49 protein-coding genes, 3 tRNA genes and 1 pseudogene are annotated in these 46,311 nt (G+C 71.4%); 30 read left to right on the top strand and 23 right to left on the bottom strand.

Annotation, left to right across the window (positions count from 1 at the left end; translation table 11 throughout):
- Positions 1 to 393: 393 nt before the first annotated feature.
- The 7 genes from ACWEVN_RS13860 (at position 394) to ACWEVN_RS13890 (ending at position 3,365) form a co-directional block, all read left to right on the top strand.
- Positions 394 to 648: a hypothetical protein gene (locus tag ACWEVN_RS13860; protein ID WP_310968009.1), complete on the top strand. Its 255-nt coding sequence runs from the start codon at positions 394 to 396 to the stop codon at positions 646 to 648.
- A 149-nt stretch (positions 649 to 797) separates the two neighbouring features.
- On the top strand, positions 798 to 1,574 hold the full coding sequence (locus tag ACWEVN_RS13865) for an SCO6745 family protein (RefSeq protein ID WP_452051454.1): 777 nt from the start codon (positions 798 to 800) through the stop codon (positions 1,572 to 1,574).
- Positions 1,575 to 1,691: 117 nt separating this feature from the next.
- Positions 1,692 to 1,764: transfer RNA gene (locus ACWEVN_RS13870), tRNA-Glu, on the top strand.
- A gap of 21 nt (positions 1,765 to 1,785) precedes the next feature.
- Positions 1,786 to 1,859: transfer RNA gene (locus ACWEVN_RS13875), tRNA-Asp, on the top strand.
- A 31-nt stretch (positions 1,860 to 1,890) separates the two neighbouring features.
- Positions 1,891 to 1,964, top strand: a tRNA-Phe gene (locus ACWEVN_RS13880).
- Between the two features lie 236 nt (positions 1,965 to 2,200).
- The gene (locus tag ACWEVN_RS13885; protein WP_452051455.1) at positions 2,201 to 2,551 is read left to right on the top strand and encodes a YciI family protein; all 351 of its coding nucleotides are present in this window, start codon (positions 2,201 to 2,203) and stop codon (positions 2,549 to 2,551) included.
- 22 nt (positions 2,552 to 2,573) lie between these two features.
- Positions 2,574 to 3,365, top strand: a complete 792-nt coding sequence (locus tag ACWEVN_RS13890; protein ID WP_452051456.1) for an arylamine N-acetyltransferase family protein — start codon at positions 2,574 to 2,576, stop codon at positions 3,363 to 3,365.
- Here the strand turns inward: ACWEVN_RS13890 and ACWEVN_RS13895 are convergent.
- Both ACWEVN_RS13895 and ACWEVN_RS13900 read right to left on the bottom strand, forming a co-directional pair.
- Positions 3,359 to 5,680, bottom strand: a complete 2,322-nt coding sequence (locus ACWEVN_RS13895; RefSeq protein ID WP_452051457.1) for a sensor domain-containing protein — start codon at positions 5,678 to 5,680, stop codon at positions 3,359 to 3,361. The genes ACWEVN_RS13890 and ACWEVN_RS13895 overlap by 7 nt on opposite strands.
- A 65-nt stretch (positions 5,681 to 5,745) precedes the next feature.
- A complete protein-coding gene (locus ACWEVN_RS13900) occupies positions 5,746 to 6,471 on the bottom strand; it encodes a rhomboid-like protein (RefSeq protein WP_452051458.1) in 726 nt (241 codons plus the stop codon).
- Between the two features lie 169 nt (positions 6,472 to 6,640).
- Between ACWEVN_RS13900 and ACWEVN_RS13905 the strand changes: the two genes are divergently transcribed.
- Positions 6,641 to 7,180, top strand: a complete 540-nt coding sequence (locus tag ACWEVN_RS13905) for a hypothetical protein (RefSeq protein ID WP_452051459.1) — start codon at positions 6,641 to 6,643, stop codon at positions 7,178 to 7,180.
- Here ACWEVN_RS13905 and ACWEVN_RS13910 read toward each other — a convergent pair whose 3' ends face one another.
- Together ACWEVN_RS13910 and ACWEVN_RS13915 are read right to left on the bottom strand one after the other, a co-directional pair.
- A complete protein-coding gene (locus ACWEVN_RS13910; RefSeq protein ID WP_449684821.1) occupies positions 7,181 to 7,627 on the bottom strand; it encodes a pyridoxamine 5'-phosphate oxidase family protein in 447 nt (148 codons plus the stop codon).
- Between the two features lie 62 nt (positions 7,628 to 7,689).
- On the bottom strand, positions 7,690 to 8,895 hold the full coding sequence (locus ACWEVN_RS13915) for an alkaline phosphatase (protein ID WP_452051460.1): 1,206 nt from the start codon (positions 8,893 to 8,895) through the stop codon (positions 7,690 to 7,692).
- An 82-nt stretch (positions 8,896 to 8,977) separates the two neighbouring features.
- Here ACWEVN_RS13915 and ACWEVN_RS13920 point away from each other — a divergent pair, with 82 nt between their 5' ends.
- Positions 8,978 to 9,517, top strand: a complete 540-nt coding sequence (locus tag ACWEVN_RS13920; protein ID WP_449684819.1) for a TetR/AcrR family transcriptional regulator — start codon at positions 8,978 to 8,980, stop codon at positions 9,515 to 9,517.
- On the opposite strand, the gene ACWEVN_RS13925 is transcribed toward ACWEVN_RS13920, so the two are convergent.
- Positions 9,504 to 10,835, bottom strand: a complete 1,332-nt coding sequence (locus tag ACWEVN_RS13925) for a nucleobase:cation symporter-2 family protein (protein ID WP_452051461.1) — start codon at positions 10,833 to 10,835, stop codon at positions 9,504 to 9,506. The genes ACWEVN_RS13920 and ACWEVN_RS13925 overlap by 14 nt on opposite strands.
- An 82-nt stretch (positions 10,836 to 10,917) precedes the next feature.
- On the opposite strand from ACWEVN_RS13925, the gene ACWEVN_RS13930 reads away from it, so the two are divergent.
- From ACWEVN_RS13930 to ACWEVN_RS13950, 5 genes are read left to right on the top strand one after another with little or no spacing between them, the layout of a single operon-like run.
- Positions 10,918 to 12,057 (top strand): 5-methyltetrahydropteroyltriglutamate--homocysteine S-methyltransferase, encoded by a 1,140-nt coding sequence (locus ACWEVN_RS13930; RefSeq protein WP_452051462.1) that lies wholly within the window; start codon positions 10,918 to 10,920, stop codon positions 12,055 to 12,057.
- Positions 12,057 to 12,389: an NIPSNAP family protein gene (locus tag ACWEVN_RS13935; RefSeq protein WP_310968000.1), complete on the top strand. Its 333-nt coding sequence runs from the start codon at positions 12,057 to 12,059 to the stop codon at positions 12,387 to 12,389. The genes ACWEVN_RS13930 and ACWEVN_RS13935 overlap by 1 nt, the downstream gene beginning before the upstream one ends.
- Complete coding sequence (locus ACWEVN_RS13940; RefSeq protein ID WP_452051463.1) at positions 12,386 to 13,168, top strand: IclR family transcriptional regulator; 783 nt, start codon at positions 12,386 to 12,388, stop codon at positions 13,166 to 13,168. Before ACWEVN_RS13935 ends, ACWEVN_RS13940 begins: the two co-directional genes overlap by 4 nt.
- Before the next feature lie 58 nt (positions 13,169 to 13,226).
- Positions 13,227 to 14,447: an NAD(P)/FAD-dependent oxidoreductase gene (locus ACWEVN_RS13945; protein ID WP_452051464.1), complete on the top strand. Its 1,221-nt coding sequence runs from the start codon at positions 13,227 to 13,229 to the stop codon at positions 14,445 to 14,447.
- Positions 14,448 to 14,479: 32 nt separating this feature from the next.
- On the top strand, positions 14,480 to 15,217 hold the full coding sequence (locus ACWEVN_RS13950) for a Clp protease N-terminal domain-containing protein (protein WP_452051465.1): 738 nt from the start codon (positions 14,480 to 14,482) through the stop codon (positions 15,215 to 15,217).
- Between the two features lie 96 nt (positions 15,218 to 15,313).
- Here ACWEVN_RS13950 and gndA read toward each other — a convergent pair whose 3' ends face one another.
- Entirely contained in the window at positions 15,314 to 16,753 is a 1,440-nt protein-coding gene (gndA, locus tag ACWEVN_RS13955; protein WP_449684812.1) for an NADP-dependent phosphogluconate dehydrogenase, read from the bottom strand.
- Positions 16,754 to 16,839: 86 nt separating this feature from the next.
- On the bottom strand, positions 16,840 to 17,760 hold the full coding sequence (locus ACWEVN_RS13960) for an MBL fold metallo-hydrolase (RefSeq protein WP_452051466.1): 921 nt from the start codon (positions 17,758 to 17,760) through the stop codon (positions 16,840 to 16,842).
- A gap of 237 nt (positions 17,761 to 17,997) precedes the next feature.
- Between ACWEVN_RS13960 and ACWEVN_RS13965 the strand changes: the two genes are divergently transcribed.
- The 4 genes from ACWEVN_RS13965 to ACWEVN_RS13980 all read left to right on the top strand — a co-directional run bounded on the left by ACWEVN_RS13965 (position 17,998) and on the right by ACWEVN_RS13980 (position 21,226).
- The gene (locus ACWEVN_RS13965) at positions 17,998 to 18,861 is read left to right on the top strand and encodes a helix-turn-helix domain-containing protein (RefSeq protein WP_013222333.1); all 864 of its coding nucleotides are present in this window, start codon (positions 17,998 to 18,000) and stop codon (positions 18,859 to 18,861) included.
- A gap of 88 nt (positions 18,862 to 18,949) precedes the next feature.
- On the top strand, positions 18,950 to 19,801 hold the full coding sequence (locus ACWEVN_RS13970) for an SAM-dependent methyltransferase (RefSeq protein WP_449676680.1): 852 nt from the start codon (positions 18,950 to 18,952) through the stop codon (positions 19,799 to 19,801).
- On the top strand, positions 19,773 to 20,621 hold the full coding sequence (locus tag ACWEVN_RS13975) for an SAM-dependent methyltransferase (protein WP_449684810.1): 849 nt from the start codon (positions 19,773 to 19,775) through the stop codon (positions 20,619 to 20,621). Before ACWEVN_RS13970 ends, ACWEVN_RS13975 begins: the two co-directional genes overlap by 29 nt.
- Positions 20,618 to 21,226 (top strand): class I SAM-dependent methyltransferase, encoded by a 609-nt coding sequence (locus ACWEVN_RS13980; protein WP_449684809.1) that lies wholly within the window; start codon positions 20,618 to 20,620, stop codon positions 21,224 to 21,226. The genes ACWEVN_RS13975 and ACWEVN_RS13980 overlap by 4 nt, the downstream gene beginning before the upstream one ends.
- Before the next feature lie 63 nt (positions 21,227 to 21,289).
- Here ACWEVN_RS13980 and ACWEVN_RS13985 read toward each other — a convergent pair whose 3' ends face one another.
- Positions 21,290 to 21,544 carry a hypothetical protein gene (locus ACWEVN_RS13985; protein WP_449684808.1) on the bottom strand — a complete coding sequence of 85 codons (255 nt, stop codon included), beginning with the start codon at positions 21,542 to 21,544 and terminating at the stop codon, positions 21,290 to 21,292.
- A 429-nt stretch (positions 21,545 to 21,973) separates the two neighbouring features.
- On the opposite strand from ACWEVN_RS13985, the gene ACWEVN_RS13990 reads away from it, so the two are divergent.
- Entirely contained in the window at positions 21,974 to 22,228 is a 255-nt protein-coding gene (locus ACWEVN_RS13990) for a DUF397 domain-containing protein (RefSeq protein WP_043788437.1), read from the top strand.
- A gap of 111 nt (positions 22,229 to 22,339) precedes the next feature.
- On the opposite strand, the gene ACWEVN_RS13995 is transcribed toward ACWEVN_RS13990, so the two are convergent.
- From ACWEVN_RS13995 to ACWEVN_RS14015, 5 genes are all read right to left on the bottom strand, one after another.
- Positions 22,340 to 22,864 carry a hypothetical protein gene (locus tag ACWEVN_RS13995; RefSeq protein ID WP_449684807.1) on the bottom strand — a complete coding sequence of 175 codons (525 nt, stop codon included), beginning with the start codon at positions 22,862 to 22,864 and terminating at the stop codon, positions 22,340 to 22,342.
- A 76-nt stretch (positions 22,865 to 22,940) separates the two neighbouring features.
- On the bottom strand, positions 22,941 to 24,083 hold the full coding sequence (locus ACWEVN_RS14000; RefSeq protein ID WP_449684806.1) for a hypothetical protein: 1,143 nt from the start codon (positions 24,081 to 24,083) through the stop codon (positions 22,941 to 22,943).
- A gap of 21 nt (positions 24,084 to 24,104) precedes the next feature.
- Positions 24,105 to 24,497 (bottom strand): FixH family protein, encoded by a 393-nt coding sequence (locus ACWEVN_RS14005; protein WP_449684805.1) that lies wholly within the window; start codon positions 24,495 to 24,497, stop codon positions 24,105 to 24,107.
- Positions 24,494 to 25,891 carry a hypothetical protein gene (locus tag ACWEVN_RS14010; protein ID WP_452051467.1) on the bottom strand — a complete coding sequence of 466 codons (1,398 nt, stop codon included), beginning with the start codon at positions 25,889 to 25,891 and terminating at the stop codon, positions 24,494 to 24,496. The genes ACWEVN_RS14005 and ACWEVN_RS14010 overlap by 4 nt, the downstream gene beginning before the upstream one ends.
- A 95-nt stretch (positions 25,892 to 25,986) precedes the next feature.
- The gene (locus ACWEVN_RS14015; protein WP_452051468.1) at positions 25,987 to 26,823 is read right to left on the bottom strand and encodes an alpha/beta fold hydrolase; all 837 of its coding nucleotides are present in this window, start codon (positions 26,821 to 26,823) and stop codon (positions 25,987 to 25,989) included.
- A gap of 72 nt (positions 26,824 to 26,895) precedes the next feature.
- Here ACWEVN_RS14015 and ACWEVN_RS14020 point away from each other — a divergent pair, with 72 nt between their 5' ends.
- A complete protein-coding gene (locus ACWEVN_RS14020; protein ID WP_452051469.1) occupies positions 26,896 to 27,471 on the top strand; it encodes a CGNR zinc finger domain-containing protein in 576 nt (191 codons plus the stop codon).
- A gap of 340 nt (positions 27,472 to 27,811) precedes the next feature.
- Here the strand turns inward: ACWEVN_RS14020 and ACWEVN_RS14025 are convergent, their stop codons facing one another.
- From ACWEVN_RS14025 to ACWEVN_RS14035, 3 genes are read right to left on the bottom strand one after another with little or no spacing between them, the layout of a single operon-like run.
- The gene (locus ACWEVN_RS14025) at positions 27,812 to 28,678 is read right to left on the bottom strand and encodes an oxygenase MpaB family protein (protein WP_452051470.1); all 867 of its coding nucleotides are present in this window, start codon (positions 28,676 to 28,678) and stop codon (positions 27,812 to 27,814) included.
- Entirely contained in the window at positions 28,678 to 29,253 is a 576-nt protein-coding gene (locus ACWEVN_RS14030; RefSeq protein ID WP_452051471.1) for a TetR/AcrR family transcriptional regulator, read from the bottom strand. Before ACWEVN_RS14030 ends, ACWEVN_RS14025 begins: the two co-directional genes overlap by 1 nt.
- Positions 29,220 to 30,596: an amidase gene (locus tag ACWEVN_RS14035; protein WP_452051472.1), complete on the bottom strand. Its 1,377-nt coding sequence runs from the start codon at positions 30,594 to 30,596 to the stop codon at positions 29,220 to 29,222. The genes ACWEVN_RS14030 and ACWEVN_RS14035 overlap by 34 nt, the downstream gene beginning before the upstream one ends.
- A 176-nt stretch (positions 30,597 to 30,772) precedes the next feature.
- Between ACWEVN_RS14035 and ACWEVN_RS14040 the strand changes: the two genes are divergently transcribed.
- Positions 30,773 to 31,807, top strand: a complete 1,035-nt coding sequence (locus tag ACWEVN_RS14040; RefSeq protein ID WP_449684799.1) for a D-cysteine desulfhydrase family protein — start codon at positions 30,773 to 30,775, stop codon at positions 31,805 to 31,807.
- Between the two features lie 78 nt (positions 31,808 to 31,885).
- Here the strand turns inward: ACWEVN_RS14040 and ACWEVN_RS14045 are convergent.
- Together ACWEVN_RS14045 and ACWEVN_RS14050 are read right to left on the bottom strand one after the other, a co-directional pair.
- A pseudogene (locus tag ACWEVN_RS14045) lies at positions 31,886 to 32,452 on the bottom strand (DUF998 domain-containing protein); the annotation flags it as partial.
- Positions 32,453 to 32,486: 34 nt separating this feature from the next.
- Positions 32,487 to 33,272, bottom strand: a complete 786-nt coding sequence (locus tag ACWEVN_RS14050; RefSeq protein ID WP_452051473.1) for a protein phosphatase 2C domain-containing protein — start codon at positions 33,270 to 33,272, stop codon at positions 32,487 to 32,489.
- A 608-nt stretch (positions 33,273 to 33,880) separates the two neighbouring features.
- On the opposite strand from ACWEVN_RS14050, the gene ACWEVN_RS14055 reads away from it, so the two are divergent.
- Together ACWEVN_RS14055 and ACWEVN_RS14060 are read left to right on the top strand one after the other, a co-directional pair.
- Complete coding sequence (locus ACWEVN_RS14055; protein WP_004559389.1) at positions 33,881 to 34,090, top strand: sigma factor-like helix-turn-helix DNA-binding protein; 210 nt, start codon at positions 33,881 to 33,883, stop codon at positions 34,088 to 34,090.
- Entirely contained in the window at positions 34,090 to 34,617 is a 528-nt protein-coding gene (locus tag ACWEVN_RS14060; RefSeq protein ID WP_452051474.1) for a Clp protease N-terminal domain-containing protein, read from the top strand. Before ACWEVN_RS14055 ends, ACWEVN_RS14060 begins: the two co-directional genes overlap by 1 nt.
- Here ACWEVN_RS14060 and yczE read toward each other — a convergent pair.
- Entirely contained in the window at positions 34,614 to 35,234 is a 621-nt protein-coding gene (gene yczE / locus ACWEVN_RS14065; RefSeq protein WP_452051475.1) for a membrane protein YczE, read from the bottom strand. The genes ACWEVN_RS14060 and yczE overlap by 4 nt on opposite strands.
- Positions 35,235 to 35,295: 61 nt before the next feature.
- On the opposite strand from yczE, the gene yczR reads away from it, so the two are divergent.
- Positions 35,296 to 36,744 carry a MocR-like transcription factor YczR gene (gene yczR / locus ACWEVN_RS14070; protein WP_452051476.1) on the top strand — a complete coding sequence of 483 codons (1,449 nt, stop codon included), beginning with the start codon at positions 35,296 to 35,298 and terminating at the stop codon, positions 36,742 to 36,744.
- Between the two features lie 495 nt (positions 36,745 to 37,239).
- Here the strand turns inward: yczR and ACWEVN_RS14075 are convergent, their stop codons facing one another.
- Complete coding sequence (locus tag ACWEVN_RS14075; protein WP_452051477.1) at positions 37,240 to 38,529, bottom strand: hypothetical protein; 1,290 nt, start codon at positions 38,527 to 38,529, stop codon at positions 37,240 to 37,242.
- 719 nt (positions 38,530 to 39,248) lie between these two features.
- Positions 39,249 to 40,415 carry a pyridoxal phosphate-dependent aminotransferase gene (locus tag ACWEVN_RS14080; protein ID WP_452051478.1) on the bottom strand — a complete coding sequence of 389 codons (1,167 nt, stop codon included), beginning with the start codon at positions 40,413 to 40,415 and terminating at the stop codon, positions 39,249 to 39,251.
- 29 nt (positions 40,416 to 40,444) lie between these two features.
- Here ACWEVN_RS14080 and ACWEVN_RS14085 point away from each other — a divergent pair, with 29 nt between their 5' ends.
- Positions 40,445 to 41,743, top strand: a complete 1,299-nt coding sequence (locus ACWEVN_RS14085) for a DUF445 domain-containing protein (protein WP_452051479.1) — start codon at positions 40,445 to 40,447, stop codon at positions 41,741 to 41,743.
- 213 nt (positions 41,744 to 41,956) lie between these two features.
- On the opposite strand, the gene ACWEVN_RS14090 is transcribed toward ACWEVN_RS14085, so the two are convergent.
- A complete protein-coding gene (locus ACWEVN_RS14090; protein WP_452051480.1) occupies positions 41,957 to 42,418 on the bottom strand; it encodes a CGNR zinc finger domain-containing protein in 462 nt (153 codons plus the stop codon).
- 83 nt (positions 42,419 to 42,501) lie between these two features.
- On the opposite strand from ACWEVN_RS14090, the gene ACWEVN_RS14095 reads away from it, so the two are divergent.
- Genes ACWEVN_RS14095 through ACWEVN_RS14105 form a run of 3 tightly spaced genes read left to right on the top strand, consistent with a single transcriptional unit; the run spans position 42,502 to position 43,874 of the window.
- Positions 42,502 to 42,870: a VOC family protein gene (locus ACWEVN_RS14095; protein ID WP_449687990.1), complete on the top strand. Its 369-nt coding sequence runs from the start codon at positions 42,502 to 42,504 to the stop codon at positions 42,868 to 42,870.
- 7 nt (positions 42,871 to 42,877) lie between these two features.
- Positions 42,878 to 43,261 carry a TFIIB-type zinc ribbon-containing protein gene (locus ACWEVN_RS14100; protein ID WP_449687991.1) on the top strand — a complete coding sequence of 128 codons (384 nt, stop codon included), beginning with the start codon at positions 42,878 to 42,880 and terminating at the stop codon, positions 43,259 to 43,261.
- A 1-nt stretch (position 43,262) separates the two neighbouring features.
- Entirely contained in the window at positions 43,263 to 43,874 is a 612-nt protein-coding gene (locus ACWEVN_RS14105) for an AAA family ATPase (RefSeq protein ID WP_452051481.1), read from the top strand.
- Here the strand turns inward: ACWEVN_RS14105 and ACWEVN_RS14110 are convergent.
- Entirely contained in the window at positions 43,871 to 45,016 is a 1,146-nt protein-coding gene (locus tag ACWEVN_RS14110; protein ID WP_452051482.1) for a methyltransferase domain-containing protein, read from the bottom strand. The genes ACWEVN_RS14105 and ACWEVN_RS14110 overlap by 4 nt on opposite strands.
- Positions 45,017 to 45,160: 144 nt before the next feature.
- On the opposite strand from ACWEVN_RS14110, the gene ACWEVN_RS14115 reads away from it, so the two are divergent.
- Positions 45,161 to 45,580 (top strand): helix-turn-helix domain-containing protein, encoded by a 420-nt coding sequence (locus tag ACWEVN_RS14115; RefSeq protein ID WP_310968491.1) that lies wholly within the window; start codon positions 45,161 to 45,163, stop codon positions 45,578 to 45,580.
- A complete protein-coding gene (locus tag ACWEVN_RS14120) occupies positions 45,577 to 46,266 on the top strand; it encodes a hypothetical protein (RefSeq protein ID WP_449687994.1) in 690 nt (229 codons plus the stop codon). The genes ACWEVN_RS14115 and ACWEVN_RS14120 overlap by 4 nt, the downstream gene beginning before the upstream one ends.
- Positions 46,267 to 46,311: the final 45 nt, after the last annotated feature.

Below are 46,311 nucleotides of genomic sequence, written 5' to 3' on the forward strand. Positions count from 1 at the left end.
GGTCCGGGGGGCTCGGCCCCCCGGGTCAGCACGCCGAAATGCTTGGGGAGGCGCAGGGCGAAGCCCGAGCACCCCAAGAAATGGAGGACCCCCGCGCCAGGGGGAGGAACGCGGGGGTCGGAGGGGATCTCCACAGGCGCTGACCGGGGGTGTGTCAGCACTTCGATTGTTGCACGAGTTGGGTGGTTGGGCGAGTGGAGAGCGGGAAATTTCCCGGTGTGGTGTCACTTTGGGCGGGGGTGACGTTCGTTCGGGTGGGGTTCGTCTCCGGGTGTGCTGATTGCGCTGCGTTGAGCGGAGCGTGGCCTCAGGTTCACTCTCCGGGGGGCTGTGTGTGGTGGCCGGTGCTGGTTAGCCTCGCGGCCAAGTTGTTGTGAGCCGTGTGGAGGGGCTATGAGCGGGTCTGTTGAAGTGCGGCAGTTCCTCCTTCGGTACGAAGGTGCCGATGGGGGGAGTGCGCCGTTTGCCGGTGCGTTGCCGGCGCAGCGGAGTGGGGCGGCGGATGCGCAGCGGGTGTCGGATGATCAGGTCCGGCGAGCTCGGCTGGCGGTGGCGCATGGGGCGTTGGGGGTTGAGGACTGTGTCGAGTTGTTGGAGATGCTGGGGTTGAACCTGGATGAGGACGGGCAGGCGCCGGTTCAGCGTTGAGCGGGTGGGTCCGGCGTGGTGCGCCGGGCCCGTCCGGTGATATTTCCGCTGGTTGTGCCGCTTTTCTGGGAGTAATTGCCGGGTGGTCGTGTGCTGTTTGACGCAGGTTTCGTAACAGTGTTACGGTTGCCGTGTCGAAAGGGGCGGACATGACGACGGTCGAAGGTGTGGCGGGTCTGGCGAACCGGATCAGGCCGGTGGTGCAGGTGCTGGGCGGCAAGTTCATGACGTCGCCGGAGTTGGCCGCGGTCGAGGCGGAGGTCGGGCTGCCGCCGCGTTCGCTGTACGTGCGGGGGCGGTCGGCGGTGCTCGGGGACGTCCCGCCGAAGGTGGCCGCGGAGCTGTTCGGCATCTTCCCGCACTGGCTGTTCGAGTACGTCCTGCCGCCGGCGACGGCCGCCCTCGACGCGCCCGCAGCGGTCCGCGCCTACACCGAGTCATCGGCACGGTGGTCGCGCGTCAGCCTTTCGGCCGTATCGGAGCCCGCCCGCTTGGCGGAGCTGCTGTTCCGGGTCGTGGACGCCGCCGACGCGAGCGGCCTCGCGCTTTTCGCAGGATGGAAGAACACCGGGCGTCCGACGGGGGACGTCGAGCGCCTCGGCTTCGCGTTGATGGTCTTCCGCGAACTGCGCGGCGGCCTCCACTTCGCCGCCTTGCGGGCGCTGGGCCTGTCGATCCCGGAGGCGGTGATCGCGGACCCGGAGGGCGGCCGCGCGCGCCTCCTGCGCACGGCGTGGCCCGAGGACGCGGCCGACGAGCTGGTGGCGTCGGCGGAGCGCAAGCCGGACCTGCGCGAACGCTGGCAGCGCGCCGAAGCGCTCACCGACGACCGGATCGGCGAACTGCTGGCGTCGGCGCTGCCGGAGCCGGAACTGGCCGAACTCGATCGCCGCCTGGCGGATCTGGCCGCGTTTGCGCAGGTCTGAGCTTCGCCGAGGGCTTAAGGAACCCCCGGTGCAAAGCGGTGGCGGCGTGCCCTATGCTTGTAATCGCTCCCAGGGGAACCTGAGAGCGCGGTCGGTCGGTCACCCGAAACCGGCCGGGCTCCCATCGTTCAGCGGCCTAGGACTCCGCCCTTTCAAGGCGGCAACGCGGGTTCGAATCCCGTTGGGAGTACGCAGTACAGTAGTGAAGCAAGGCCCTGTGGCGCAGTTGGTTAGCGCGTCGCCCTGTCACGGCGAAGGTCGCGGGTTCGAGTCCCGTCAGGGTCGCAAGATCGTTCGGCTCCTCGCCGGCGTTCCCGGCCAGGTAGCTCAGTTGGTACGAGCGTCCGCCTGAAAAGCGGAAGGTCGCCGGTTCGACCCCGGCCCTGGCCACACCTCAAAGAAGCCGTCTTGACTTCGGTCAAGGCGGCTTTCTTGTGTCTGGGGCCGATCTTGGCCGTGGCCGCCGTTGGCCGTCGCTAGTTGCACGTGTGGTGCACCGCGGGAGGGTGGCGCTAGGCCGAACGAGTGAACCCCGAGCACCCGTGTCCGGACCGGAGAGCCGGCCTCGACCACCCGGCGAACGGCAGCCCACCCGGGGCCGCCGCCCACACGCCGGGAGCCGGGCCATGCGTTACCTCCTCACCCTCCACATGAACCCCGCCCTCTGGGGCACCCTCACCGATGACCAGAAGAACGCCGTCTACGAAGGACACGGGGACTTCATCAAGCTCGTCACCGAGACCGGCGAAATGGTCGAGACCAAGGCACTCGCCGAGCCCGCCACCACCAAGACCGTCCAGGTCAAGGACGGCGTGGCGCACACCAAGACCGGCGGCTACGTCGAGTCCGAGGCCTTCCTCTGCGGCTACTACGTCGTCGACGTCGAAAGCGAAGACCGGGCCATCGAGCTGGCCGCGAAGATCCCGGACGCCCAGTACACCGCCGTCGAGGTTCGGCAGGTCGTCCACGAAGGATGACGAACCGGTCCACCATGGACCCATGACCACCGAAGGGGAATGGGGCATCGGCGCCGTCGACCTCGACGCCTACCTCGCGCGCGTCGGGCAGGCTCGGCAGGCGCCGTCCGCGGCTGCGCTCAGCGAACTCATGCGGGCTCACGTCGACGCCATCCCGTTCGAGAACGTCGACGTCGTTCTCGGGCAGCACCAAGGGATTTCGCTCGACGTCGTGAGCGCGAAACTCGTCGGGCGGCGGCGAGGCGGCTACTGCTACGAACAGAGTGGCCTCTTCGCTGCCGTCCTCGAACAGCTCGGGTACCCCGTGCACCGGCTCTCCGCGCGCGTCCAACCGCGGCGGCCCGGGCCCTACACGCACATGACCCTCGTCGTCGACGTCGACGGCGAGCAGTTCCTCGTCGACGTCGGGTTCGGAGCCGGGATCCTCGCGCCCATGCCGCTCGTCGACGGCCACGAGGTCGACCAAGCCGGGTGGCCGCACCGCATCCGGCGCAACGGCGAGTGGTGGACGCTGCAGAAGGGCGACGAGGACCTCCTCGAATTCCGCCTCAACGAGATGCACCCCATCGACTACGAGGTCTACCACCACTACACGTCCACGCACCCGAAGTCGCCGTTCACCGGGCGGCTGGTCGTCATGCGGATCGAGCCCGGCCTCGGCCGCAAGCTGCTCGGCCGCGAACTCACCGTCGAAAACCCCGATGGCCACAGCGAAACCACCACCATCACGCCCGACGAACTCGACCCGGCCCTCAAGGACCTCGGCATCGAACTGACGGCGGACGAACTGGAGCGGCTGAAGCGGGTCTACTGACCGAACAGCTCGGCCGCCGGCACCGGGCGGCCGAGGTGGTAGCCCTGCGCCTGGTCGCAGCCGAGCGCGCGGAGCAGCTCCACCTGCTCCGCCGACTCGACGCCCTCGGCGATCACTGTCAGGTCCACCGCGTGGGCCATCGCGATGATGCTCGTGACGATCGCCTCCGCGTCCCGGGACTCGGCGATCCCCGTGATGAACGAGCGGTCGATCTTCAGCGTGTCCAACGTCAGCCGGCGCAGCTGGGCAAGCGACGAATAGCCCGTGCCGAAGTCGTCGATCGCCAGCAGCACGCCCAGGGACCGCAGGGCCGCCAGCACTTCGCCGGCCGCTTCCTGGTCGCGCATCAACGCGCTTTCGGTGACCTCCAGGCACAGCGCGCCGGCCGGCAGGCCGGTGGCCGCCAGCGCGTCCTGGACCGCCGGCACCAGGTGCGGGTCGTCGAGCTGGCGGGTCGACAAATTGACCTTCAACGTCAGGTCCAGACCTTGGCGAGCGCGCCGCGAAGCGAGTTCGCGGGTCGTCGCGCGCAGCATCTCCTTGCCGATCACGTTGATCAGGTCGCTCTCCTCGGCGAGCGGGATGAACTCCGCCGGCGAAATCGGGCCCTGCCGGGGGTGCGTCCACCGCAGCAGCGCCTCCACCGCGACCATCTCGCCGGTCCGCAGGTCGACGACCGGCTGGTAAGCGGGCCAGAGCTGGCCGTCGTGGACCGCGTCGCGCAGGTCCTGCTCCATCCGCAGCCGCCGCTGCATCCGCTCGCGCAGGCCGGCGTCGAAGAAGTGGTGGCGCCCGCGGCCGAGCGTTTTCGCCTGGTACATCGCGATGTCCGCGTCGCGCAGCAGGTCCTCCGCGCTGCGGCGGTCGTCGCGGCCGACGAGCACGACGCCGATGCTCGCGTCGAGGTGCAGCTGCCGACCGAGGACGCCGAGCGGCTCGGCCAGCGCGGCCCGCAGGTGCTCGGCCAGCGCCCGGACCTCGCCCGGATCGGTGACTTCCGCGGTGACGACGACGAACTCGTCGCCGCCCAGCCGGCCGACCAGGTCGTCGCGGCCGGAGCTGCGGCGCAGGCGTTCCCCGACGATCCGCAGCACCTGGTCGCCCACCGAGTGCCCGAGCGAGTCGTTGATGACCTTGAACTTGTCCAGGTCGAGGAACAGCACGGTGACCGCGCCGCGCTCGCGGACGTCGAGCCGGCCGAGCACCAGGGTCCGGTTCGCCAGCCGGGTCAGCGGGTCGTGGGTGGCGTCGTGCGCGAGCTGCGCGCTGATCGCGCGGGTCTCGGTGATGTCGGTGAACGACGTGACCACGGCCATCGCCGCCGGGTCGTCCGGGGCGAGCAGCCGGGAGGTCAGCGACACCCAGACGTCGCGGCCGTCCGGCCGCCGCAGGCGCACGACAAGGCCGTTGTGCGTGACGCCGGTCCGCCGCGTCTGCACCGACGGCATCTCGTCCGGCGGGATCCACCGCCCGGACTCGGTGAACAGCGTCAGCGTGTGGCACGGGACGCCGAGCAGGTCGGCTTCGGCGACACCCAGGATCCGGCAGGCCGCCGGGTTCGCCGCTTCGATCAGCCCGCCCGGGCCCATCACCAGCACGCCTTCGTCGAGGGAGGCGACCACCGTGCGGTAGTTCTGCTCGGCCCGCCGCCGCGCGGTTTCGTCGGCGCAGACGAGCACGTACCCGTCGTTCATTTCAGCTGCCGAGACGCGGACGGCCAGGGGTGCCCCGTCCCGCCGCCGGTGCACCGCCTCCGCGACACCGCCGCCGCGCCGGATCTCCGGCAGGTCGAGCGGCGCGCCGACGAGCTCGCTCGCCCGCCGCCCGACGGCCTCCGCCGCGGTCCAGCCGTACACCGCCTCGGCGGCCGGGTTCCAGCTGGTCACCACGCCTTCGCCGGTGGTCGCGATCAGTGCGTCGCTGACGTGCGAGACCAGCGCGGCCTGGTAGCGGAGGGCGTCGGCGGCCGCCTTCTTCGCCGTGATGTCCCGCATGACGACCTGGTAGGCGCCTTCGCCGAGGCGCACCACCACGGTCTCGACGGCGAACTTGCTGCCGTCCAGCCGGGACATCAGCGCTTCGACCGGCTCGCTCGCCTGCCCCGGCTCGGTCAGCCGGGCGAGCTCGCCGGTCACCGCGGCCCGCGCGTCCTCGGCGACGAAGTCGGTGAACCGGCGCCCGATGACCTCGTCGGCGGACCGCGCGGCGAGTGCATCGAGGGCGGCGCGGTTGGCGTAGGTGAGGACGCCGTGCTCGTGGACACAGATCGCGTCCGGACTCAGCTCCACCAGTTCGGCGAGCGAGTCGGCCTGCATGTGCGTCCGTCCCCCGTGAAGTCGGCGTGTGGCCCGTCGATTACACCACCGACTCCCGCCCCTGCCTACCCGGCGGAATCCGGGCTCGGCCTGGGGATGCGCGCCCGCAGCCACGGCCCGCACACCAGCAGCCCGAAGTGCGCGGCGAACGCGTGGCCGAGCAGCGTGACGATCGAGTCGAGGCTCACCGGGTCGTCGCTCAGCCAGATCGCCGCGATGAACGCCTCCACCGCGGCCAGCGCAAGCAGGCGCGCTCGCCCGCGCAGCAGGAACACGAGCGCGCCGGCGGTGGTGAAGAAGCCGTAGCTGACCCCGATGTCGAGCCAGTGCCCGGCCGAGCCCGGCAGCACGTGCGCACTGATCAGGGCCATCACCGGCAGTTCGGTGACGAGCGTGGCCACGATGTGGCCGGAGAAGAACACCAGCGCCGTGCGGCGGGCGCCGAACCGGCGTTCGAGCGGCGCCACGGCGACCGCGAAGATCAGGACATACGGCAGCCAGCTTTCGCCGGGCAGCCAGAACGCGCTGCTCAGCAGCGAAGTCAGCGGCCGGCGCCACAGGTTGTGGGCGTCGGTGCTGGACAGCCGGAGCAGCCGGTCGGTCAGCGCCGGGTCGGCGAACTCGAGCAGCAGCGTCGTGCCCAGCAGGACGACCAGGTAGCCGAAGGTGAACGGCGTCGTCCTCGGGTTCGGAACGTACCGGAGCAACGCCCACGGGCTGCGGCGCGCGACGGCGATCGAGGGGACCGGCCGTTCCGCTTTCAGCAGCATGGACCGAGCTTCGGTGGTCATGCTGGGAGTATCACGAGCGTCAGCTTAGAAAACGCTGTGGATGTCACTCACCGTCGTAACTCGCATTACGTGACGAATTTTTGCCGGTGTTTCACCCGTTCGGGGGGCTTTTACGGTAAGAATACGGCCACGATGTCGGCCGAAAGGCCTCTCGGGAAGGTCTGTCGGGGTGAACGACGAGGTATCGGTCGCCGAGCTGCTCGTGCGCGAGGGCTGGGGCGACCGTCCGGGACCCGGCCAGTCACGCTGGCGGGTGGTCGCGGTGATGCTCGCCGTCATCGTGGGCTGCGGCGCGGCCGCGGCCCTGGTCGCCTTCAGCGGCAAGGAACGCCAGGACGCGTCCCCGGTCGACCAGATCCAGGTCATCCCGTTCCCGCAGCGCACCACCGGGCTGGGCGGCGCCGACCAGGCCACGGACTCGCCACCGGACGGCGGGATCGGCGGCGGCACCGGCGGCGACGTCGTCACGGCGTCGAACGAGCACCGCGGCACCGTCACCGAGGTCCCGGGCCGCGACCCGGCCACCGAACCCGGCAGCACCGGAACCGCGACACCGACCGCCACGCCGTCCGGCGCCGGCCCCACGACCTCCGGCACCGCGACGACGACACCGCCGGGCCACCCGCCGCCGTCCGGTGGTCACCCGCCGGCCCCGACCACCACGCCGCGGTCCGAACCGTCGTGCATCCTGGGGATCATCTGCTGGTGATCAGGCCAGCTGCTCGGCGAGGTCGCTGAAGTCCGCGGTGTTCCAGCGCTCCGGACGCATCACGATGGCAATGTTCTGCCCGTGCGTTCCGTCGGTCGCGTCGGTGTAGGCCTCGCTCACGCCCGGCGGCAGGTAGCGGGCCGCCATCCCGTGCCGCTCGGCCTTCGTCATCGGCCACGACTTCACCACCGGGCCCTCGACCGAGACGTACTTGTAGACGCCGTCCTGTTGCTGGACGCACAGCGCGAACCGGCCGGCCGCCTCGATCAGCCGGGCCTTCCGCGAGCCGGGTGACGTCATCACGACGACGTCGCCACCCGGCTCGTAGCGGTACCAGATCGGCGTGGTCAGCGGCGCCCGCCCGGGCTCGGCCGCGACGCTGAGCACGCCGACCTGCGGCTCGGCGAGGAACGCTTCGCGCTCGTCCTTGGTCATCTTGAGGGCCATCAGTGCTCCTTAAGGCCATCATGTTTGCCTTAAGGTTAACGCGCTGAAGCAGCTAAAGCAATTCAGTTTGCCTTAAGGTGGGCGGCCTGGACCATCGCGCGGTAGACGTCGGTGTTGTCGAGAGTCCGGCCGAGCGCCCCGGCTCCCGGCCCGCTCGCTGTCACCGGGGTGTCCGCGCCGGTGTGGTCGCCGGACGTCCAGTCCACCTTGAACCGCAGGTCCGAGCCCGGCACCGGGAACGGCCCGTCCTCGTCGCCTTCGTTCGGCCCGTCGGCGTTCTCGACGCTCAGGCCGCCGGTCTCGTGGTCGCCGCCGACGATCACCAGCGTGTCCGGGTGGGTGCGGACGAACCGCAGCACCTCGGCGACCGTGGCGTCGAGCGCCCGGCCCGCGTCGATCACCGCGTGCGCGTTGTTCTCGTGCGACATTCCGTCGATGCCCTCTTCTTCGAGGAAGAGGAAGAACCCGCGCGGGTTGGCCGACAGCGTGTCCAGGGCCTTCTTCGTCATCTGGACCAGCGGGACGCTGGGCGCGTACTTGCCGACGCCGTCCGGGCCGTAGTCGACCATGTCCTCGTTGGCGAACAGGCCGAGGATCCGCGACGAGCGCGTCCGCTGCAGCTCCTGGGCGTTGCGGACGTAGGTGTAGCCGGTGCGCTGGGCCTGCGTGACGAGGTTCCCGTACGGGCTCCGGCTCTCCTCACCGGGCTTGTCGGGCCAGGCGCCGGGCTCGCCCTTCGGGAGCCACCAGTCCTCGCCGCCGCCGAGCAGGACGTCGGGCCGGCTGTCGGCGACGTACTGCCGGGCGATGTCGCTCTGGGCGTCGCGGCTGGGCACGTGCGCGGCGAACGCGGCCGGGGAAGCGCCGGTGACCTGCGCGGTGGTGACCAGGCCGGTCGACTTGCCCGCGCGCTTCGCCTGCTCCAGCACGGTCTGCAGGGGACGACCGTGCGTGTCGACGCCGACCGCGCCGTTGCGGGTCTTGTGCCCGGTCGCCAGCGCCGTGGCCGCCGCGGCGGAGTCGGTGACGACCTCGTCCGGGTCGGCCGGGTCGGTGTGCACCAGCCCGGTGACCGGCAGCCGGTTCATCGCGAGGTCGCCGTGCCTGCCGAGGGTGGCCAGCCGGATCAGCTCGCGCTGGCCGGGGCCCATGCCGTCGCCCTGGATGTAGACGATGTTGCGCGCGGGGGCCGCGGCCGGCTCGGCCGCCGACGCCGTCACCCCGCTGCCGAACAGGACCACTGCCGCCACGAGCACTCCGGACCGCATCGCGCCTCCCAGGTTAATAGTTAGGAAACTTTCCTAACATGAGGCGCCGGGAAAGGCGAGGTCGTGACTCTAGGATGGGCGGATGACCCGACCCGGCGGCCGCAGTGCCCGCGTTCGCGACGCCGTGCACGTCGCCGTCGTCGAGCTGCTCGCCGCCGGCGAGATCGACGCGGCCATCCCGAAGATCGCCGAGCGGGCGGGTGTCAACCCGACCAGCATCTACCGGCGCTGGGGCAGCCGGGAGGCGCTGCTGCTCGACGCGGCGGTGACGCGCCTGCGGGCGACGTCACCGATCCCGGACACCGGTTCGCTGCGCGGTGACCTGCTCGGCTGGGCCGAGGGCGTCGAACGCGCGATGCGCGACCGGCACGGCCAGATCCTGCTTCGCGCGCTCGTCGCGACCCTGCGCCCGGACGAGAAGCCGCTCGAACACCTCCGTGCCCGCGGCGAAGACCTGCAGGCCACCCTCGACCGGGCCGCGGCCCGCGGGGAGCCGGTGCCGTCGGTCGACGAGGTGCTCGACTACGTCCTGGCCCCGCTCTACCTGCGCGTGCTGTTCCGGCGCCCGGTCGAGCCGGGCACCGGGGCCGAGCTCGTCGGCCGGCTGCTCAGGGCGCGTTGAGCAGGTCCGGCTCCGCGCGGCGGCCGAGGTGGTTGAACAGCAGGTTCAGCGCGAACGCGAGCACCGCCGCCAGGGTGATCGAGCTGCCGCAGATCGTCTGCAGCCAGGCCGGGAAGTGCTTGAAGAAGTCCGGCACGAACGCCGGCAGCAGGCCGACGCCGAGGGCCACCGCGACGATGAACGTGTTGTGGTTGCCGGAAAACTCGACCGTGCGGAGGTTCTGGGCCCCGACCGCGGCGACCATCGCGAACATCACGACCGCGACCCCGCCGACCACCGGTTCCGGGATGGCCGCGATGAATGCGCCGACCTTCGGCACCAGACCCATCAGCACCAGGATCCCGCCGGTCACCGCGACCACCCAGCGGCTGCGCACACCGGTCATCCGCACCAGGCCGACGTTCTGCGCGAACGCCGTGTCGGGGAAGGAGTTCATCACCCCGCCGAGCACGGCCGACACGCCGTCGGTGGCCAGGCCCCGCGCGAGGTCGGCGTCGGTGGGCGGGCGCCCGGTGAGCTCGCCGACGGCGATCATGTCGGCCGTCGACTCGGTGAACGTCACCAGCATGACCACGCACATCGAGAGGATCGCCGCGACCGGGAACGTCGGCGCGCCGAAGTGGAACGGCGCCGTGAGCCCGAACCAGCCGGCCGCGCGCAGGCCGTCCCAGTGCACCAGCCCCATCGGGATCGCGGCGACCAGCCCGATGGCCAGCGCGAGCAGCGGCCCGATCTGGTTGGCGAACCCGCGCAGCACGCGGGTGAACAGCACGAGCAGCGCGAGCACGCCGAACGCCAGCCCGAGGTGCGACGGCGCCGCGTAGTCCGCCGACGTGCTGTCGTGGCCGGCGATCATCGCCGCGCCGGGGCCGAGCAGCGAAACGCCGATGACCAGCAGCAGCGTCCCGGTGACCAGTGGCGGGAAGAACCGGATCAGCTTCGCGAACGGCCGCGCGATGAGCAGCCCGAACGCGCCGGAGGCGAGCATCGCGCCGTAGACCGCGGGCAGGCCGTACTGGGACGCGATCAGGATCATCGGGTTGACGACGGTGAACGTCGCGCCCGCGACCACCGGCAGCCGGATGCCGAGCAGCTTCCCGATGCCGACGGCCTGGATGAGCGTGGCGATGCCGGCGACCAGCAGGTCGGCGTTGACCAGCAGCCCGATCGTCGCCGGGTCGAGCTCGAGCGCGCTGCCGACGATCAGCGGCACCGCGACCGAACCGGCGTACATGATCGACATGTGCTGGAGGCCGAGGAGGGCGAGCCGCCCGGCGGGCAGGCCCCGGTCGACCGGGTGGACCGCGGATTCCGTCATGAGCGGACGGTAGCAAGCCGCGGGCGTGATGATCATGGTTCGGGGGGCGGCGCAACGGCCGGGAATGTGTGACCATCGGTGCATGACTTCGGGTGGCATTTCCCAGGTGGGCCCGCCGTTTCGCGCCGATCACGTGGGGAGCCTGCTGCGGCCCCCGGTGCTGCGCGACGCGCGAAGGCGGCACGAAAGCGGTGAGATCGGCGCGGAGCAGCTCCGCGCGGTCGAGGACGACGCGATCCGCGACGTGATCAAGATGCAACGGGCGGCCGGGCTGAGTTCGGCCACCGACGGCGAGTTCCGGCGCGGCTCGTGGCACATGGACTTCATCTACGCGCTCGGCGGCATCTCCAAGAGCGACCAGCGGCTGCACGTCAAGTTCCACAACCTGGCGGGCGACCTCGAGTTCAGCCCGCCGGGGCTGCAGGTCGACGGCAAGGTGTGGCTCGACGAGCCGATCTTCGCCGACCACTTCCGGTTCCTCCAGTCCCATGTGGACCCGGGCGTGACGCCGAAGCTGACCATCCCGTCGCCGAGCATGGTCTACTACCGCGGCGGCCGGGCCGCGGTCAGCGAGAGCGTTTACCCGGACCTCGAGGAGTTCTTCGCCGACCTCAGCGCGGCCTACCGGCAGCAGGTCACCGCGGTGCACGGCCTCGGCTGCCGGTACCTGCAGCTCGACGACACGAGCCTCGCCTACCTGAACGACCCGGCGCAGCGGGAGCTGGTCGCGCGGATGGGCGGCGACCCGGACACCCAGCACCTGCGCAACATCGCGACGATGAACGCGGCCCTCGAAGGCCGTCCCGAAGATCTCACCGTGACGACCCACCTGTGCCGCGGCAACTTCCGCTCGTCGTGGGCGGCCGAGGGCAGCTACGAGTTCGTCGCCGAAGCGCTGTTCGGCGAGCTGGCCGTCGACGGCTTCTTCCTGGAGTACGACGACGAACGCTCCGGCGGCTTCGAGCCGCTGCGGTTCGTGCCGAAGGACAAGAAGGTGGTGCTCGGCCTGGTCACCACCAAGCGGCCGGAGCTGGAGGACCCGGACGTCCTGGTGCGGCGGATCGAGGAAGCGTCCCGGTACGTCGACGTCGACCGCCTCTGCCTGTCCCCGCAGTGCGGTTTTTCCTCGACGGAGGAGGGCAACGACCTGACCGCGGACGACCAGCTGCGCAAACTGGAGCTGATCGTCTCGACGGCCGACCGCATCTGGGGCGTTCACTGATGATCACCTGCGTCGTCGACTACGTCATCGACCCGGCGAAGCTCCCCGACTTCGAGCGGTTCGCCGCCGCGTGGATGCGGCTGGTGCAGCGGGAAGGCGGCATCCACCACGGGTACTTCCTGCCGTCGGAGGGCGCGAGCGACGAAGCCCGGGCGTTGTTCAGCTTCGAAAGTCTGGCGGCGTACGAGCGGTATCGCGGGCTGTTCGGCGTGGATCCCGAGTTCATCGAAGCCGACAAGATCCGCGACGAGAGCGGGTGCGTGGTCCGGTACCGGCGCACGTTCATGCGCCCGCTGCTGCCGGACGACGAACCGGACGACGAAGAAGTGTGAGGCACCGCGCGCAGCGGCCGCCGTCGGTGGTGGATCGGGTCCTGGACCTCTTGGGCGCGTTCACCGCCGAACGGCCGCGGCTGACGCTGTCCGAACTCAGCCGCCGCGCCGGGTTGCCGCTGTCGACCACGCACCGGCTCGCCGGTGAGCTCACCCGGCGCGGTGCCCTTCTGCGCGACGAAACCGGCGCCTACCGCGTCGGGCTGTGGCTGTGGGAAGTCGCCTCCCTCGCCCCGCACGGCGCGGAGCTGCGGGAGAGCGCGATGCCGTTCCTGGAGGACCTTTACGAAGCCACGCACCAGAACGTGCAGCTCGCCGTGCTCGACGGGCCCGAGGTCGTCTACGTCGAGCGGATCTCCGGACGCGGTGCCGTCAACGTCGTGACCCGCGTCGGCGGACGGCTGCCCGCGCACGCCACCGGCGTCGGCCAGGTCCTGCTCGCGTACGCCTCCGCCGAAGCACAGGAAGAAGTTTTGGCCGGTCCGCTCAAGACGTTCACGCCCAAGACGATCGGCTCGCCCGCGCACCTGCGGCGGGTCCTGGCCGGCGTCCGGCGCGACGGCTACGCCATCAGCGACGGCCAGATCGAGCTCATCGCCCTGTCGGTGGCCGCCCCGGTCCGGGACGCCACCGACGAGGTCGTCGCGGCGATCTCGGTGGTCGTCCCGGCCGAGGGGACCGATCCGCGGACGCTCGTCCCGGCGGTGCGGGCCGCCGCGCGGGGAATCTCGCGGGTGCTCGGCGCGCCGCGGCCGGGCGGGGAACCACGCCTCGACTGACCGGGGCCCGGTGTGGTCGGATGAGATCGAGGGCTGCCGGATGGGGTGAGGAGAAGGAATGGCCACCGTGCTCGTCGTCGGTGCTGGTCAGAGCGGGTTCCAGGCCGTGGCTTCGCTGCGGGACCGGGGTTTCGAAGGCCGGGTCGTGCTGGTCGGGGACGAGCCGGGCGTGCCGTACCAGCGGCCGCCGCTGTCGAAGGCCTACCTCGCCGGGACGGCCGGGCTCGAACAGCTGCACCTGCGCGGCAAGGACTTCTTCGCCGAGAAGGACATCGAGCTGGTCTCCGGCCGGGTCGCGGAAATCGACCGCGCGGCGGCGAAGGTCCGGCTCGAAGACGGCCGCGAGCTCGGCTACGACTTCCTGGTCCTGGCCACCGGAGCCCGCAACCGGACGCTGCCGGTGCCCGGCGCGGACCTGCCGGGCGTGCTGACCCTGCGCACCCGCGACGACGCCGACCGGCTCCGCGCGTCCCTCGAACAGGCCGAACACGTCGTCGTGGCCGGCGGCGGGTTCATCGGCCTGGAGTTCGCCTCGCACGCCGGGCGCCCGGTGACGATCGTCGAGATGCAGGACAGGCTGCTCAACCGCGTCGCGACACCGGAGATCTCCGCCTACTTCGCCGACCTGCACCGCGCCGCCGGGCACACGGTGCTGCTCGGCCAGGGGGTCGCGGCCCTGCACGGCGACTCGCGGGTGCGGGAAGCCGAGCTGACCGACGGCACCCGGCTGCCCGCCGACCTGGTCGTCGTCGCCGTCGGGGTGGTCCCCGACACCGCGCTCGCCGAGGCCGCCGGGCTGCCGGTGCGCAACGGCGTCGTCGTCGACGCGCACCTGAGGACGGCGGACGAGCGGATCTTCGCCATCGGCGACTGCGCCAACTTCCCGTGCGTCCAGGCCGGCGCCGAAACCCGCCTGGAGTCGGTGCAGAACGCCGTCGACCAGGCCCGCTGCGTGGCCGCGGCGATCACCGGCGCCGAGGAGCCGTACGCCAGCCTGCCGTGGTTCTGGACCGACCAGGCGGGCGCCAAGCTGCAGATCGCCGGCCTCCTCGCGGGCGCCGACCGGACGGTGGTCGCGGGCGACCCGGCCGAGGGCAAGTTCTCCGTGCTCTCCTTCCGCGACGACGTCCTGATCGCCGTGGAGTCGGTGAACAAGCCGGCCGACCACATCGCCGCACGCCGCCTGTTCACCGCCGAGCCGAAGCCCGCGTACGCGGACCTCGAAACGAGCGAATTCGATCTGAAGGCCCACCTGAAGGCAGCGTCAACGCGCGGTTGACGCAAGGAGATCGTCAACCTACAGTTGACGGCATGACCCTGCCCTTCAGCGTCAAACTCGACGACCTCATCAACGCCATCAAGAGCAACCACGACCACGACACCCTGGCCCAGCTGACCGACGCGGTCTACCTGGGCCAGCACCTCGGCGAGGTGGCCGACCACCTGATCGGCCACTTCGTCGACCAGGCCCGGCGATCGGGAGCGTCCTGGACCGAGATCGGCGCCAGCATGGGCGTGACGAAACAGGCTGCCCAGAAGCGGTTCGTGCCGAAGGTGGACCCCGGTGGCGACCTGAGCGGGAACATCGAGCGCGTCTACGGCCGCTACACCGACCGCGCGCGGCACGTCGTCGTCGAAGCCCAGAAAGCCGCCGTCGACCACGCCAGCCCGGAGATCGACACCGTGCACATCGTGCTGGGCCTGCTGACCGAGCCCGCCGCGCTGGCGGCCGGGGCGATCCTGGCCCAGGGCGTCCAGCTGGACGCCGTCCGCGAAGCCGCCGAAGCGCGGCTGCCCGAGCCGGTCGACCCGGTGCCGAACGTGGTCCCGTTCTCCGCCGCCGCCAAGAAGACCCTCGAGCTGACCATGCGTGAAGGCCTGCGGCTCGGGCACAACTACATCGGCACCGAGCACATGCTGCTGGCCCTGCTGGAACAGGGCGAAAGCAGCGGCTTCGAGGTGCTCGACGGCCTGGGCGTCAAGAAGGACAAGGCCGAGGCGAAGATCGTGGAGGTGCTGGCGGAACTCCTCGCCGCCCGGGGGCAGTGAGGCTCCTGCTGGCCGCCGCGCTGCTCGCGGTGGTCCTGGTGACGCTGCTCTGACCGGGCGGGACCAGGGGGTCTTCCCGGTCAGAGCAGCGGCCGGTCAGGCTTCGGACTCCGGGCGGCCGTCGGCGGCCCAGGCCGTGTGGAACGACCCTTCGCGGTCCACCCGGCGGTAGGTGTGGGCCCCGAAGAAGTCCCGCTGGCCCTGGACCAGCGCGGCCGGCAGCCGGTCCGCGCGGAGGCCGTCGTAGTAGGCCAGGGCCGTCGAGAAGCCCGGCGTCGGGATGCCGAGCTTGACCGCCGTCGAGATCACCGAGCGCCACGAGTCCTGCGCGTCCTCGACCGCCTTGCGGAAGCCGCCCGACGTCAGCAGCGTCGGCAGTTCCGGCTCGTCGGCGTAGGCCGCGGTGATGTCGTTGAGGAACTTCGCGCGGATGATGCAGCCGCCGCGCCAGATCGAGGCGACCTTGCCGAGGTCGATGTCCCAGCCGTACTCGGTCGCGCCGGCCTGGATCTGGTTGAAGCCCTGCGCGTACGCGACCACCTTCGACGCGTACAGCGCCTGCTCGACGTCGTCGGCGAAGCGCTCCAGCGCGGAACCCGACAGCGGTGCCGCCGACGGGCCGCCCAGCCCGCGAGCCGCCGCGCGCAGCGACTTGGACCCGGACAGCGAACGCGCGAAGACGGCCTCGGCGATGCCCGAGATCGGAACACCCAGGTCGAGGCCGATCTGCACGGTCCAGCGGCCGGTGCCCTTCTGCTCGGCGGCGTCCTCGACGACGTCGACGAACGGCTTGCCGGACGCGGCGTCGACGTGGGCCAGCACGTCGGCGGTGATCTCGATCAGGTAGGAGTCGAGCCGCCCGGTGTTCCAGGTGCGGAACACCTCGGCGATCTCGGCCGGCGCGTAGCCGCCCGCGTGCCGGAGCAGGTCGAACGACTCCGCGATCAGCTGCATGTCGGCGTACTCGATGCCGTTGTGCACCATCTTGACGAAGTGGCCGGCGCCGTCCGCGCCGATGTGCGTGCAGCACGGCTCGCCGTCGACCTTCGCCGAGATGTCCTCGAACAGCGGGCCGAGCGACTCGTACGACTCCTTCGAGCCGCCGGGCATGATGCTCGGCCCGTGCAGCGCGCCTTCCTCGCCGCCGGAGACGCCGCTGCCGACGAAGTGCAGGCCACGCTCGCGCAGCGCCTTCTCGCGGCGGCGCGTGTCGGCGAAGTGCGCGTTGCCGGCGTCGATGATGACGTCGCCCTCTTCGAGCAGCGGCGCGAACTCCTCGATGACGGCGTCGGTCGGGCCGCCCGCCTTGACCATGATCACGACCTGCCGCGGCCGCTCCAGCGCGTCGACGAACTCCTGCGCGGAGTACGCCGGGATGAAGTCGCCCTCGTCGCCGAACTGGTCCACCAGCGCGCGGGTCCGCTCCTCGGACCGGTTGTGCAGGGCCACCGTGTGGCCGTGCCGGGCCAGGTTGCGGGCCAGGTTGCGGCCCATGACCGCCAGGCCGGTGACCCCGATGCTCGCCTTCTTGCTCATCCGAATCCTTCCGAAGAACTCTCTCGATTCAGACCCTAGTCCGATCGAGGCCTCAAGGAAGGCCACGGAGGAGCAGCTCACCTAGTTCAGGAGAAGCAGCGGATCGGTCCCTTGTTGAAGGCGAGCATGTCGGTGATCGCCGCCACGAGGTCGATGTCCGCGCCCCACTCGGCGCCGTCGAGCTCGGCGTACGCGCGGTGCAGGTTCCCCGGCAGCCGCTCCTGTTCGCTGAGTGACGCGAAGTCACCCAGGTCGGTCTCCTTGGCCAGCTCCAGCGGGGACAGCCCGGCCGCCTTCCCGCGCTCGGCCGTCTTCTGGACGAAGGCCAGGTATGCGTCCACTTTGTCCACTACGTCCAATCCGCACGGGCCGCCGTGGCCGGGCAGGATCACCTCCGGGTCGAGCTCGCGGATCACGTCGAGGCCCTGGCGCCACCCGGCCACCGAGCCCATCAGCGCGAACGGGCTGCCGCCGTGGAACACCAGGTCACCGGCGTAGAGGACGCGCTGCGCCGGCAGCCAGACCAGGACGTCGTTGGTCGTGTGGGCGGCGTGGCCGGGGTGGATCAGCTGGATCTCGACGTCGCCGGCGTAGAGGGTGAGCCGGTCGTCGAAGACGATCTCCGGCGGCCGCGGCTCCAGCTCGCCCCAGTCGCTGCCGACGAAGATGCCCTCGAACTTCTGGATGCCCTCGGCGACCAGCAGCTCGCGCGTCTTGCGGTGGCCGACCACGGCCGCGGTCGTGACGAGGTAGTTGCCGTTGGTGTGGTCGCCGTGGTGGTGGGTGTTCACCAGCGTCGTCACCGGGCTGCCGGTGGTCTGCTCCACCGCCGCGAGCAGCGCGCGCGTGCGCCGCTCGGTCGAGCAGGTGTCGATGAGCACGGTGTGGTCGCCGGCGTCGACGAACCCGCAGTTGTTGATGTACCAGGAGCCGTCCGGCTGGACGTAGCCGTGGACCCGGTCGGCCAGCCGGGTGACGGCGGCGGCGGAGGGCGAGCGATCGGTCACGGCGCCCACTATGCCCCAGGGCAGGCTCCGCCGGTTGGCCGAATAATTCGGAATTTCACTGGTCCAGGAGAGTGATACCGCAGGTGACTGGCATTCTGCGGCGTTTCCTGGAACGCTGCGCGGTGTCATCATCGAGATCCGCAAGGTGAAGCACTAACCTGGGTGGGTTCGATAGTTCGCGCGCGACGGCGACCGGGAGGCCGCCGTCGCTTGGTAGTGGTCCGGGAGAGCAGGGCGATGGCCAGCACCGTCACCTCGCGCCGGAAGCAGCTCGGGAACGAGCTCCGGCATGCCCGCACCGCGGCGCGGATGACACAGCAGCAGGTCGCCGAGGTCCTCGGCTGCACCCAGGGCAAGGTCAACAAGATCGAGTCCGGTGCCGTCGGGGTGAAGCTCGGGGATGTGCGATCCATGCTGAACGCGTTCGGGATCAACGGCGAAGAGGCCGACACGCTGATGAACCTGGCGCGGGCCGCCGCCGGGCAGCGCGGCCACTGGTCCGGCTACCGCTCGGTGGTGCCGCACTGGTTCCGCACCTTCACCGACCTGGAACCCGCGGCCGCGGAGATCCTCACCTGGCACGGTGAGCGCATCCCGGGCCCGCTGCAGTCCGAGCACTACATGCTCAAGCAGTTCACCGAGGCCGGCGCGACGGACGTGACGTCGCTGGTCCGCAACCGCCTCGACCGCAAGGCGGTGTTCGAGCAGCAGCAGCCGCCCTACTACCGCTTCATCATCAGCGAAGGCGCGCTGCGCCGGGCGCCGGGCGGGTACGCGCCCGCGGTGATGCTCGACCAGGTCGAGCACCTGCTTTCGCTGGAGAAGCACCCGCGCGTCTACGTGCACGTACTGCCGTTCGGCGCGCGGCTGGCCGCGGTGCCCAACGACTTCACGATCATGCGGTTCCCGGACCGCACGCGCGACTTCGTCTACATCGAGCACTCCGCCGGCGGGCTCTACCTCGACGACGTCAAGGACTTCAACATCTTCGTCGACTCGTGGGACAGGCTGCGGGGAGCGGCGTTGGAGCGGCAGGAGACCCGGCAGTTCCTCAAGGAGCTCGCGGAGGGTTACCGCGCGCAGATGCAGCAGCTCCAATAGGGCGAACGGCCGCCTGAGGTATCCCGGCCGGTGAACAACTTTCGGTAGAGTCGGTCTGTTGCGCTGGATTCCCCCGGAAGTGGACATCGTGGACCCCGACTTCCTCCCCGACGTCATCGACCTCGACCGGCCGAACATCGCGCGCATCTACGACTGGGCCCTCGGCGGCACCGCGAACTGGGCGATCGACCGGCAGTTCGGCGAGCAGGCCGTGCAGGCGTTCCCGCTCGCGAAAGCGCTCGCCCGCAGCAACCGCGACTTCCTCGGCCGGGCCGTGCGCTACTGCCTTTCCGAGGGCATCACGCAGTTCCTCGACCTCGGCTCCGGCATCCCGACCGCGGGCAACGTGCACGAAGTGGCTGACGACCACGTCGACGACAGCCGGTGCGTGTACGTCGACAACGAGCCCGTGGCCGTCGCGCACGGGCGGATGCTCCTGGAAGAGGCCGGCGACCCCGAGCGCCACGCCGTGCTGCACGCCGACCTGCGGGACGCCGGCGAAGTCTGGGAAGCCGCGCTGGCCACCGGCGTGCTCGACGCCGACCGGCCGATCTGCCTGCTGACCGTGGCGGTGCTGCACTTCCTGCCGGACGTCACCGGTGTCCGCGAAGCCATCCGCGACTACCGGACGCTGCTGGCGCCCGGATCGGCGTACGTGCTTTCGCACGCGACCGAATCCGGCGTCGAAGGCGACGAGCTGGCGCAGATCCGGAAGCTCGTGAAGCTGTCCGAGCGGTCGAGTTCCCCCGCGGTTTCCCGGTCGCTCGACGAGATCGCCGCGTTCTTCGGTACCTTCGACGTCGTCGAGCCCGGGATCGTGCCTGTGGGAGAGTGGCGCCCGGAGCCCGGCGCCGCCACGGTCCCCCTCGCGAGCGTGGTCGGCGGTGTCGGCCGCAAGCCTGGAGGACGCAATGACTACGCAGGACCCCGAAGCCCCTGAAGGCGTGGACCTGGACCGGCCGAACGCGGCCCGCATCTACGACTGGTTCCTCGGCGGCGACGCCAACTGGGCCATCGACCGCCAGTTCGGCGAGCAGGCGGTCAAGACCTTCCCGATGATCAAGACCGTCGCGCGCGCCGGCCGCGACTTCCTCGGCCGCGGCGTGCGGTACCTGGCGCGCAACGGCGTCGACCAGTTCCTCGACCTCGGCTCCGGCGTCCCGACCGTCGGCAACGTCCACGAGGTCGCGACGGACGTGAACCCGGACGCCCGGTGCGTGTACGTCGACAACGAGCCGGTCGCGGTGGCCCACTCCCAGATCCTGCTGGAGCAGGAGGGTGTCGCGGGACGGCACGCGGTGCTGCAGGGCGACCTGCGCGACCCGGCCGACATCTGGAAGCGCGCGCTCGACACCGGCGTCCTCGACCCGAACCGCCCGATCGGCCTGATCATGGTCGGCGTCCTCTACTTCCTCGGCGCCGACGAGCCGGTGGCCCAGACCATCCGGAAGTACCTGTCGCTGCTGCCGTCCGGCTCCTACTTCCTGTCCTCGCACCTCACCGACGACGGCCTGCACGACATGGCCGACGCGGACAGCCGTGAGACGATCATGAAGCAGTACAACCAGTCGAGCACGCCGCTGCACCTGCGCAGCCGCGCGGAGTTCACGTCGTTCTTCGAGGGCCTGGAGCTGGTCGAGCCGGGCATCGTCTACCTGCCGGAGTGGCACCCGGAGGAGATCGAGTCCAAGGCCACGAAGAAGCTCGCGAACGACCCGGCGTTCGTCGGTCACCTCTGCGGCCTCGGCCGCAAGCCGTGACGGCGGCCGCCTACGACGCGATCGCCGGTCAGTACGCGGAATTCGCCGCCGAGGTCTGGGACAAGCACCCCCTGGAGCGGGCGGTGTGGACGGCGTTCGCGGATTCCGTCCGCGGGCGCGGCCCGGTCGCCGACCTCGGCTGCGGGCCCGGGCACCTGACGGCGCACTTGCGTTCGCTCGGCGTGGACGCGTTCGGCGTCGACCTGTCGCCGGCGATGATCGCGCTCGCCGAGACCGCCCACCCGGGCCTGCGGTTCGAAGTGGGCTCGATGGCGGCGCTGGACCTGCCGGACGCGTCGCTCGCCGGGATCCTGTCGTGGTACTCGCTGATCCACACGCCACCGGCGGAGGTCCCCGCGTACTTCGCCGAATTCGCCCGAATGTCGGCGTCCGGCGGTCACGTTCTGTTGGGGTGCTTCGAATCCGGCGGCGGTCCGCTGACGCCGTTCGACCACAAGGTGACGACGGCCTACAGCTGGCCGCTGGACGAACTGGCCGGGCTGGCGGCCGCGGCGGGCTTCACCGAGGTGGGCCGGGTGTACCGCGAGCCGGTGGCGGGGGAGCGGCCGATGCGGCACGGCGGTCTGCTGCTCCGGAAACCGTAGCCGGAGAAGGCAAGAGCCCCGGTTCCGCAGGAAACCGGGGCTCTTTCGCGGTGGTACGGCAGTTCAGGCGCGCGAGCCGATCCGGCCGCTCATCAGCGGCGTCAGGTCGATCGCGGCTTCCAGCGGGCGGGTCGTGCGGACCCCGTCGGCGTGGCGCCGCAGCGGGAGGTCCTGGTCGGTCGCCCACGTCGTGGTCTTGCGCAGCGGCGCCTGGATCAGGCTGAAGCCGAAGCGGTTCCGCAGCTCGTTCCCGATGCCCCGGCGGCCACGGTGTTCTTCGGCCTCGCGGCGGAACAGCGAGTTCACCCGGACGGCCATTCGTCTACACCCCCAGCTCTCGTCGCGGTGCTTCGGCGCCCCGGAGGGAAAGCGCTTCCGCTTCCGGAGTTCGGACCAGCCTGGTCACGGCCAGCGCGCCGGGTGGCGCACCTTCCTCGACGATCACGCTGTTCCTCCCCCATGAGGTCTTGCGGTGGCGTTGGCTTGGTTGGTTCCGGCTCTGGTCGTTCCGGCTGTTCGGCCCGCCTCGACGACCGCCCGCCGCGGGCAGGCAGTCATTCACCGACACCAGCGCCCCGGCCGATGCGATTAATCCTACTCCTGGAATAATCTTCATGTCGAGGCCGTACCCAGTTGATCACCCGCTTGGCCCTGTGGCTTGCTCCATTGAGACACTGAGTAGCCGGGAGCGGGTGCCTTCGACCAGGTCACGACCGCGCCGCCCATCGATCCTCGGAGGTACGACCCATGGCGGATTATCCGTCGTTCGCGGATTACGATCCGAACACGGCCGTGACCCTGTTCGAAGAGGCCGCCTGGGAGAAGTCGTTCGCCAGCGAGCCCAACGGCGGCAGCTGCGTCGAGGTCAACCTGGGCCGCGACGGCCTGATCGGCGTCCGGGACACCAAGCTCGCGACCAGCCCGGTCTTCGTGTTCGACACCGCCGAGTGGGAAGCGTTCCTGATCGCCGTCAAGGCCGGGCAGTTCGACCTGCCCGCCTGATCGCCCGTACCCCGGAAGACGAATGGTGAAGGCCCCCTTCCCCGCTCTCTACGGTGAAGGAGGCCTTCGCGGCCGTCCGAATACGTCCGGACACCCGATGTGAGGGGAATCTCACCCGATTGCCGGAAGCTCACCCCCGCGCAGCCGGCCGCGGGTCCGGCGCCAGGCCGCCACGACCAGTGCCACGAGCCCGATCAGCGGCAGCGTGCTGATCGCCCAGCTCACGCCCATCGGCGGCCCCGGCTGTTCCAGCACCGGCAACGCGCGCAGCTCGCCGGTGCCGGAACCGGCGGGGCCGTTGACGGTGAAGCGGAAGGTCCAGTCGCCCGGGCGCGGCATCGAGCGGACGTCGAGCCCCCACACCTCGAGTTTGCGCGGGTGCCGGACCAGCGGCTGCTTCCGGTTCTGGCCGCCTTCCGGGTTGAGCATGGTGAGCGTGCCGGACTTGCCCTCGATCCCGCCGTCGGGGATGAAGGTGAAGTCCAGGGACTGCATGGCCTTCAGCGGCCAGGTGCTGAACCCGACGGTCAGCCCGTACGGCCCGGCCTGTACCCGCTCGGTGTGCACGATGTTGACCGGCTCGTAGGCGTTCGCCGGCGCCGCGGTGGCGAAGAGCAGCCCCGCGACGGCGGCCAAGGACAAGAGTGCCCGCTTTATGGGGGTTCCGGGTGGCGGAGCCCCCGGCCGGAGCGGAGCTCCGAATGACACAGCTTTACGCATCAGCGGTTTCCCCCTTCTTCGCGGGCGCCAGCAGGCAGAGCATCCCGCCGAACCGCCACCCGGCGAACCCGCCGAGCAGCCCCAGCGCCGCGCTGAGCACGGCGGTCGTCGTCAGGTACCAGGCCGGCGGCACGTGCGCGCCGGTGTAGAGCAGCGCTCGCTGCAGGGGCAGGCTCAGCCCGAGCAGCAGCCCGGCGATCCCGCCGGCGACCACGGACACCCGGCCCGCGCGCCACCCCCGGCGTCGCCCGGTGAAGTAGACCAGCTCCATCAGCGCGGCGACCGGCAGCAACGCCATCGGGGTCAGCGACGGCATCGCCGGCACCCCGGAAATCGCGTCCCGCAGCGGCAGGCCGACCAGGTCCGCGTACGCCTTCGCCGCCCACGGCGAGAACCACCAGAACACCGCCTGCACGGCCGCGACCAGCGCCGCGGTGCCTGCCGCCCCGCCCGGACGGCGGGTGAACCCGGCGCCGACGGCGACCAGCAGCACCGCCATCATCGACGTCCCGATCGCGACGGCGTCGGCGTAGTCGTCCGGCACCTGCTGCAACCCGAGCGCCAGCACCGGCCCGAAGGTGAGCAGCACGGTCAGCGACGCCAGCGTGCCGAGCCGGCCCCAGCGGCGCTCCCGGGCCGCGGCGAACACCGCGGTCGTGCCGATCAGCGACACCGTGATCGACAGCAGCAGCCCGATGTGCGGCGGCGAGTCGATGACCGCGTCGAAGCCGTAGAGCCCGTGCCACCACTGGTCCCACAGCCCGTACAGCAGGAAGGTCGCCGCGCCGACACCGGAAACCAGGTAGCCCAGCGGGGCCGCGAACGTCCGGCCGAAGACGTTGACCACGCGCCCGCCGATCCGCGGGTCGACCGGCCGCCCCGCGCGCCGCGCCGTCGTCGTCAGCAGCACGACGGCGAGGCTCGCCAGGCCGACGACCGCGCTGCCCGCGTACAGGAACAGGTGCGGCAGCGTGAAGAACGTGTCCGGCCCGACGTCGTCGTGCCACTGGATGTCCCAGGTGAGCCCGACCAGCGACAACAGCGACCCGCCGAGCACGACGTTCGCCGGCAGCAACCCCGTCCGCGCCTGTTTCGCCACCGACGTGGTGCGCACGCCGGATGCGGTGAGATCCATGCCCCCTCCTTAATCGACCGACTACTTGACCAACACGGGAAAGACGATCTGCGCGGGCCCGCCGGGGCCGCGCAGCGAAACGGAAATCTCCCACTGCCCGGACATCGGCAGCCCGACGTCCGTGGCGCGGTACCGGCCGGGCCCGTCCGGCGCGGCGGGGACCGCCGGGAACGCGTGCCCCATCTGCGCCATGACCGGCGCGACCGTGACGGCGTCGGGCGTCGGCCCGGTCACCGTGACCACGATCGTGTTGCCGCCGATGTGGGGCTGTTCCGCGGAGAACTGGACGGTGTAGGGACCCGAAACCACCTGCTGGGCCGTGGGTTTCGCGTCGCCGCCACCCCAGAGCAGCCACGCGGCACCGGCCGCGACGACCAGGGCGACGACGGCGATCAGCAACGTGGGGCGTTTCACCGGCCGGCTCCTGTCGTCGGGACGTCGACCACGGCGGGCACGGTGAGCACCCGATAGCCGCGTTCGGCCTGCAACCAGATCCGGTACCGGCCGGGCTGGGCGAAGGTGTAGGTGAAGCCGACGTCCGGGCCGTATGCGGCGACTGTCTCATCAGGACGGTCTTGCTGGCCTGCGACCGGCGGGATCATGGCGTGGACGTGCGCCCACGTCGGTGCCTTGGCGGCGCTTTCGCCGACGGGGCCGGTGATCGGCCCGGCGACGATCAGGTGGCCGAGCATGCCGAGCCACGGCTGGAGGTCCTGGGCGGGGAAGCGCGCGGTGATCGTCGTCGGCGTCCCGGGACTGACGGTGAGGTCGACCGGCGTGCCGTCGATCGTCCGCGGCCCGGCGCCGGGTGGTTCGGGTGCGGGAGCGGCGGTGCCCTTGAGGTCCACTGTGGACCGAGCCAGCTGGACCCCGCCGCCGCGCCGGGCGAGTTCGGCCGCGACCGCGTACGTGCCCGTCTCCGGATCGGCGAGGTGGACGCGGTAGTCGCCGGGGCCGACGCGCACCGGGTGCAGGTGGCTCAGCCGGCCGGACGGCGAGACGAGCACCAGGTGCACGAGGGCGTTGTCGCGGACCAGCAGGTCGTCGGCCGGGCGGCCGGTGGCGCCGTCGGTGAGACTCAGCTCGAGGTCGTCGTTCCCCGCTCGGACGGTCAGGTTCACCGGCGGCCGCGAGTAATCCACTGTGGACATCTGGGCGTTCGCGTACGGGTCGGTGACGTTGTCGAACGTCGGGTCCAGCCGGCTGCCGGGCGCGGGTGGCGGGGGAGTGCCCGCCGACAGCAGCGCCCCGGTGACGGCGACGGCGATCGCGGCGACCACGCCGGCGCCCGGGATGAGCGCGAACGCCGTCCGCTTGGCGCGCAGCCCCACGACCAGGGCGATGAGCAGGAAGGCGCCCGCGGCGACGAACCCGCCGTAGGTCGCCTTCTCCCACGGTGGGACCACCCGGGCGGGCACGATGAACGGGATCGTGGCTTTCCGCCCGGTGTCGTCGCTCAGCGAGAGTTCCCACGGTCCCGGTTTGTCGACTTGGAGATTTCCGGGGTAGACGCCCGGCGTGGCCCCGAGGACGACGTCCGCGCGTGAGCTCGGGACGCCGTCGGCCGCGACGGCCAGGTGCAGCGTGCCGGGCGCGGTGCCCTGGTGCGTCACGACGTCCACCCGCAGTGGCGACGGTGTGGTGTCGACGCGCCGGATGATCACGGTGAGCTCGCGCTCGCCGAGCGTCTGGGCGACCTGGACGTCGGTGCCGCTCGGTGCGCCGTCGGCGTGCGCGATCCCGCCGCCGGCCACGATCCCCAGTGCGGCCAGCAGCATCAGCAGTACGGCTCTTGGTTTGCTCCCCATCGTGTGCCGAACCTAACCGGTGGATCCGGTGGCGGGCGTCACGGCGGCGAGGGAACTCCGGTCCCCAGTTCGGGGGACCGGAGGCCCCGGGGGTCTCAGGGGTGGAGGAACTTCCGCAGGTGGACGACCACTTCGCCGGGCTGCTCCTCGGGCAGGAAGTGACCGCACTCGGCCAGGGCCTGACCGGTGACGTCGTCGGCGTACTCGCGCCAGATGTCGAGCGTCGGGAGGGTGCCGAGCAGGCCGTTCGCGCCCCAGAGGGCGAGAAGTGGCTGGGTGAGGCGCTTTCCGGCGGCGAAGTCGGCGTCGTCAAGTTCGGCGTCGTCGGGGAAGGAGGCGCGGTAGTCGTCGAAGCCGGCCCGGAGCGCGCCCGGCTGGGAGAAGGCGCGGACGTACTCGGCCTGCGCGTCGGCGTCGAGGGCGTGGCGCTGGTGGGTCCAGCGCTCGAAGAAGTAGCCGAGGTAGGCGGCGATGTTCTGGCCGGCCAGCAGTTCCGGCAGGTCGGGCTGGAGGTGGAAGAGCCAGTGCCAGTACCCCTTGGCGATGCCGGCGTCGAGGCGCTGCCACATCGCGCGGGTCGGGGCGATGTCGAGCACGGCGAGGCGTTCGACCTGGTCCGGGCGGTCGAGGGCCCAGCGGTGGGCGACGCGGCCGCCGCGGTCATGCCCGACGACGGCGGTGGTGGCGAACCCGAGGTGCTCGGCGAGGGCGGCGATGTCGGCGGCCATGGTGCGCTTGTCGTAGCCGTCCCTCGGCTTGTCGCTGCGGCCGTAGCCGCGCAGGTCGGGGGCGATCACGGTGTGCGTCTCGGCCAGGGGGTCCAGGACCTGGTGCCAGCAGTGCGACGTCTGCGGCCAGCCGTGCAGCAGGAACAGCGGCGGGCCGTCACCGGCGCGCAGGTAGTGCAGGCGGATACCGTTCACGGTGGCCATGCTTTCTAACCGGTTCATAGGGTTAGACGGTAGCGCTGCTTCTAACTGTCTTCAAGGGTTAGAATGACGAGCATGGAGTGGGTCTTCGACGGCGGACGGCCGTGCCTCGACCTCGTCAACACGATGCGCAGCCGGCACGAGTCGGGCGTGGAGCTGCTGACGAGCCCGGACGCGCTGGCGGAGTGGTTCTCGCTGGCGGGCTTGACGACGGGCCCGGTGCCGGTGACGGCGGGCAACGTCCTGGCGGCGAAGGCGCTGCGGGAGGCGATCGACCGGGTGCTGCTGCCGCCGGAGGAGCCGTCCTCGATGGACGTCGAGCTGGTGAACAACGCGGCAGCCTCGGCACCGGCACCCCCGCCGCGCTTGGCGTTGGCGGGTGGACAGCTGCGCCGCGAGGTCCCGGCCCCGAAGGACCCGGTGGCGGCAGCCTTCGCAGCCCTGGCGGCGGACGCAATCGACCTGGCCACGAGCGAGGCGGAGGTCCGAGTCTGCGCAGCCGACGACTGCGGCTTGCGGTTCTGCGACGCCTCACCCCGCCGCAACCGCCAGTGGTGCTCGATGTCCCGCTGCGGCAACCGAGCCAAAGCCCGAGCCCACTACGCCCGCACCGCTCCCCAGGCGAGGCAAGATGTGGACAACCCGGCCTAGTCACCTCCCTCACCACCGCATTCCGTCATAGGCACCCGATACGCTGGAGACGGGGGGCGCCCCCGCGGGCCACCGCCCCTCCAATCCCACGTGTCGCCCCTCCAGCCACGCGAGTTGCGCCTCTAATCACGCGAGTTACGCCTTCACTCACACGAGATCGCTCCCCGATCACGCGGGTTCGGCCGTCAATCACGCGGAATCGGCCTGCGATCACCTGAGTTCGGCCTGCGATCAAGCGAGATCCGCCGTCAATCACGCGAGTTCGGCCGGCGATCACGCAAGATCGCGCCTCAAACGCGCGAGTTGCGCCCTCGACCACCGAAGGCCCAGCCGAGCGGCGTCAAGACCGCCGCGCCGAGCCGGGGCCATTGCCGCCGATCAACCGGTCGTAAACCCTAGGATGCGCGCGGAACCACACGTTGAGCTTCCCGATCCACCGCATGTGCGCGGTCCGCAAGCCGGCCGGGATCGGTGTCGCCAGCAGCCGCACCGCCGCCGCTAACCGGTCGAACCGTCGCTGGTCCCGCAAAGTCCACTGTAGACCTAGGCGCTCCCGGAAAGCCGGCGGCAGCGTCGCCCGGATCAGGAACATCTGGATCCGCGCGTGCCACCGCCACCACGAGTCGGGCAGCCACCGGACCGGCTTCCGCACCGTCCGGATCGTCTCGAAAAGCTGCTCGATCGTCGGATTCGTCGCGAATCCCGCCACCATCGCGTCGTAATACCGCTCGAAAGCCGCCCAGTCCGGCGGCAAATCCTGCGAACGCACCCCCAGCATCCGCCCGATGTCACACATCTGCTCGTAGTACTCGTCCAGTTCCGATGTGGACAGACGCCGCCCGAAGAACCGTTGCGCATCAACCGGAACCTTCACCAACGTCGCATGCACCCACGCATACGCCGCAGGATCCAACGCGCTGTACCGCCGCCCGTCCGCCACACCCGTGAACTTCCGGTGCAACGCACGCAACCGAGCCGCCTCGACGCGCGCGCCCGCTGGCCCTCCGTAGACGTAAATCGACAGCGATGCGCCCGTTCGCATCAGGCGCGTCCACGGGTCCGACGTGTAATCCGAGTGGTCCCGCACCCCCGCCGCGACGACCGGGTGGGCCACCTGCAGCACCAGCACCTGCCCGGCCAGCAGCCCGTCGCGGAAGTCGCCGAAGTACTTCCACGCCGCCGTGCCGCGGACGACCGGGCGGGCCATCAAGCTCCGCGCAGCAACATCATCAGCGGCTCGGCGACCGGCGTGTCCGTCTCGCCCGTCGCCAGGCGCCGCAGCTGCAACCCCGCGATCAGCGCCACCACCGGCCCCGCCAGCCGCCCCGGGTCGGGCACTCCCAACGCGCTGAGGATCGTCACCGCCAGTTCGTCGTACGCCGCGAAGCACCGCGAAGACGCTTCGTGCAGCTCCGGGTCTCGCGCCGCCTGCAGGTACAACTCGTGCGCGCCGAGCTCGTCCGCGCCGAACGGCAGCTGCGCGATCACGTGCTCCACCACCGACGCCGCCTGCTCGACGCTCAGCCCCTCCGAGCGGTAGCCGTCCACGATCGCGCCGAGCTTCGCCGTCTCGTCCTCGACGAACAGCAGCATCGCCTCGCGCAGCAACGCCGTCTGGCTGGGGAAGTGGTAGGTCAGCGTCCCGAGGGAGACACCCGCGGCGGCGACGATCCGGCGGTTGGTCAGCCCGCCGACACCGTGTTCGCCGACGACGGTCAGCGCGCCGCGCAGGATGGCCTCCCGGGTGCTCACCAGCTTGTCGCGGGATGCCGCTCCGGCCACCGTTCGACCTCTTCCAGTTGCGCGGCAAGCGAAATCAGCCGCTCCTCGCCGTGCGACGGGCCGAGCAGCTGCGCGCCGAGGGGCAACCCGTCCGCCGTCTGCCCGGCCGGGACGTTGACCCCCGGCCAGCCCAGCACGTTCCACGGCCAAGCGTACGGGCACGCGGCGATCATGGCCTGGTCGGTCTCCCAGCCGGACAGCCCGTCGAACGTGCCGATCGCCGGCGGCGGGGTGGCGGTGGTCGGCGTCAGCAGGACGTCGACGCGGCCGAACACCGAGCCGATCCGCCGGTGCAGGCCCGGCTCGAGGGCACGGGCCAGCCGCAGTGCGGGGCCGGCCAGCAGGCGGCCGTGGCCGGCGTTGCTGCGCGTGCGGGGGTCGAGCCCGGCCCGGTCGGGCACCCGCAGCGTCCAATCGCGGACGCCGGTGAGCGACCGCGGCAGGAAGGTCAGCCCGATCAGGCCGTAGTCCGGCTCGACCTCGACGATCTCGTGCCCCAGCCCGGCCAGGGACTCGGCGAGCCGGCGCACGGCGGCGTCGACGACCGGGTCGAGGCGGGTCTTGGTGGCGGTGAACGGGATCCGCGTGGACAGCCCGATCCGCAGCTTCCCGGGCTCGCGCGCGGCGGCCGCGCGGAACACGCCGGACGTCCCGGCGGCCGCGTCGAGCAGCAGGGCGGCGTCCTCGGTGGTGCGGGCCAGCGGCCCGAGCACGGTGAGGCCGTGGAACAGCTCGCCGTCGGTCGGGATCCGGCCGCGCTGGGTCTTGATCCCGACCAGCCCGGTCCACGCGGCCGGGATGCGCACCGAACCGGCGCCGTCGGACCCGAGCGCGGCCGCGATGACCCCCGACGCCACCGCGGCCGCGCTCCCGCCCGAAGAACCCCCTGGGGTGTGGCCGGTGTGCCACGGGTTGCGCGTCACGCCGAAGGCCGGGCCCTCGGTGAACGGCCACTGGCCCAGTTCGGGGGTGTTCGTCTTGCCGATGATCACCGCTCCGGCCTCGCGCAACAGCGCGACCGCGGGCGCGTCGGCCGTCGCGCACGGGAATTCGCCGAGGCAGCCGAACGAGGTGGGCAGGCCGGTGAGGTCGACGTCGTCCTTGATCGCGACCGGCACGCCGAGCAGGGGAGCGCGCTCGCCGGCGGCCAGGCGGCGGTCCGCCTCGGCGGCTTCGGCGAGGGCTTCGTCGTCACGCAGGTGGCGGAACGCGTTGAGCGTCGGCTGGCTCGCGTGCGCCCGCCCGAGCGCGGCCGCCGTGAGCTCCGCGGAGGTGATTTCACCCGCGGCGAGCTGCGCAGCCTGGGTCGCGAGGCCGGTGAAGTCGAGGCTCGTAGCGGTCATGGTGGCCCCCGAAGGTTCTCGTTCGTTCGAACGAACGTTACCGGATATCGACGGTCTTTGGCTACTCGGCCGCTGGACATTCGCGATGGCGTGCGCGAGGTCGGGCCGCACACTGAGCTCCGCTTCGCGGTGCTTTAACCCCCTATAGTGGTTAGAAAGCCGAGCCTGGAGGGCCGATGACGTTCGACTTCGCCGGATTCCCCGACGCCGCGCTGGCGGCGATTCCCCGCGTCGACCTGGGTGGCTGGCCGACGCCGCTGCACGAGGCGCCGCGGCTCGGCGAAGCCCTCGGCTTGCGCAACCTCTGGCTGAAGCGCGACGACGTCCACCCGCTCGGCGCCGGCGGCAACAAGCTCCGCAAGCTCGAGTACCACCTGGGCGCGGCCCAGGCGGCCGGCGCGGACACCGTGATCACCTTCGGCGCGCTCCAGACCAACCACGGCCGTCAAACCGCCGCCGCGTGCGCGAAGCTCGGCCTGCGCTGCGAACTCGTGCTGACCGCCAAGGTCCCGCGCGACGGCGAGGCGTACGAACGCGGCGGCAACCTCCCGCTCGATAAGCTGTTCGGCGCGACCGTCCACGTCTGCGCGGACGGCGAGGAGACCGGCCGCACGTATGACCGGCTCGTCGCCGAAGCCCAGGAAGACGGCCGGAAGGTCTTCACGATTCCGGTCGGCGGCTCCAACGACCTCGGCGCCCTCGGCTACGTCCGTGCTACGTACGAACTCGCGAAGCAGCTGGAAGAACGCGGCATCGAGCGCGCTCACCTCGTCGTCCCGCACGCCAGCGGCGGCACTGCGGCCGGCGTTGTCCTGGCCACCGCGCTGCTCGGCGGCCTCGGCGTCGGCGTCGCCTGCGTCAGCCACCCGCTCGACGAGGCCACGGAGAACCTCCGCGACCTCGTCGACGGCGCGGCCAAGCTCCTCGGCGTCGAGCCGCCGCCGTCGCCCTTCCCGCACGCGAGGCTGGGCGATTCCACCCTCGGCCCCGGTTACGGCATCCCGACCGACGCCGTCTGGAACGCGTTACGGCTCTTCGGGCGCACCGAGGGCGTGGTGCTCGATCCGGTCTACACCGGCAAAGTGGCCGCCGCGCTGGTCGAATGGGCGGGCCATTTCGCTCCGGACGACCACGTGGTGTTCCTGCACACCGGCGGCATGCCCGGCCTGTACGGCTACGCGCCCGAATTCGCGGCGGCCGTCGAAAGCTGACTCCAGCCGGGCCGCCAGCCACAGCAGCGTTCCCAGCAGCACGACGTCGGCGAGCAGCAGCAGCCGTTGCGTGACGCCGATCGGGAAGGCGTCGGAGATTTCGCGGAACGGCGTCACCCCGGCCTCGCTCAGCCGCACGAACACGAAGCTCAGGGCGAAGAGCGCGAACGCGCCCGCGGTCAGCCGGATCGACCGGACCAGCGCGACGCGCTCCGACCGGCCTTTCAGCGGCTCCAGCAGCGAGATCGCCGCGCCGGGCAGGCTGCAGAACGCGACCAGGCACGCGTAGAGGTGGATTTCGCCGCTCACCGGGTCGGGCGCCTCGGGGTAGCTGGCCGGGAAGACCGCGGCCGCGGCCAGCCCGAGCGCCCACAACGCGAGCAGCAACCGGGTCGTCCGCGACAACGGCACGCCGGCGACCTGCAGCGCGCCGAGCACGGCGAGCGACCCGATGGCCAGCGAGAGCACGCTCGCCGCGAGCATCCCTTCGCCGCGGTCGGTCACCGTGTAGCTCGACAGCGTGTCGTACACCGGATTGCGCGAGCTGACGATGTGCAGCACCACGGCGGTGAACAGGCCCCACCCGATCGCCGCCACCGCGACGAGCCGCCACGGTCTCGTGCGCTTCCCCGTTTCCGTCCCCATGCGTCCAGGTTCGCGGGAAACGCGACCGCCGTGATCAGGGAAGACCCTGATTCGGCCCCTGATTGAAGTCCACGAGGACGAGCGCCTGGTCGTCGTGCCGCTTCGGCCGGGGCCAGCGCTCGCCGTCCGGATCCTGCTTTTCGGCGGTGCGGACGGCATCGAGCACGGCGTCCGGCCCGTCGCCGCGGGTGATCGCCAGAACTTTGCGCCAGTCAAAAAGTTCGTACTGGTCTACGCCGATGGACACACCGTCGCTGGCAAGCAGCACCGCGTCGACATCGGCCCGCGGCCAGCTGCGCCGGACCGAGTGGGCAGCGGCCCCCGGGACGGCTTCGGCGACCCAGAAGCCGTCGTGGGCGTTGCGCCGGCGCCGGACGTCGGCGCCGGTCTGGAGCAGCCCGCGTCTTCGCAGCCGGGTCAGCCGGTCATCCGAGACGACGTCGACGCCGAAGCCGCCGAACCCGACGACCGGGCTATCAGCCAGGACGAGCGCATCGACCCGGTCTTCGAGCCAGCGCACGGCCGCAACCGTGCTCGACGGCGAACGTTGCGGCTGTAGTTCGTATTCGGCGGTGAGGGCGGCGATTGCGCTGGTCAGCACCTCGGTCAGGTCGGCGTCCGGGGCCGCGCGGAGGTCGCCGGCGAGGCGCCGGGCCAGGCGTTCGGCGTACCAGCCGCCGGGCGGGTGCGAGGGATCCGAAGAAGTGGCGCCGTCGAGGACGAGCACCGCGTTGTCCAGCACGACGACGTGGTCCTCGGTGGGGCGTGGGTGGCCATCGGCGCCCACCCCGGCCCGTTCGGCAATCGCGATCTCGGGCATCACCCGACTGTACGTCGCCCGTCCGGCACGTTCGCGCTGAGCGGGGCTCGGTGAGCCGGCACACTTGCCCGCCCTCCGGCGAAATCGGAGCGCCCTTTCGCAGATGCTTTACCGGCTCGAACGAGACGCGGACGCCCAAGCCAGCACCCCACCCAGACCTGCCCCACCACCCCGATCCGAAGCCAGCACGCGGACGGTGGTGCCGGGTCAAGGCACGCTTTCCCGCCTTGACGCGGCACCACCGGCCGTAGTGACAATTCAGGCTTCGGGGTGGTGGGCACCGAGCTCGTCGCCCCTAGGCAGGGGTCCCGGCAAAGTCGGGGTGCCTCGCCCGCACCGGCGCCTACGACGTCCGAGGAGCGCCAGAACCCGCATCAGGGGACTTCGCCGTCCCCCGCCCTCCCAGGGGGGCGTCCCCAGGTCCAGTCTATCGAGGGCGCCCGACGAAAAGCCGCGAAAACCCCAGCTCAGAACCCATTGTCCACACCCCAGCCGAGATGTGAACAAGCCGTCCCAGAGCAGCCCAGCCGACGGCCGCAACTCAGCGCCGAGAACCACCATGTCAACCTCAGTTGACAGCATCCGAATGTCAACGTAGGTTGACAAGCATGACGGAAGCGACGGATTTGGCCGCCCGGGCGGGTGATCGCGATCCCCGGGTGGGGCTGCGCGCGGTCGCCGCGTTGCGGCGGCTGCTGGAACAACTCGAGGCCGTGCAGGTGCGCAGTGCGCGGGTGCACGGCTGGTCTTGGCAGGAGATCGCCGCCGAGCTGGGGGTCAGTCGGCAGGCCGTGCACAAGAAGTACGGGAGGCACTGATGTTCGAGAGGTTCACCGCCGACGCGCGGATGGCGGTCGTCGAAGCGCAGATCGTGGCTCGGGAGTCCGGCTCGGTCGAAATCGGGCCCGCCCACCTGCTCGCCGGGCTGGTGAAGACCGGCGCTCCGGTGCTCACCGACCTGGGCGTGTCCACTGAGGACATCGCGGCCGAGCTGGCCCGCACCCGGCGCCGCGGCGGTGTGAGCGACGCCGACGCCGAGGCGCTCACCGAGTTCGGCATCGACGTCGAGCAGATCGTCGAGCGCGTCGAGCAGACGCACGGCGAGGGGGCGCTGGCCGGGCGGCTCGGCCCGGCCAAGCGCGGGCACATCCCGTTCACCGCACAGTCGAAGAAAACCCTGGAACTGAGCCTCAAGGAAGCCGTCCGGCTGGGCGACAAGCACCTCGGCCAGGAGCACATCCTGCTCGCGCTGGCCCAGCAACGCGGCACCGATGACGTCCTCGCCCGGCGCGGCGCGGACTACCTCACGCTGCGCCGGGCCGTCCAGCAGCGCAAAGCCGGTTAGCTCTCGCGCCAGGTCGTCCAGGGCAGCAGCGCCTGGGTGAGCGGGCCGATCGTGAGCGCGTAGAGCACCGTGCCGACGCCGACGGTCCCGCCGAGCAGGAAACCGGCCGCCACCACGGTCACCTCGATGCCGGTGCGCACCAGCCGGATCGGCCACCCGGTGCGGCCGGCGAGCCCGGTCATCAGGCCGTCGCGGGGGCCCGGGCCCAGCCGGGCGCCGACGTAGGTGGCGGTCGCGACCCCGTTGAGCACCACTCCGCCGACCAGCAGCGCGATCTGCCACGCCAGCTCGTGCTGGTCGGGGAGGAACGCGCGGACGACGTCGACCACGACCGAGATGATCACGACGTTCGCGATGGTGCCGATGCCGGGCCGCTGGCGCAGCGGGATCCACAGCAGCAGCACGGCCACCGAGATGAGGCCGGTGACGGTGCCGAACGTCAGGCCGGTGTGCTTCATCACGCCTTCGGCCAGCACGCTCCACGGCTCGAGCCCGAGGCCGGCGCGGGTGACAAGGGCGACGCTGGCGCCGTAGAGCGTGAGGCCGGCGAGCAGCTGCACGCTGCGGCGGACGGGGTTGCGGGAGATCCGGACGGGCCGGAGGTCGATCTGAGTCACGACCGCACTATCGCCGGAGAGTGGACTGGTAAACCATAGCCAATTCCGGGATATTGGCCTTATGGAAGCCGTGCTCCCGGTAGGTGGACGTATTTCTGGTTCGCGATTGGCCGTCATGCTGGGCTCGTGGCGGCAAGGTGGCTCTCGTCAGGGAGCTGCCGACCTCGCCGCGGCCATCGAACTGCAGGTGCTTGACGGCCAGCTCCCGCTGGGCACCCGGCTGCCCGCCGAGCGCGAGCTGGCCGACGCGCTCGGCGCCAGCCGCACGCTGATCGGCGCGGCGCTGGACCGGTTGCGGGAGAGCGGGCTGGTCGCGAGCCGCCGCGGTGCGGGTTCGTGGGTTGCCGCGCCCGGGCGGCGGCGCCGCGGCCCGCTCGCGCCGGCGGGTGACGGCTCGATCGACTTCACCCACGCGTCCTCGCCCGCCGTCCCGGGCATGGCCGCGGCGGTCGACGCGGCGCGCGTCCGGCTCGCCGACCACCTGAGCGACCACGGCTATCAGGAGCGCGGCCTGCCCGCCCTGCGCGAGCGGATCGCGCGGCGCTACACCGAGCGCGGCCTGCCGACGACGCCGGCCCAGGTCATGGTCACCAACGGCGCGCACCACGCGTTCGTGCTGGTCCTGCGGATGCTCGCCGGGCCCGGCGATCGCGTGCTGGTCGAGCAGCCGACGTACCCGAACGCCCTGGAGGCGATCCGCGCCGCGCACGCCATCCCGGTGCCGGTCGCGCTCGACCCGAGCGGCGAGCGCGGCTGGGACATCGCCGGCATCGACGCGGCCCTGCGCCAGGCGTCCCCGCGGTTCGCCTACCTCGTCGTCGACTTCCAGAACCCGACCGGCCTGCGCCTGGACACCGACGGCCGCTCCCGGCTCGGAGCCGTGCTGGCCCGCGCCCGGACACCGGTCGTGGTGGACGAAACGCTCGTCGAGCTCGACCTGGAGGACGACCCCCGGCACGGTCCGCCGCCGCTGGCCGCGTTCGCCGGCGACCTGGCCATCTGCGTCGGTTCGGCGTCGAAGACGCACTGGGGCGGGCTGCGGCTCGGCTGGATCCGCGCGTCGGAGGACCTGCTCGGCCGCCTGGTTTCGGCGCGCTACGCGGTCGACCTCGGGTCACCGGTGTTCGAGCAGCTCGTGCTGACCGAGCTGATGGCCGACGAAACCCTGCTGCACCGCAGGCGCGAGGAGCTGCACGGCTACCGCGACGCGCTGGCCGGCGCAGTGCACCGGCACCTCGCGGACTGGACGTTCACGCTGCCGGCGGGCGGCCTGTCGCTGTGGTGCCGGATGCCGGAGCCGGTGAGCTCGCGCCTGGCGGTGGCGGCGGCGAGCCACGGCGTCCAGGTGGCGCCGGGCTCGCGCTTCGGCGTCCACGGCGGGCTGGAACGCTGGATCCGGCTGCCGTTTTCCCTGCCACCGGACCGGATCAGCGAGGCGGTCCGGCGGCTGAGCGCGGCCGAAGCGTCGGTCCGCGGCACCCCGCCGTCCTTGGACGCGCCCATCGCATGACGGAACCGGTGCGCTGGATGCGAGCCTGCTCCCAGGGATGGGCGGCGTTCATGTGCATCCAGCGCACCGGTTCGTCGTTCCACACACCCGCTCACGGACGTGACCCCGTTCGCGGGTACCGCGGCTTCCCGGCACAGCCCCTCGACGTGCCGGGAAGCCGGCGGCTCAGGTGCGCTCGCGGTACTGCGAGTCCTCGCTCGGCGCGGTGAGCAAGGGCTCCCGGAGCGCACCCGGTGTGGGTCCCGGCGCCGCGGGGGCAGCGCGGCGCCGGGACCGGGATCCGACCCGGCCGGGCGCGGTCGGCCGGTCGGAAAGTCTGTGGTTTCGCATGGTTTTCGCCCCGGGGGTACGTCGGACGCGCGTGCGGCGTCACGAGACGTGAAAGAGCCACGGATTGCTGGCTGGAGCAGGGGAAACGTCACGCCTCAACGGCGTACGGGTGCACCTTGATGATCTTGATTTGGGCGCACTTGTCCCCGGCTGCCCGGTCGGGGGTCAGTCGGGGGAGGTGGTGGGCAGGGCGGCTTCCCGGCCCGCGCCGTCGACCTCGTGGTCGCGGCTGGTGCCGATCAGCTTGAGCTGCGTGGTGGTGACGTCGTCGGTGTGGACGGCGAACGCGTGGCGGGCGCCGCCGGAGCCGTCGTGGCCCGGGGCCGCGGTGGGAGCCGGCGCGCTCGGGGCGGTGGTGCCGCCGGGCAGGCCGGGCGTGGAGTCGCCGCCGCCGGTGACGTGGGTGCCGGAGTCGCGCGGCTGCTCGTGGACCGCCGGCAGCGAGCCGGCGTGCCGGACGACGACCAGGTGCACGACCGAGGCGCGGGAGGGCTGCTGCTGGTCGGCCGTCGTGGCGGCCGCGGCGGGGACGGTCTCGACGACCGCGGCCGGTGCCTGGGTGACGACGGCCGCGACGCCGGGGACGACCGCGGTCCCGCCGCCGGCGTTCGAGCTGCCGCCGAGCACGGGGTTCAGAAGGTCGTCCAAAGGCAGCAGCACCGGCGCGTCCGGGTAGCCGGCGGGCGGCTGGGTGAGCGGCGCGAGCACGGTGTGGGACAGCGTGTCGGTGACCGTGCCGAGGGTGTCCGTGACGGTGGTGAGCGTCCCGCCGACCACGTTCAGCACGCCGCCGACGAGCCCACCGACCAGGCCACCGTCGGACGACGTGGCCTTGACCGGCGCGTCGGCGCTGTCCTTTGTGGTCGTTCCGGTGACCGCCTTCAGGGTGCCGCCGACCAGACCGAGCAGGTTCCCGCTGGAAGAGGTGGCCTTCGGCGCTTCGGAGCTCTCCGAGGACGTCGCCTTCTTGGCGGCCGCGAGCTCCTCGGCGGGCGAGGTGTCCGACGGCTCCGCCGTGGTGGCGGCCTCAGCGGAAGGGTTTTCCGGGTCGTCCTTTGTGGTCTCGGCCGCGGTGGGCGCTTCGGCCGGCTGCGTCTCGTCCGCCGCGGGCGGCTCGGAGGTGTCGGCCTTCGGCTGCGCCGAGCAGGTGCCGACGCCGGTCTCGTGGTGGCTCTTGCGGTGCCGGGCGTGCCAGAGCGGCTTCGCGGCGTGGTCCACAGTGGAAACCACGGGCGCCTCGGGGCACGCCGGGCGCTCGGCCGCCGACGCGGTACTGCCGGACAGCGCGGCGCCGAGCAGCCAGCCGGCGAGGGTCAGGCCGCCGGCGACCAGGATCTTGGCGGCGGGCCGCTGCAGCGACGCCGTCCACGGGCGCGGCGTGCGTACGCGCGCGTGCGAGACGACCAGCGCAGGCCGAACGGGAGCGTCGCGGCGCGCGTCCGCCGTGCTGCTCACCGCCACCACCACCGTCCGCGCCTGAGGCTTCCGCGATTTCCGCTCGAGCCTGTTCTTGCTGGGGTCTTTCTCCGGTCAGGTCGCAGTTCCCCCGGGGCTGCACTCTTTCCAGCGCCGCTCGGGAGTCTTTCATCTCTCCCGCGTTCGATCCAGCCCGCAAGGCCGAGCGGCCCTGTCGCGCAAGGTATCTGCGGCCGACAAGTTGATCACTCTGAGTGCCGTTCGGGTGCTCGCTTACGGCCATTCGGACGAGTTCTGCAATTTGCACATCTCAGCGTTGACCTGATGTTTCCGTGCGCCCGAACGCGCTTTGTGTCGAGCCGGTTCCGCTCGGTGCGCAACCGGCGGTTCCGGCCAAGTGACCGGAATTTGACCGGGATGTGGGACGGCCACTGGGCCGAACGGGTTCCGCGCGCGGCTTCGCTTGCCCTGCCCCGAAAGCGCGCGCCCCGGACCGTCTCCGGATCCGGCTGCGGTCCGTGATCGCGAACTCGTCGCCGAGACGCCGCGCGGGGCGCCCGGTGCGGCGGGGGCGCGCCAGGCGGAGCCGCGCGTCGAGGACGTCGCTGCGTCCATCGTGGACGCTGCCGCCACCAACGCGGAGAGTGACGACCCTGAGCGGCAAGTGGTGGACCCGGCGGTTGGTCCATCCGGGCTCCGCGGCCCCGGCCGGGGTGTGCTCGCGCCGGAACGACGTCTACTCAGCCGGACCGCGGTGATCAGACCAGTTTGCGCAATCGGGTGATGCCCTCGTCGATGACCTCGTTGCGCTTGCAGAACGCGAAACGCAACAGGTGTTTCCACTCGTCCGGGTGATCGGTGAACACCTTCACCGGCACCGCGGCGACCCCGACCCGGCCCGGCAGTTCCCAGGCCAGGTCGGCGGCGTCGGTGAAGCCCAGCGGCCGCACGTCGACGCAGACGAAGTAGGTGCCCGCCGTCCGCCGGACGGCGAACCCGGCGTCCGCGAGCCCGGCCGAAAGCCGGTCCCGCTTCTCCTGCAGCGACGCGCGCAGGCCCTCCACCCAGGGCAGCTCGTGGTCGAGCGCGTGCGCGACGGCCGGCTGCAGCGGCCCGCCGGACACGAAGGTGATGAACTGCTTCGCCGCCTTCACCGCCGCGACGAGCTCTGGCGTCGAGCAGACCCAGCCGATCTTCCAGCCGGTGCAGTTGAACGTCTTGCCGGCGCTGGAGATGCTCACCGTCCGCGGCCGCATGCCGGGCAGCGTGACCAGCGGCACGTGTTCCGAGTCGTCGAAGACGAGGTGCTCGTAGACCTCGTCGCAGATCGCGATCAGGTCGTGCTCGACGCACAGCGCGGCGAGCGCCTCCAGCTCGGCACGGGTGAACACGGTGCCGGTCGGGTTGTGCGGTGAGTTCACCAGGATCGCCCTGGTCCGCGGCGTGACGGCGGCACGCAGGCCGTCGAGGTCGAGGCCGAACCGGCCGTCGGGGCCTTCGACCAGGCCGACAACCCGGCGTTCGGCCCCCGCCATCGCGACCGCGGCGGCGTAGGAGTCGTAGTACGGCTCGATGACGATCACCTCGTCGCCGGGCTCGGTCAGGGCCAGCAACGCCGCCGCGATGGCCTCGGTGGCGCCCGCGGTGACCAGGATCTCCGTGTCCGGGTCGTACTCGGTGCCGTAGCGCTGCCGGTGCCGCGCGATCGCGGCGCGCAGCTCGGGCCGCCCGGGCCCCGGCGGGTACTGGTTGGCCCCGCCGAACAGCGCGTTCTTCGCCGCTTCGAGCATGCCGTCCGGCCCGTCGGTGTCCGGGAAGCCCTGGCCGAGGTTGACGGCGTCGTGCCGGACGGCCAGCGCCGTCATCTCGGCGAAGATGGTCGAGGTGAACGGCCGCAGCCGGGGGACGAGAGCAGGTTCGCGCACGATCAGCCATCCTCACGGACAATGGCGATGTGGAGCAACTGACCCCCGCGAAGGTGACGCCCGCCGACCCACCGGGCGGCGCGGCCGGTGAAGAGGAAAAGCGGCGCGCGCTGCGCAAGATGAAGCTGGTCGCGCTGTCGTTCCTGCTCGGTGCCACGCTCGTGTTCCTGCTGACCAGCTGGGCGCAGGCGAGCGGCTGGCCGGGCTGGGTCGGGTACGTGCGCGCCGCGGCCGAGGCGGGCATGGTCGGCGCGCTGGCCGACTGGTTCGCCGTGACCGCGCTGTTCCGGCACCCGCTCGGGCTGAAGATCCCGCACACGGCGATCATCCCGAACAAGAAGGACGCGCTGGGCAACAGCCTCGGCGACTTCGTCGGCTCGAACTTCCTGTCCGAGGAGGTCGTGCGCGACAAGCTCAAGCGCGTCGAGATCGCGCGGCGCCTCGGCGCGTGGCTGGCGCAGGAGGAGAACGCCGAGCGCGTGACGTCCGAGCTGGCCCCGGTGGTCCGGGCGGCCGTCCGCGTCCTCCGGGACGAGGACGTCCAGGCGATCATGGAGCAGGCGGTCGCGCGGCGGATCATCGACAAGCCGTGGGGCCCGCCGCTGGGCAAGATCCTGCAGGGCGTGTTCGCCGACGGCGCGCACCACAAGCTCGTGGACCTGATGTGCGACCGGGCGTACGAGTGGGTCCGCGACAACCACACGACGATGCTGCGCGTGGTGTCGGACCGGGCGCCGAGCTGGTCGCCGAAGTTCGTCGACGAGATGCTCGCGGACAAGGTCTACGGCGAGGTCCTGTCCTTCGCGTGGGCGGTCAAGACCGACGTCAACCACCCGATGCGGCTGGCGCTGGACAAGTTCCTCGGCGAGTTCGCCCAGGACCTGCAGACCGACCCCGACGTGATGGCCCGCGCCGAGCAGGTGAAGGGCCAGATCGTGCACCACGAGGAGGTCCAGCGCCTGATCGGCTCGGCGTGGAGCACGGCGAAGGAGATGCTCCTGACCGCGGCCGAGGACCCGTCGAGCGAGCTGCGCCGCCGCGTCCGGCTCGGGCTGGTGTCGCTGGGGACCCGTCTGGTCTCCGACGACCAGCTGCGGTCGAAGGCCGACGGCTGGGTCGAGGGCGCCGCGGCGTACCTGGTGAAGAACTACTCACGGGAGATCACCACCATCATCACCGACACGGTCGAGCGATGGGACGCCGAGGAGACGTCCCGCAAGATCGAGCTCCAGGTGGGCCGCGACCTGCAGTTCATCCGGATCAACGGCACGGTGGTGGGCGCGCTCGCCGGGCTCGTCATCTACGCGGTCGCGGAGCTGCTGTTCTGAGGGCCGAGTTCTATACCACACCCCGGGGACCTTCAAACCAGTTGTCCACAGGAAGCTGAGTTATCCCCCGGGTTATCCACAACTTTTCACGGTGATGGCCTAACGGCTGTCCACAACGTGTGGGGGCCAGGGCCCCGGGGGCGTGGATATGTGGTGCTTCGTCCCCAAGTTGTCCACAACCGTTCGAGTGTCCGCCGCTCGGATGAGGGCCGCTCAGCCCGCCGCGGCGCGGGCGCGCCAGCCGCGCGCCTTCTCGCGGTTGCCGCAGACGCGCATCGAGCACCACGTGCGTGAGCGGTTGCGCGACTCGTCGTAGAACGCCCACAGGCAGGTGTCCGCCGGGCAGATCTTCAGCCGGATCCAGTCGCCGCGGACGACCAGCCGGGCGCAGGCGATGAACACCGCGCCGACGACGTCGTCCGCGACCAGGGCCGGCCCGTCCGCGGTCAAGGAGATCCGGGTGCCGACGTCGACGCTGCCACCCGGCAGGCGGGGGTCGCCGATCGCCGCGCGCAGGGCGTCGCGAGCCGCGCGTGCCTCGGCGGCCGGGTTGGCCGCCAGCTCGTGCGCGGCCGCCCACTCGCGCCACCGCTCGGGATCTTCGAGCAGGTCGGTGCCCTCTTCGACGTTGACCGTGTTGAGGAACTCCACCACGAGGGAGGCGTCGGTGTGCACCTGCCGACTGTACGGCGGTTGCCTTCGGGGGTGCTAACCCACATAATCGCTTCACTGGTTACTCGGGATCGGAGGGAGCGACGATGAGTGCGGTACCGACGCTGGGCGTGGTGGCCCTCGACTGCCCGGACCCGGCGGCGCTGGCCGAGTTCTACCGCTCGGTGCTGGAGTGGGACGCCCCCGAAGTGGCCGAAGACGGGCACTGGGTGACGCTGCCCAACCCCGCGGGCGGCGCGGGCATCGCGTTCCAGCGGGTCCCCGACTACCGGCCGCCGGCTTGGCCGTCTGCGGAGAACCCGCAGCAGATGCACCTGGACCTGAACGTCACGGACCTGGAAGCGGCGCACGAGCGCGTGCTCGGGCTGGGCGCCAAGCTGCTCGACGACAACCCGGAGACGTTCCGCGTCTACGCCGATCCGGTCGGCCACCCGTTCTGCCTCTGCGCCTGCTGACGCGTTTTTGCGTAGGCTCTGCGGTGTGATTTGTCCGAAGTGTCAGAACCAGATGCGGACCGTCGACAAGAACGGCATCCACATCGACCAGTGCGACGGCTGCCGCGGCATCTTCCTGGACCGCGGCGAGCTCGAGGCGATCGTCGGTGCGGAGAGCTCGTTCTACGGCCAGCAGCCGCCGCCCTACCAGTCCGGTCCGGCGCCGACGGCGCACTACGGCCGTCCCGACTCGCCGCGGCCCTACCGCGGCGGCTACCCGGACTCGCCCAAGGCGTACCGCGGTGGTTACGCGGACTCGCCGCGGCCGCACCGCGGGGGCTACTCGGATTCGCCGCGGCCGTACGGGCACGGGCACCGCAAGCGCAGCTTCCTCGAGAACCTCTTCGACTGAGATGGGGCTCGACCTGCGGATCTGCCCGGCGTGCGGCGATCGGGCAGACCGCCCGGTCGTCACGGGCTCGATCGTCTCGTGCGCCAAGTGCGGGCACGAGTGGTCGTTCGAGAAGCTGCCGCTGTTCGCGCTGACCGGACCGAGCGGGGCCGGGAAGTCGACGATGGGGCCGCTGCTGGCCGAGCGGTTCGGCGGCGACGTCGTCGTGCTCGACCAGGACATCCTCTGGATCGGCGCGCTGCGCGACGACGTACTGGACTTCCGGTCGGTCTGGCTGCGGATGGCGGCGATGCTGCACCAGAACGGCCGCCCGGTCGTGCTGTGCGGGACGGTCGCGCCGCCGGAGTTCGAGTCGCTGCCGGAGCGCGCGTTCTTCAGCGACATCCACTACCTGGCGCTGGTGGGCACGCCGTCGTCGTTGCGCGCCCGGCTGCGGGCGCGCCCGGCGTGGCGGGAGTGGGACGAGGAGCGGATCGACGAGATGCTGGAGTTCAACGATTGGCTTCGGAAGTCGGCTCCGGACCTCGGCGTCGACGTCTTCGACACCACGGACGTCTCCCACGAGGCGACGGCCGACCACGTCGAGAAGTGGATCCGCGCGCGGCTGCCTTAGCCCAACGGCCAGGTGCGGCCGCCGGGGGAGTCGAGCCAGAACTCCTGGCGGTCGCCGGTCACCGTGACGCCGAACCGGTCGCGGTCCGGCTTGCCCAGCTCGCACCAGTCGACGAAGGCGGCCTCGGCGAGCTCCCACAGCGCCCGCGGGCCGCCCTGGGCGACCTCGTTCGCGCCGCCGCGCTTGCGGTGGCGGACCCACGAGCCGTCCGGGTGGACCAGCGCGAGCCCCGACGCTTCCTCACCGCCCTCGCGCACCGGGCGGACACCGGGCAGCGCCAGTCCCGCGAAGAATTCGAACTGCTGACGCGGCTGGAGCACGGTCGACATCGGCAGCCGCGTCTGCTCCCAGTCGCCGCGCGAGGGCATCGGTAGCGGGCCCGTCTCGGGGAGCCGGTGCGCGCGCAGCGGCATGAACCGGCCGTCGCGCGCGAGGACGCGGCCCTGAGCGGTGCCGTCGTCGTCGGCGACCAGCCGGACCAGCCCGGCGCCGATCGGGCGGTTCAGCGTCGTGACGATCAGCCCGCCCGGTTTCGCCTGCGCCAGCCAGGGGAGCGGGATCTCCGACACCGAAGCCGTGCACAGCACCCGGTCGAAGAGCGTGCCGGCCGGGAAGCCGAGCGCGCCGTCACCCACCGCGCAGGCCGGGTGGTACCCGGCCTCGGCCAGCCGCTCGCGCGCCGTCCCGACGAGCACCGGGTCGATGTCCACTGTGGACACCCGGCCGGCCCCGCAGCGGTGGCTCAGGAGCGCGGCGTTGTAGCCGGTGCCGGTGCCGATCTCGAGCACGCACTGCCCGTCGCGCACCCGCAGCTCCTCGAGCATGATTGCCATGATCGCGGGCATGCTCGACGAGCTCGTCGGCGTGCCCGCCACCGGGCCGTCGCGCCGGGCGACCTCCCAGCGCTCCGGGTCGTCGTCGAGCTGCGTCACCAGCACGTCGCGGGAGTAGACGGTCTCCAGCCAGCCCGGGTCGCCGCGGTCGACCGCCGCCCACAGCCCGCCCGCCGGGGCGAAGAACCGCGGTAGGAAGACGTGGCGGGGCACCGAGCGGAAGGCGGCGATCCACTCCGGCGCGTGCAGGACGTCCTCGTCGAGGAGGTGCTCGACGAGGCGTCGCCGCAACCGGGCCGAGCGCGTCATGGGACCACGGTAGCGGTGAGCGTCACACCCGAAGGTTGCAAGCAGGGTGCTTGCAATAGCTAGCACTCCGGCGTACCGTCGAAGGTGTCGCGAGGAGGTGACCGGATGACAGAGACCGGTGGGACGTCAGGATCCGGCAGTCCCATGGAAAAGGTCGCGGACATCGCTTCCGACATCGGCGAGTACATCCGCCAGCAGCGCAACACCGCGAAGATCTCGTTGCGCCAGCTGTCGAAGCTCGCCGGCGTGTCCAACCCGTACCTGAGCCAGATCGAGCGCGGGGTGCGCAAGCCCAGCGCGGAGATCCTCCAGCAGATCGCCAAGGGCCTGCGCATTTCGGCGGAAGCGCTGTATGTGCAGGCCGGGATCCTCGACCTGCCGACGGGCGGGCCGGTGGGCGACGCGATCCGCGCCGACGCCGAGCTGACCGAGCGCCAGAAGCAGGTCCTGCTCGACGTCTACGAATCCTTCCGCCGGGAGAACGCCGCGGCACGGCCGGCCGCCACTCCCGCCCCGGACACCACATCAGCCGCTTCAGCCGCGAAAACCGAGGAGTCAGCATGACCACCCCCAAGACCGAAGACGTCAAGAAGGCCGTCACCAACGCCCTCGACCAGGTCCGCACCCCGCTGCTCGCCGCGCTCGGCGCCGGCAACCTGGCCACCCACGCCGTCACCGACGCCGTGGCGAAGGCCAAGGAGAACGTGACCAAGGGCAGCGAGACCGCCCGCAAGAACCTGCAGGAGCTGCCGACCGACGTCGAGAGCCTCCGCGAGAAGCTGGACCCGGCCGAGCTGCGCAAGGTCATCGACGAGTACACCGAGGCCGCGCTCAAGCTGTACAACAAGCTGGCCGAGTCGGGCGAGCAGGCGTGGGACAAGATCGCCGCGCAGCCGCAGGTCAAGAAGGCCATCGAGCAGCTCGAAGAGGCCCTGACCACCGCGCAGGGCCAGGTCGAGGGCGTCACCGCCGAGGTGCGCGAGCGCGTCGACGGCGTGCTGGGCACCTTCACCAAGCGCACCCGCTCGGTCGGTGAGAAGACCGCCCGCAAGGTGACCGAGGTCGCCGGCGAGGCCGCCGACGCCATCGAGGAGCTGGGTGACGACGTCGCCCACGAGACCCGCTCGGCGAGCCGCCGCGTCGCGAACAAGACGGCCCCGAAGACGGCCGCCCCGGCCCGCCGGAGCACCACGTCGAGCACCACCAGCGCCGCCGCGAAGAAGCCGGCCGCGCCGAAGACCGACAAGTGACATCGCCGTGAACTCCCGGCCCCGCCCACCCCACCCCGGGGGCGG

The organism is Amycolatopsis sp. NPDC003861 (genome assembly GCF_053605405.1).

Coding starts and splice junctions, on each gene's coding strand:
- ACWEVN_RS13860 (WP_310968009.1), top strand. CDS start 394: ATGAGCGGGTCTGTTGAAGTGCGGCAGTTCCTCCTTCGGTACGAAGGT.
- ACWEVN_RS13865 (WP_452051454.1), top strand. CDS start 798: ATGACGACGGTCGAAGGTGTGGCGGGTCTGGCGAACCGGATCAGGCCG.
- ACWEVN_RS13885 (WP_452051455.1), top strand. CDS start 2,201: ATGCGTTACCTCCTCACCCTCCACATGAACCCCGCCCTCTGGGGCACC.
- ACWEVN_RS13890 (WP_452051456.1), top strand. CDS start 2,574: ATGACCACCGAAGGGGAATGGGGCATCGGCGCCGTCGACCTCGACGCC.
- ACWEVN_RS13895 (WP_452051457.1), bottom strand. CDS start 5,680: ATGCAGGCCGACTCGCTCGCCGAACTGGTGGAGCTGAGTCCGGACGCG.
- ACWEVN_RS13900 (WP_452051458.1), bottom strand. CDS start 6,471: ATGACCACCGAAGCTCGGTCCATGCTGCTGAAAGCGGAACGGCCGGTC.
- ACWEVN_RS13910 (WP_449684821.1), bottom strand. CDS start 7,627: ATGGCCCTCAAGATGACCAAGGACGAGCGCGAAGCGTTCCTCGCCGAG.
- ACWEVN_RS13915 (WP_452051460.1), bottom strand. CDS start 8,895: ATGCGGTCCGGAGTGCTCGTGGCGGCAGTGGTCCTGTTCGGCAGCGGG.
- ACWEVN_RS13920 (WP_449684819.1), top strand. CDS start 8,978: ATGACCCGACCCGGCGGCCGCAGTGCCCGCGTTCGCGACGCCGTGCAC.
- ACWEVN_RS13925 (WP_452051461.1), bottom strand. CDS start 10,835: ATGACGGAATCCGCGGTCCACCCGGTCGACCGGGGCCTGCCCGCCGGG.
- ACWEVN_RS13930 (WP_452051462.1), top strand. CDS start 10,918: ATGACTTCGGGTGGCATTTCCCAGGTGGGCCCGCCGTTTCGCGCCGAT.
- ACWEVN_RS13935 (WP_310968000.1), top strand. CDS start 12,057: ATGATCACCTGCGTCGTCGACTACGTCATCGACCCGGCGAAGCTCCCC.
- ACWEVN_RS13945 (WP_452051464.1), top strand. CDS start 13,227: ATGGCCACCGTGCTCGTCGTCGGTGCTGGTCAGAGCGGGTTCCAGGCC.
- ACWEVN_RS13950 (WP_452051465.1), top strand. CDS start 14,480: ATGACCCTGCCCTTCAGCGTCAAACTCGACGACCTCATCAACGCCATC.
- gndA (WP_449684812.1), bottom strand. CDS start 16,753: ATGAGCAAGAAGGCGAGCATCGGGGTCACCGGCCTGGCGGTCATGGGC.
- ACWEVN_RS13965 (WP_013222333.1), top strand. CDS start 17,998: ATGGCCAGCACCGTCACCTCGCGCCGGAAGCAGCTCGGGAACGAGCTC.
- ACWEVN_RS13975 (WP_449684810.1), top strand. CDS start 19,773: ATGACTACGCAGGACCCCGAAGCCCCTGAAGGCGTGGACCTGGACCGG.
- ACWEVN_RS13985 (WP_449684808.1), bottom strand. CDS start 21,544: ATGGCCGTCCGGGTGAACTCGCTGTTCCGCCGCGAGGCCGAAGAACAC.
- ACWEVN_RS13990 (WP_043788437.1), top strand. CDS start 21,974: ATGGCGGATTATCCGTCGTTCGCGGATTACGATCCGAACACGGCCGTG.
- ACWEVN_RS14000 (WP_449684806.1), bottom strand. CDS start 24,083: ATGGATCTCACCGCATCCGGCGTGCGCACCACGTCGGTGGCGAAACAG.
- ACWEVN_RS14010 (WP_452051467.1), bottom strand. CDS start 25,891: ATGGGGAGCAAACCAAGAGCCGTACTGCTGATGCTGCTGGCCGCACTG.
- ACWEVN_RS14015 (WP_452051468.1), bottom strand. CDS start 26,823: ATGGCCACCGTGAACGGTATCCGCCTGCACTACCTGCGCGCCGGTGAC.
- ACWEVN_RS14020 (WP_452051469.1), top strand. CDS start 26,896: ATGGAGTGGGTCTTCGACGGCGGACGGCCGTGCCTCGACCTCGTCAAC.
- ACWEVN_RS14025 (WP_452051470.1), bottom strand. CDS start 28,678: ATGGCCCGCCCGGTCGTCCGCGGCACGGCGGCGTGGAAGTACTTCGGC.
- ACWEVN_RS14035 (WP_452051472.1), bottom strand. CDS start 30,596: ATGACCGCTACGAGCCTCGACTTCACCGGCCTCGCGACCCAGGCTGCG.
- ACWEVN_RS14040 (WP_449684799.1), top strand. CDS start 30,773: ATGACGTTCGACTTCGCCGGATTCCCCGACGCCGCGCTGGCGGCGATT.
- ACWEVN_RS14050 (WP_452051473.1), bottom strand. CDS start 33,272: ATGCCCGAGATCGCGATTGCCGAACGGGCCGGGGTGGGCGCCGATGGC.
- ACWEVN_RS14055 (WP_004559389.1), top strand. CDS start 33,881: ATGACGGAAGCGACGGATTTGGCCGCCCGGGCGGGTGATCGCGATCCC.
- ACWEVN_RS14060 (WP_452051474.1), top strand. CDS start 34,090: ATGTTCGAGAGGTTCACCGCCGACGCGCGGATGGCGGTCGTCGAAGCG.
- yczR (WP_452051476.1), top strand. CDS start 35,296: ATGGAAGCCGTGCTCCCGGTAGGTGGACGTATTTCTGGTTCGCGATTG.
- ACWEVN_RS14095 (WP_449687990.1), top strand. CDS start 42,502: ATGAGTGCGGTACCGACGCTGGGCGTGGTGGCCCTCGACTGCCCGGAC.
- ACWEVN_RS14105 (WP_452051481.1), top strand. CDS start 43,263: ATGGGGCTCGACCTGCGGATCTGCCCGGCGTGCGGCGATCGGGCAGAC.
- ACWEVN_RS14110 (WP_452051482.1), bottom strand. CDS start 45,016: ATGACGCGCTCGGCCCGGTTGCGGCGACGCCTCGTCGAGCACCTCCTC.
- ACWEVN_RS14115 (WP_310968491.1), top strand. CDS start 45,161: ATGGAAAAGGTCGCGGACATCGCTTCCGACATCGGCGAGTACATCCGC.
- ACWEVN_RS14120 (WP_449687994.1), top strand. CDS start 45,577: ATGACCACCCCCAAGACCGAAGACGTCAAGAAGGCCGTCACCAACGCC.